This is a genomic window from Streptomyces sp. NPDC005374 (genome assembly GCF_042872225.1).
Classification (GTDB): Bacteria; Actinomycetota; Actinomycetes; order Streptomycetales; family Streptomycetaceae; genus Streptomyces.
Map to the genome: position 1 here is coordinate 459,283 of NZ_JBIAKA010000007.1, position 53,188 is coordinate 512,470.

43 protein-coding genes and 2 pseudogenes are annotated in these 53,188 nt (G+C 71.3%); 28 read left to right on the forward strand and 17 right to left on the reverse strand.

From position 1 onward, the window contains the following. Nucleotides 1-157 precede the first annotated feature (157 nt). Nucleotides 158-301, forward strand: a pseudogene (locus tag ACFYRX_RS20695) (glycoside hydrolase family 15 protein); the annotation flags it as partial. 76 nt (nucleotides 302-377) lie between these two features. Here the strand turns inward: ACFYRX_RS20695 and ACFYRX_RS20700 are convergent. After that, nucleotides 378-755 (reverse strand): DUF6479 family protein, encoded by a 378-nt coding sequence (locus ACFYRX_RS20700; RefSeq protein WP_389101563.1) that lies wholly within the window; start codon nucleotides 753-755, stop codon nucleotides 378-380. Nucleotides 756-862: 107 nt separating this feature from the next. Here ACFYRX_RS20700 and ACFYRX_RS20705 point away from each other — a divergent pair, with 107 nt between their 5' ends. Then, nucleotides 863-1,237, forward strand: coding sequence for a ferredoxin (locus ACFYRX_RS20705; RefSeq protein WP_389101565.1), 375 nt, complete (start codon nucleotides 863-865; stop codon nucleotides 1,235-1,237). Between the two features lie 70 nt (nucleotides 1,238-1,307). Beyond that, nucleotides 1,308-2,486, forward strand: a complete 1,179-nt coding sequence (locus tag ACFYRX_RS20710) for an acyl-CoA dehydrogenase family protein (protein ID WP_389101567.1) — start codon at nucleotides 1,308-1,310, stop codon at nucleotides 2,484-2,486. 618 nt (nucleotides 2,487-3,104) lie between these two features. Here ACFYRX_RS20710 and ACFYRX_RS20715 read toward each other — a convergent pair. Then, the gene (locus ACFYRX_RS20715) at nucleotides 3,105-5,504 is read right to left on the reverse strand and encodes an ATP-binding protein (RefSeq protein ID WP_389101569.1); all 2,400 of its coding nucleotides are present in this window, start codon (nucleotides 5,502-5,504) and stop codon (nucleotides 3,105-3,107) included. 64 nt (nucleotides 5,505-5,568) lie between these two features. On the opposite strand from ACFYRX_RS20715, the gene ACFYRX_RS20720 reads away from it, so the two are divergent. From ACFYRX_RS20720 to ACFYRX_RS20735, 4 genes are all read left to right on the forward strand, one after another. Next, a complete protein-coding gene (locus tag ACFYRX_RS20720; RefSeq protein ID WP_389101571.1) occupies nucleotides 5,569-5,940 on the forward strand; it encodes a hypothetical protein in 372 nt (123 codons plus the stop codon). A gap of 129 nt (nucleotides 5,941-6,069) precedes the next feature. Further along, complete coding sequence (locus ACFYRX_RS20725) at nucleotides 6,070-6,912, forward strand: oxygenase MpaB family protein (protein ID WP_389101573.1); 843 nt, start codon at nucleotides 6,070-6,072, stop codon at nucleotides 6,910-6,912. A gap of 62 nt (nucleotides 6,913-6,974) precedes the next feature. Continuing rightward, nucleotides 6,975-9,224 (forward strand): tetratricopeptide repeat protein, encoded by a 2,250-nt coding sequence (locus tag ACFYRX_RS20730; RefSeq protein WP_389101575.1) that lies wholly within the window; start codon nucleotides 6,975-6,977, stop codon nucleotides 9,222-9,224. A gap of 55 nt (nucleotides 9,225-9,279) precedes the next feature. Then, the gene (locus tag ACFYRX_RS20735; RefSeq protein ID WP_389101577.1) at nucleotides 9,280-10,851 is read left to right on the forward strand and encodes a phytoene desaturase family protein; all 1,572 of its coding nucleotides are present in this window, start codon (nucleotides 9,280-9,282) and stop codon (nucleotides 10,849-10,851) included. Here the strand turns inward: ACFYRX_RS20735 and ACFYRX_RS20740 are convergent. Further along, the gene (locus tag ACFYRX_RS20740) at nucleotides 10,848-11,627 is read right to left on the reverse strand and encodes an SDR family NAD(P)-dependent oxidoreductase (protein ID WP_389101578.1); all 780 of its coding nucleotides are present in this window, start codon (nucleotides 11,625-11,627) and stop codon (nucleotides 10,848-10,850) included. The two genes, ACFYRX_RS20735 and ACFYRX_RS20740, sit on opposite strands and share 4 nt — an antisense overlap. Nucleotides 11,628-11,714: 87 nt before the next feature. On the opposite strand from ACFYRX_RS20740, the gene ACFYRX_RS20745 reads away from it, so the two are divergent. From ACFYRX_RS20745 to ACFYRX_RS20755, 3 genes are all read left to right on the forward strand, one after another. Further along, a complete protein-coding gene (locus ACFYRX_RS20745) occupies nucleotides 11,715-12,566 on the forward strand; it encodes a helix-turn-helix transcriptional regulator (RefSeq protein ID WP_389101580.1) in 852 nt (283 codons plus the stop codon). A 115-nt stretch (nucleotides 12,567-12,681) separates the two neighbouring features. Continuing rightward, nucleotides 12,682-13,791: an NAD(P)H-dependent flavin oxidoreductase gene (locus ACFYRX_RS20750; RefSeq protein WP_389101582.1), complete on the forward strand. Its 1,110-nt coding sequence runs from the start codon at nucleotides 12,682-12,684 to the stop codon at nucleotides 13,789-13,791. Then, nucleotides 13,788-15,341 (forward strand): acyl-CoA synthetase, encoded by a 1,554-nt coding sequence (locus ACFYRX_RS20755; RefSeq protein WP_389101584.1) that lies wholly within the window; start codon nucleotides 13,788-13,790, stop codon nucleotides 15,339-15,341. Before ACFYRX_RS20750 ends, ACFYRX_RS20755 begins: the two co-directional genes overlap by 4 nt. A 64-nt stretch (nucleotides 15,342-15,405) precedes the next feature. Here ACFYRX_RS20755 and ACFYRX_RS20760 read toward each other — a convergent pair whose 3' ends face one another. Next, nucleotides 15,406-17,805, reverse strand: a complete 2,400-nt coding sequence (locus ACFYRX_RS20760) for a penicillin acylase family protein (RefSeq protein ID WP_389101585.1) — start codon at nucleotides 17,803-17,805, stop codon at nucleotides 15,406-15,408. A gap of 63 nt (nucleotides 17,806-17,868) precedes the next feature. On the opposite strand from ACFYRX_RS20760, the gene ACFYRX_RS20765 reads away from it, so the two are divergent. After that, nucleotides 17,869-19,365, forward strand: coding sequence for an acyl-CoA synthetase (locus ACFYRX_RS20765; RefSeq protein WP_389101587.1), 1,497 nt, complete (start codon nucleotides 17,869-17,871; stop codon nucleotides 19,363-19,365). Here the strand turns inward: ACFYRX_RS20765 and paaK are convergent. Then, on the reverse strand, nucleotides 19,362-20,657 hold the full coding sequence (gene paaK / locus ACFYRX_RS20770; protein ID WP_389101589.1) for a phenylacetate--CoA ligase PaaK: 1,296 nt from the start codon (nucleotides 20,655-20,657) through the stop codon (nucleotides 19,362-19,364). The genes ACFYRX_RS20765 and paaK overlap by 4 nt on opposite strands. Before the next feature lie 223 nt (nucleotides 20,658-20,880). Here paaK and ACFYRX_RS20775 point away from each other — a divergent pair, with 223 nt between their 5' ends. Beyond that, nucleotides 20,881-21,615, forward strand: a complete 735-nt coding sequence (locus tag ACFYRX_RS20775) for an alpha/beta fold hydrolase (protein ID WP_389101591.1) — start codon at nucleotides 20,881-20,883, stop codon at nucleotides 21,613-21,615. Here the strand turns inward: ACFYRX_RS20775 and ACFYRX_RS20780 are convergent. Next, nucleotides 21,593-23,461: a sulfatase gene (locus ACFYRX_RS20780; protein WP_389101593.1), complete on the reverse strand. Its 1,869-nt coding sequence runs from the start codon at nucleotides 23,459-23,461 to the stop codon at nucleotides 21,593-21,595. The two genes, ACFYRX_RS20775 and ACFYRX_RS20780, sit on opposite strands and share 23 nt — an antisense overlap. 144 nt (nucleotides 23,462-23,605) lie before the next feature. Beyond that, nucleotides 23,606-25,219, reverse strand: coding sequence for an acyl-CoA synthetase (locus tag ACFYRX_RS20785; RefSeq protein WP_389101595.1), 1,614 nt, complete (start codon nucleotides 25,217-25,219; stop codon nucleotides 23,606-23,608). A gap of 175 nt (nucleotides 25,220-25,394) precedes the next feature. Between ACFYRX_RS20785 and ACFYRX_RS20790 the strand changes: the two genes are divergently transcribed. The 8 genes from ACFYRX_RS20790 to ACFYRX_RS20825 all read left to right on the forward strand — a co-directional run bounded on the left by ACFYRX_RS20790 (nucleotide 25,395) and on the right by ACFYRX_RS20825 (nucleotide 34,280). Then, complete coding sequence (locus tag ACFYRX_RS20790) at nucleotides 25,395-26,195, forward strand: crotonase/enoyl-CoA hydratase family protein (protein WP_389101596.1); 801 nt, start codon at nucleotides 25,395-25,397, stop codon at nucleotides 26,193-26,195. Nucleotides 26,196-26,332: 137 nt separating this feature from the next. Further along, on the forward strand, nucleotides 26,333-27,274 hold the full coding sequence (locus ACFYRX_RS20795; protein WP_389101598.1) for an OB-fold domain-containing protein: 942 nt from the start codon (nucleotides 26,333-26,335) through the stop codon (nucleotides 27,272-27,274). After that, entirely contained in the window at nucleotides 27,271-28,335 is a 1,065-nt protein-coding gene (locus ACFYRX_RS20800; RefSeq protein ID WP_389101600.1) for a thiolase domain-containing protein, read from the forward strand. The genes ACFYRX_RS20795 and ACFYRX_RS20800 overlap by 4 nt, the downstream gene beginning before the upstream one ends. Further along, a complete protein-coding gene (locus tag ACFYRX_RS20805; RefSeq protein ID WP_389101602.1) occupies nucleotides 28,332-29,498 on the forward strand; it encodes a thiolase domain-containing protein in 1,167 nt (388 codons plus the stop codon). The genes ACFYRX_RS20800 and ACFYRX_RS20805 overlap by 4 nt, the downstream gene beginning before the upstream one ends. A gap of 95 nt (nucleotides 29,499-29,593) precedes the next feature. Next, nucleotides 29,594-29,836 carry a DUF397 domain-containing protein gene (locus ACFYRX_RS20810; RefSeq protein WP_328744573.1) on the forward strand — a complete coding sequence of 81 codons (243 nt, stop codon included), beginning with the start codon at nucleotides 29,594-29,596 and terminating at the stop codon, nucleotides 29,834-29,836. Nucleotides 29,837-30,080: 244 nt separating this feature from the next. Then, nucleotides 30,081-30,677, forward strand: a complete 597-nt coding sequence (locus tag ACFYRX_RS20815) for a hypothetical protein (protein ID WP_389101604.1) — start codon at nucleotides 30,081-30,083, stop codon at nucleotides 30,675-30,677. 123 nt (nucleotides 30,678-30,800) lie between these two features. Beyond that, on the forward strand, nucleotides 30,801-33,683 hold the full coding sequence (locus ACFYRX_RS20820) for an ATP-binding protein (RefSeq protein ID WP_389101606.1): 2,883 nt from the start codon (nucleotides 30,801-30,803) through the stop codon (nucleotides 33,681-33,683). Between the two features lie 102 nt (nucleotides 33,684-33,785). After that, the gene (locus ACFYRX_RS20825; protein ID WP_389101608.1) at nucleotides 33,786-34,280 is read left to right on the forward strand and encodes a hypothetical protein; all 495 of its coding nucleotides are present in this window, start codon (nucleotides 33,786-33,788) and stop codon (nucleotides 34,278-34,280) included. A 137-nt stretch (nucleotides 34,281-34,417) separates the two neighbouring features. Here ACFYRX_RS20825 and ACFYRX_RS20830 read toward each other — a convergent pair whose 3' ends face one another. Further along, nucleotides 34,418-36,394, reverse strand: a complete 1,977-nt coding sequence (locus ACFYRX_RS20830) for an N-acetylmuramoyl-L-alanine amidase (protein WP_389101609.1) — start codon at nucleotides 36,392-36,394, stop codon at nucleotides 34,418-34,420. Between the two features lie 278 nt (nucleotides 36,395-36,672). Then, nucleotides 36,673-37,812, reverse strand: coding sequence for an aminoglycoside phosphotransferase family protein (locus ACFYRX_RS20835; RefSeq protein ID WP_389101611.1), 1,140 nt, complete (start codon nucleotides 37,810-37,812; stop codon nucleotides 36,673-36,675). Nucleotides 37,813-38,066: 254 nt separating this feature from the next. Here ACFYRX_RS20835 and ACFYRX_RS20840 point away from each other — a divergent pair, with 254 nt between their 5' ends. Next, entirely contained in the window at nucleotides 38,067-39,560 is a 1,494-nt protein-coding gene (locus ACFYRX_RS20840) for a hypothetical protein (RefSeq protein WP_389101613.1), read from the forward strand. Between the two features lie 96 nt (nucleotides 39,561-39,656). Here the strand turns inward: ACFYRX_RS20840 and ACFYRX_RS20845 are convergent, their stop codons facing one another. Continuing rightward, nucleotides 39,657-41,087, reverse strand: coding sequence for a PP2C family protein-serine/threonine phosphatase (locus ACFYRX_RS20845; RefSeq protein ID WP_389101615.1), 1,431 nt, complete (start codon nucleotides 41,085-41,087; stop codon nucleotides 39,657-39,659). A gap of 525 nt (nucleotides 41,088-41,612) precedes the next feature. Between ACFYRX_RS20845 and ACFYRX_RS20850 the strand changes: the two genes are divergently transcribed. Further along, on the forward strand, nucleotides 41,613-42,026 hold the full coding sequence (locus ACFYRX_RS20850; RefSeq protein ID WP_389101617.1) for an SsgA family sporulation/cell division regulator: 414 nt from the start codon (nucleotides 41,613-41,615) through the stop codon (nucleotides 42,024-42,026). 33 nt (nucleotides 42,027-42,059) lie between these two features. Here the strand turns inward: ACFYRX_RS20850 and ACFYRX_RS20855 are convergent, their stop codons facing one another. Next, nucleotides 42,060-43,157, reverse strand: coding sequence for a chemotaxis protein (locus ACFYRX_RS20855; protein ID WP_389101618.1), 1,098 nt, complete (start codon nucleotides 43,155-43,157; stop codon nucleotides 42,060-42,062). 27 nt (nucleotides 43,158-43,184) lie between these two features. Further along, nucleotides 43,185-43,664, reverse strand: a complete 480-nt coding sequence (locus tag ACFYRX_RS20860; protein WP_389101620.1) for a PaaI family thioesterase — start codon at nucleotides 43,662-43,664, stop codon at nucleotides 43,185-43,187. A gap of 67 nt (nucleotides 43,665-43,731) precedes the next feature. On the opposite strand from ACFYRX_RS20860, the gene ACFYRX_RS20865 reads away from it, so the two are divergent. Beyond that, nucleotides 43,732-44,160, forward strand: coding sequence for a MarR family winged helix-turn-helix transcriptional regulator (locus tag ACFYRX_RS20865; RefSeq protein WP_389101622.1), 429 nt, complete (start codon nucleotides 43,732-43,734; stop codon nucleotides 44,158-44,160). Between the two features lie 217 nt (nucleotides 44,161-44,377). On the opposite strand, the gene ACFYRX_RS20870 is transcribed toward ACFYRX_RS20865, so the two are convergent. Further along, nucleotides 44,378-45,985, reverse strand: a complete 1,608-nt coding sequence (locus tag ACFYRX_RS20870; RefSeq protein WP_389101624.1) for an alpha/beta hydrolase — start codon at nucleotides 45,983-45,985, stop codon at nucleotides 44,378-44,380. 271 nt (nucleotides 45,986-46,256) lie between these two features. Between ACFYRX_RS20870 and ACFYRX_RS20875 the strand changes: the two genes are divergently transcribed. Then, nucleotides 46,257-46,973, forward strand: a complete 717-nt coding sequence (locus tag ACFYRX_RS20875; RefSeq protein ID WP_389101626.1) for a chaplin — start codon at nucleotides 46,257-46,259, stop codon at nucleotides 46,971-46,973. A gap of 93 nt (nucleotides 46,974-47,066) precedes the next feature. Here the strand turns inward: ACFYRX_RS20875 and ACFYRX_RS20880 are convergent, their stop codons facing one another. Further along, nucleotides 47,067-47,546, reverse strand: coding sequence for a nucleoside deaminase (locus ACFYRX_RS20880; RefSeq protein ID WP_389101628.1), 480 nt, complete (start codon nucleotides 47,544-47,546; stop codon nucleotides 47,067-47,069). Nucleotides 47,547-47,635: 89 nt separating this feature from the next. Then, a complete protein-coding gene (locus ACFYRX_RS20885; protein WP_389101630.1) occupies nucleotides 47,636-48,850 on the reverse strand; it encodes an MFS transporter in 1,215 nt (404 codons plus the stop codon). Between the two features lie 57 nt (nucleotides 48,851-48,907). On the opposite strand from ACFYRX_RS20885, the gene ACFYRX_RS20890 reads away from it, so the two are divergent. The 3 genes from ACFYRX_RS20890 (at nucleotide 48,908) to ACFYRX_RS20900 (ending at nucleotide 51,151) form a co-directional block, all read left to right on the forward strand. Beyond that, nucleotides 48,908-49,285, forward strand: coding sequence for a MerR family transcriptional regulator (locus tag ACFYRX_RS20890; RefSeq protein ID WP_389101632.1), 378 nt, complete (start codon nucleotides 48,908-48,910; stop codon nucleotides 49,283-49,285). Between the two features lie 41 nt (nucleotides 49,286-49,326). After that, nucleotides 49,327-50,103: a GNAT family N-acetyltransferase gene (locus ACFYRX_RS20895; RefSeq protein WP_389101634.1), complete on the forward strand. Its 777-nt coding sequence runs from the start codon at nucleotides 49,327-49,329 to the stop codon at nucleotides 50,101-50,103. Nucleotides 50,104-50,203: 100 nt separating this feature from the next. Further along, nucleotides 50,204-51,151 (forward strand): NAD-dependent epimerase/dehydratase family protein, encoded by a 948-nt coding sequence (locus ACFYRX_RS20900; RefSeq protein ID WP_389101636.1) that lies wholly within the window; start codon nucleotides 50,204-50,206, stop codon nucleotides 51,149-51,151. On the opposite strand, the gene ACFYRX_RS20905 is transcribed toward ACFYRX_RS20900, so the two are convergent. Next, nucleotides 51,152-52,033, reverse strand: a complete 882-nt coding sequence (locus ACFYRX_RS20905) for a GNAT family N-acetyltransferase (protein WP_389101670.1) — start codon at nucleotides 52,031-52,033, stop codon at nucleotides 51,152-51,154. It lies immediately after the preceding gene. A gap of 171 nt (nucleotides 52,034-52,204) precedes the next feature. Then, a complete protein-coding gene (locus ACFYRX_RS20910; RefSeq protein ID WP_389101637.1) occupies nucleotides 52,205-52,468 on the reverse strand; it encodes a GlsB/YeaQ/YmgE family stress response membrane protein in 264 nt (87 codons plus the stop codon). A gap of 232 nt (nucleotides 52,469-52,700) precedes the next feature. Here ACFYRX_RS20910 and ACFYRX_RS20915 point away from each other — a divergent pair. Continuing rightward, nucleotides 52,701-53,188: pseudogene (locus tag ACFYRX_RS20915) on the forward strand (hydrolase); the annotation flags it as partial.

A 53,188-nucleotide genomic window follows, 5' to 3' on the forward strand; every position in this document is an offset into this window, starting at 1 on the left:
TCCGCAGTCTGCCCACCTCGTGGCGCGACGCCCCCTTGATCTCCCCGCCCCCTGAGTACCCGCACGCCTTGAGCGCCCTTCCCGCCCCACGCGCTGCACGACTACGCACTGCCGGCCGACGGAGAGCCTCGACGGTCCAGCCCTGCTGGTGTTCCGGTTCGAACGCAACCGCGGTGCCTGCGGGGCGTCCGGCCTGTGCGCCGAGGAGTTCGACATCGCCCAGGGCCGGCTGCTCGGCAACCTCCCCCAGGCTTTCGTCCACGCGCTGCTGCTGGAGGCGGCCGCCCGGCTCGGTGAATGAACCGGGACGCCCGCCTCCAGCTGTTCCGAACGACGGCCGCGCAGAAGTGCCGGGGCACCCTTACCGGCCGGACACGTCAGCTGCGTCCCGGACCACCGCTGCCGAAGCCGCCGCTGCCGCCCTCGTCCCAGCGGGGCCGCTCCTGGGACGAGCCCGTCCGGGTCGGACTGTTGCCGTGGTTCGGCAGCTCGTGCGGGGTCAGCCGGGTCTCGCTCCTGGGCATCTCGTCGGCCTCCCGGTGCTCGCGGACCTCACGGACCGGACCGCCCTCCGGCATTTTCGGCTGTTCCTCGGGAGTGGGCGGGCGCGACTCGTTGCGCTTGACGCGGGCGCCCAGCCAGAAGGCGCCGATCAGGACCGCGACGACCACCACACCCGCCACGATCAGTCCGGCCGCGAGGCCGCCCCGGCCCGCGGCGATGTCCATCCATTCGGTGTTCACGGCTTGGTTCATGTCACGCGGGTACCCCTGGCACCCCGGGTGAACCGACCCGCACCGGGCCGGGGGCGAACGCCGGGAACACCGGGTTTGGCCGCCCGGCCCGCGGCTACCCGCCCGGTGTGACGACGACTACTTCACAGCAGGAGCTCTTCCGCTTCCTGGAGGACCGCTTCGCGTGTGCCCAGGCGTGCACCGAGTGTGCGCGAGCCTGTGCGCTGCGTGCGAGCCTGGTCGATCCGGACGGGACCGAGGAGCACGAACTACTGCGCCGCAAGGGCATCATGTGCGCGGAGGTGTGCGACGCGACCTGTCGTGTGCTCTCCGAGGAGAACCACCTCGACGAGGCCGGCATCCGCGTCCAGCTGGAATGGTGCCGGTCGGTCTGCCTGGAGTGCGCGCAGGTCATGGACCGGCATGCCGGTACCGAGGACGCGGCCAAGGCATGCCGCGAGTGCGCGCAGGCGTGCACGGACTTCATGGCGACCCTGGTCTGACCGTTCCCAATTTCTGGAACACGTTCTACGGTGTGCGCCGTCAGGACCGGCCTGGGAGCCTGGAGGCGCCGTGCATCTCGACCACACCCCCGAGCAACAACGGCTGCGCACCGAACTGAGCACGTACTTCGCCGAACTGGTCCCGGACAACGCGCACGCGCGCTTCACCGACCGGGACGCCCAGAAACGCTTCTACCGCGACACCATCCGGCGCCTCGGCTCGGACGGCTGGCTCGGCGTGGGCTGGCCGAAGGAGTACGGCGGCCGCGGTCTGACCGCGACGGACCAGTTCATCTTCTTCGACGAGGCCGCCCAGGCCGGGGTGCCGCTGCCGCTGATGGCCCTGAACACCGTCGGCCCGACGATCATGCAGTACGGCACCGACGAGCAGAAGTCCTGGTTCCTGCCCCGCATCCTCTCCGGTGAGATCGACTTCGCGATCGGCTACAGCGAGCCCGATGCGGGCACCGACCTGGCCTCCCTCAAGACCCGCGCGGTACGGGACGGCGACGAATACGTCGTCAACGGACACAAGATCTGGACCACCAACGGCGACACGGCCGACTGGGTCTGGCTCGCCGTCCGCACCGACCCGGACGCGCCGCCGCACAAGGGCATCACCATGCTCCTGATGCCGACCACCGACCCTGGCTACTCCTGCACGGTCATCAACACCCTCGCCTCGCACGACACCACGGCCAGCTACTACGAGAACGTCCGCGTCCCCGTCTCGCACCGGGTCGGCCAGGAGAACCAGGGCTGGCGGCTGATCACCAACCAGCTCAACCACGAGCGGGTCACGCTCGCCGCCCACGGCACGATGGCGATCCGTGCCCTGCACAACGTGCAGCGCTGGGCGTCGGACACCAAGCTCACCGACGGCCGCCGTGTGATCGACCTGCCCTGGGTACGCCGCCGCCTCGCCCAGACCCACACCCGCCTCGACGCCCTCAAACTCCTCAACTGGCGGATGGTGGGCGCGGTCCAGGACGGCACTCTCACCCCGCACGACGCCTCCGCGGTCAAGGTCTACGGCTCCGAGGCCCGCCGGGACGCCTATGCGTGGCTCATGGAGATCGTCGCGGCGGCCGGCGCGCTGAAGGAGGGCTCGGCGGGCGCCGTCCTGCACGGCGAACTGGAGCGCGGCTACCGCTCGGCGGTGATCTTCACCTTCGGCGGCGGCAACAACGAGATCCAGCGGGAGATCATCTCGTGGATCGGTCTGGGTATGCCGCGTGTGCGGCGTTAGCCTGCGGGCCGGTCGGGATCGAGCGGGTTCCGCCTGCTGGGTCGTGAGTTCTCTGTCGGCGCCGCGTCCGATGTTGTCCGTGGACGTACACCGTGACAGCGGGCGTTCCGACGGGGATCTTGGCGATGCCGTTCGCGGGTTCGCGGGCGGTGGATGACCGATCCGAGATCGTCGTGGCTCTCGTGCGGGCCGGCGGTGCGCCGAGGAAGTGGGTGACGGCCTCGCCGACGGCGAGTGTATTGAAGAGCGTCACACTGGGGGCCGGTACACCGGGGACGTACGCGCGTCGCGCGTCACCGGGGGCCACGGTGTTGTCGGGCGCGGGGACCGTCTTCCGCCAGGCGGCCTCGGTGGCAACGGCAGCCCACGCGGAACGCTCGGCCGGGAACGCCAGCCGAACGCCTTGCTAAAAGCTCCTCACCACAGCCGTATGACCAGTAGTGTCGCTACGCCCCCTGGAAATCGCCCTTGGTGACTCAGGCCCGCAGTGCCGCAGGTTCCTGCGCAGGCCGCCTGCAGCGATCGGGGTCGGCAACGACCTGTACCAGGGCGGCCATACGGCCAACGACCGCATCACCTCGTGGAGGGGGTGCTTGCAGCATCGATCAGGACTGCTCGCTACGTTCGGTTCGCGGAGGCGATGTCATTGTCCAGTTCTCTGGTGAGTACCTGATCGTGGGCTTCCTCGGCTATTTCCCTGGCCTGTGCAAAATGCCGCAGTGCCGCGGCCTTCGTGCCGCCGACGGCTCCGACCCGGCCGAGCCCTTGGAGCGCCCTGGCCTCACCCCGGCGGTCCCGTAGCTCCTGGGTCAGTTCCAGGCTCCTGTCAAATGACCTGGAGGACGCGCCCAGGTCGCCGTTGTCGAGCTCGGCCTGTGCAAGGCCGCGCCAGGCGTACGCCTCGGCCCGTCGATCGCCCAGTTGCTGGAACTCCGCCCGTGCCTGTTGGAACAATGCGATGGCCTCGTCGAGGCGTCCCTGGCCGCAGCGGACGACCGCAAGGCTGCGCTGGGCCTGCGCGGTGAGTCGGCGGTCCCCGGCACCTTGCAGCCCCTCTGCCGCAGCGGTGAGCCGCCGCGCGGCCACGTCCCACGAGCCCCGGTTACGGTGGATGATGCCTTGTCCCAGCATGACGGCGGCCATGCCGTGCTGGTCGCCGGACGCCTCGTACCCGGCCAGTGCCTCCTCGTAGGCGGCCAGTGCCTCATCGCGTCGACCGAGGTCGCGGTACAGCGCCGCGGTGTCGAACAACGTGATCGACTCGGCCCAGCGGTTCCCTGAGTGACGGGCGCCGGCCAGAGCCAGTTCCACAGTTGTCTCCCAGTCGTCCCAGGTAGCCAGCATCTCGAAGAACGGCGCGGCAATGTGAGTGAGTTCCCATGCCGCTTCCCAAATCTGTCGTTCGTGGGCGAACCGCACGAGCGCCACGAGGTTGTGCCGCTCGCCAATGAACCAGGCGACAGGATCGCGCAGCAACTCGGTGCGGTGCTCGGCTTCGACGTCATTGCGCGGGTGGGTGCTGATCTTGCGCAGCTCGCCCGGCTGAAACCGGTCCTCCGCCTCGGAGGCGAGAGTGAGGTACGCGCCCAGGAGTCGGCCGGCCGCAGCTTCGGCTTCGGCTTCGGGCTGTTCGCGTGCCAGCGCGCGAAGCAGGTCGTGGAAGCGGTAGCGGGCGGCACCGGTCTCGTCCGGGCGGATCGCATCGAGCAGTTGCGCAGACACCAGCGCGTCGAGGTGTCGCTCAGCGTCGCGCAGCGTGATGCCCATGAGCGCGGCGAGTGGCCAGGCCGCGAAGTCGGTTCCGGGAAAGAGCCCGAGCAGTCGGAACGCCTGCTGCTGCGCCGCCGGTAGGCCCTGATAGCTGATCATGAATGTTGAGCGGACATCGAGATCTCCGATCTCAAGGTGGTCCAGCCGGTGGCGCTCGTCGGCGAGGTGGCCGATGAGAGTGGTCAGGTTCAGGTGTGGTCTCTCGGCCAGGCGCGCCCCGGCGATGCGTATGGCCAGCGGCAGATGCCCGCACAGGGCCACTAGCTGCCGTGCGGCCTGCGGGTCGACTGCCACCCGCTCCCTGCCCGCGACTCGCCCCAGCAACTCGACCGCCTCGCTGGGTTCCAGGAGGTCGAGCACGATCGGGTGAGCTCCCTCGATGCTGCTCAGCTGGGCCCGACTGGTGACGACCACTGCGGCGGCCTGCCCGCCGGGCACAAGCGGACGCACCTGCCGGGGCCCATTGGCGTTGTCGAGGACGATGAGCAGTCGGCGTTCAGCACTCAGGGTACGGAACAACTGTTCACGGTCTTGCTGTGCGTCCGGGATCACGCGAGGGTCGGCGCCCAGCGACCGCAGAAAGTTGCCCAGCACTTCGGCAGGTTGGGCGGGCGTGGGGTCGTACCCGCGTAGGTTCGCGAACAACTGCCCGTCGGGGAAGTCGGCTGCGACGAGCTGCGCAGCCCGTACCGCGAGCGTCGTCTTGCCAAGGCCTCCTTTGCCGGAGACGGCGACGAGTGGGCAGGGCGATTCGCCTCGCCTGCGTAACAGCTCACCCAGCTCGGCAAGTTCGTGTGCACGGCCGGTGAAGTCGGATATGTCACGGGGCAGTTCCCGCGGCACCGGATGCCGCGGTACCGGTTCGTTCACGCCGCCGTCGGCCTGGAACCACGCGAGTGCTCCGCCGAGCAGCGCGGTCACCCCGGCCAACGCGAACTGCACCGGCCCGACATCGCCGAGCACCTGCCATCCCGCTGCGACTGCGGCGAACGCCCCAGCGGCGCCCGCTACTGCCCAAAGTCGCCGCGCCACCTGTGCGTTCACATCGCGCATGGTAACCGAGCCTGAACCTTGGAGTGCATGACAAATCGAAAGGGTCACAGGCCCGTTCGACGAGGTAGTCGGGGCGAAGCCGCCGTGGATCTGGCCGGTCCGATGGTCGACGGTGGACAGCGGCACCCCGGGCAGCCGGGCGTGGTGGTCCTCGAAGTGCCCCGTCAGGGCCTCGGCCAGGGCCGCCGTGATCATGACCGGGTGTGCAGGAGGAGCTGGTGGTACAGCTCGGGGCAGGGGATCCGAGGTGATCAGGGAGTTGGCGCAGCAGGACGGGAAGGAGCGTCGGGACGTTCCAGAAGGAGCCAATCGGTCGGTCGTCCTGGAGACGCTGAAGGTGCTCCGCGATCCGGCTGCCGTTCGGCCGGAGGAGCTGACAGCCGGACGCATGGAACCGTGGCCTCTGGTCACCAGAAAGGGTTGGTTGAACAAGTGGCCGGTGTACGCGGTCGGGGACCCCATGGTCGCGGAAGGCCTGGGTCGTGACCATGCGGTGTGGCGGCCGGGAGCGGAACTGGAGCAGTTCCGGCCGCTGACCGGGGCCATGAACTCGAACTGGACCGGGGCGTTCCTGTCACGGCTGTCGTCGCCGAAGATCTCTGGCCCAGCCGTGGTGACACCCGCCTCATGATCCGCGCTGTACCGAAGTGCCGAGTATGTCGCCGGCTCTGCGCGGCTGCGGCCGTTGAAGCTGCTTGGCATCAGGCCGGGCCGTGAAGGGGGCCTGGTACCAACCAGCGATCCCGGTCACACTGCGGGCATGGGTGATCCCGGACTGTTCACGCCGAGGTCGGTGACCTGGCAGCTGCACGGCGACCCGATGATGTGGGTCGCCGGCATCCGCGCGCTCTACCTCCAGGCACTGCACCCGCGCGCCGTGCGCGGCGTCATGCAGAACTCCGACTTCCGGCGCGACGCCTGGGGCCGGCTCATGAGTATCGCGAACTTCGTCGCCACCACGACCTACGGCACCGTCGAGGCCGCCGAGGAGGCCGGCGCCCGGGTCCGCAGGATCCACGCCATGCTCGGCGCGACCGACCCCGACACCGGTGAGCGCTACGGCGTCGACGAACCGGAACTGCTGCTGTGGGTGCACTGCGCTGAGATCGACTCCTATCTGCAGGTCGCCCGGCGCTCCGGCTTCCGCCTCACGGACGAGCAGGCGGACCGATACGTGTCCGAACACCGGGTCAGTGCCCGTCTGGTCGGCCTCGACCCCGATGCCGTACCGGCGAACCAGGGCGAGCTGGCCGCCTACTTCGAGAAGGTGCGCCCGGAACTCGCCGCTACGCCCGATGCCCGCGAAGTGGACGACTTCCTCCTCCGCCCCCCGACGCACCCCCTCCTCGTCCCGGCGCGCGAGCTGCTGTGGCGGCGCGTGGCGCACCTGGCGTACGCCGCCCTGCCGCCGTACGCCCACGAGCTGTACGGCAGGAAAGCCCCCGAACCCACCACCGTCACCCGCCAGTTGCGCGCCACCGGCACCCTGCTGCGCTGCGTACCCGCGCGGCTGCGCTGGCAACTCCCGCCCAAGCACATCCTGCGCGCCATGGACCGACTCGGCCCGGGCTCCCGGCCCTCCCCGTACAAACTCGGACGATAGGTCGCCATACTGGTACGGGCCAGGGGAGGGCGGGGCAGACATGACGGGGGCGGTCGCAGGAGATGGGGGACAGCAGGCTCATCCAGGGGCGGTACCGGCTGCTCGATCTGATCGGGCGCGGGGGCATGGGCGAGGTGTGGCGGGCGCGCGACGAGTCGCTGGGCCGGCATGTCGCCGTGAAGTGCCTCAAGCCGATGGGCGCACACCACGACCAGACCTTCACCCGGGTCCTGCGGGAGCGCTTCCGGCGTGAGGCACGGGTGGCCGCGGCCCTCAGCCACCGGGGCGTGACCGTCGTCCATGACTTCGGCGAGTCCGACGGCGTGCTCTACCTGGTGATGGAGCTCCTGGACGGCCGCAATCTGAGCCAGCTCCTGGAGGACAACAAGCAGCATCCGCTGCCGGTCGCCGACGTCGTCGAGATCGCCGACCAGGTGGCCGCCGCACTGGCCTACACCCACCAGCAGGGCATCGTGCACCGGGACCTGAAGCCCGCGAACATCGTCCGCCTCACCGACGGCACCGTGAAGATCTGCGACTTCGGCATCGCCCGCCTCGGCCATGACATCGGCTTCACCTCCCGGCTGACCGGCACCGGCATCGCGATGGGCACCCCGCACTACATGTCGCCGGAGCAGATAGGGGGTTCCGAGGTCGACCTGCGCAGCGACCTGTACTCCCTGGGGTGCGTGCTCTACGAGATCGCCACCGGCGCCCCGCCGTTCGACCTCGAGGACGCGTGGGCGATCCTCGTCGGCCACCGCGACACCCCGCCCCGCCCGCCGCGCAGCCACCGCGCCGAGCTCCCCGAGTACCTCGACAAGGTCATCCTGGACCTGCTGGCCAAGCTCCCCGAACAACGCCCGCACGACGCACGTGAGCTGGGCCGCCGGATCACCCTGGGCCGCACCACGCCGGCGTACGTGCCCACCGTGGTCACCCCGCAGCCCGACTTCCGGCCGATGGAGCCCCTCGCCCCCGCCCGCCCGCGCGAGACCCGGCTGCCGTCCTGGACCCGCGGCATGACCACCGGCCACAAGGCCACCGGCGCCGGCCTCGCCACCACACCCCCGGACGCCGGAGCCGGCCTGACCGGCGAGTGGATCGCCCGCCCGGTCAACGGCCGCACCCAGGACCCCGTGCCCGACGAGCCTCCCGCGCCCGACCCGCAGGCCGTCACCGCACTCTCCGGCCGGCACAACGCGGGGCTCAGCCTCGGCCGCCTGGGCCGCTGGGCCGAGGCCGGCGAGGTGCACCGCGCGGTCGCCGCCGAACGCGAACACCTGCTGGGCCCCGATCACCCCGACACCCTGGCCAGCCGCTACGAGGTCGCCTTCACCCTCAGCCGCACCGGCCGCGCCGCCGACGCCCTGCGCGAGTACAAGCACGTGGCCGCGACCAGGACCCGCGCGCTGGGCGCCGACCACCCCGACACCCTCGCCGCCCGCCAGGAAATGGCGTACGTACTGGGCCAGTTGGGCCGGCACTTCGACGCCCACCAGGTCTACAACTCGGTGCTCGCCGCCCGGGAGAGCCGGATGGGCCCCGACCACCCCGACACCCTGCGCTGCCGTCACAACCTCGCCTTCAACCTCAGCAGACTGGGCCGCCTGGAGGACTCGTACCGCATGGCCTGCGAGGTGGCCGCCGCCCGCGTCCGGGTGCTCGGCCCCCAGCACCCCGACACACTGGTCACCCGTTACGAAGTGGCCTACGCCCTCGGCCAGTTGGGCCGCTGGGAGGAAGCCCTGGGGACCTACCACGAGGTCGCCGAGGCCCGCGCCCAGGCCCTCGGACCCGACCACCCCGACACCCTCGCCGCCCGCTACGAGGTCGGCATCAGCCTCGGCCGCCTGGGCCGCAGCACAGAGGCCCTCCAGCTCTACCGCGACCTGATCGAGGACCGCACCCGCATCCACGGCCCCGCCCACCCCGAGACCCTGCGCGCCCGCCACGGCCTCGGCGTCAACCTCGGCCGCCTCGGCCGCTGGGAGGAGGCCCTCGCCGAGTCCCGCGACGTGTGCGCGATCCGCGAACGGGTCCTGGGCCCCGATCACCCGGACACCCTGGTCAGCCGCCGCGAGGTCGCCGTGGGCCTCGGCTGGCTCGGCCGCTGGACGGACGCCCTCACCGAGTACGGCAGGGTGGCGACCGCCCGCGAACGCGTCCTCGGCGCCGACCACCCCGACACCCTCGCCAGCCGCAACGACGAGGCCCACTGCCTGGAACAGCTCGGCCGGGGCGCGGAGGCGGTGGAGCTCTACCGCAGAGTCGCGGCGCTACGGCAGCAACGGGCGTCCGGCACCCAGTGAGCCGGGTGCCGCCTCCCCCCTGGCCGACCTAGATCACCACGTGTTACGAAGAACCATGCCTGCACACGAGGGACCCCAGCGGAGCTACGACGCCGTCATCGTCGGCGGCGGCCACAACGGCCTGGTCGCCGCCGCCTACCTGGCCCGGGCCGGACGCTCCGTACTGGTCCTCGAACGGCTCGCGAACACAGGAGGCGCCGCGGTCTCGACACGGCCCTTCAGCGGGGTGGACGCACGGCTGTCCCGCTACTCCTACCTGGTCAGCCTGCTGCCCAAGAAGATCGTCCGGGACCTCGGCCTGGACTTCCGCGTCCGCACACGCAACGTGTCGTCGTACACCCCGGTGGAACGCGACGGCACGCCGACCGGCCTCCTCGTCGGCGGCGGCGAGCGGCGCACCAGGGAGGCCTTCGCCCGGCTCACCGGCGGCGAGCGCGAGTACGAGCAGTGGCAGCGGTTCTACGGCATGACGGGCCGCGTCGCCCAGCGGGTGTTCCCCACCCTCACCGAACCGTTGCCCACGCGGGACGAACTGCGCCTGCGGGTGGACGACGAGGAGGCGTGGCGGGTCCTGTTCGAGGAGCCGATCGGGGTGGCCGTGGAGGACCGGTTCGCCGATGACCTGGTCCGGGGCGTGGTCCTGACCGACGCGCTCATCGGAACGTTCGCCGACGCCCACGAACCCTCGCTCCAGCAGAACCGCTGCTTCCTCTACCACGTGATCGGCGGCGGGACGGGCGCCTGGGACGTGCCCGTGGGCGGCATGGGCGCCCTCACCGACGCGCTGGCGACGGCGGCGCGGCAGGCGGGCGCGGTCATCGCCACCGAACACGAGGCCGTGCGGATCTCCACGGACGGACACACGGCGGAGATCACGTACCGCACCGCCGACGGCGAGGGCACGGTCGACGCCCGGCACGTCCTGGTCAACGCCTCCCCGCAGGCCCTGGCCACCCTCACCGGCGACGAGGCGCCCCCGCCCGCCGAGGGCGCCCAGCTCAAGGTGAACATGCTCCTCAAGCGCCTCCCACGACTGCGCGACGACTCCGTCGACCCGCGCGAGGCGTTCGCGGGCACCTTCCACATCGCCGAGGGCTACCAGCAGTTGGCCACCGCCCACGCCCAGGCCGCCGCAGGCCAACTGCCCGCCGCGCCGCCCTCCGAGATCTACTGCCACTCGCTCACCGACCCGTCGATCCTCGGCCCGGACCTGGTCGAGCAGGGCTGTCAGACGCTCACCCTGTTCGGCCTGCACACCCCGGCCCGGCTCTTCGACCGGGACAACGACGCCGTACGCGAGGAACTCCTGGCGGCGACCCTCGCCCAGCTCGACACCCACCTCGCCGAACCGCTGGCCGACTGCCTGGCCACCGACGCGGACGGCCGGCCCTGCATCGAGGCCAGGACTCCGCTCGACCTGGAGCGGGACCTGCGGCTGCCCGGCGGCAACATCTTCCACCGCGAACTGTCCTGGCCGTACGCCCAGGACGGCACCGGCCGCTGGGGCGTGGAGACCCGGCACGCCAACGTCCTGCTGTGCGGGGCGGGCGCGGTGCGCGGCGGCGGGGTGAGCGGCGTGCCGGGGCACAACGCGGCCATGGCCGTGCTGGAGGGCTCCTCCGACTAGGCCAGGCTGCCGCCGTCGACCCGGAGCACCGTGCCGGTGACGTACGAGGCCCGGTCGCTGAGCAGCCAGGCGGCGGCCTCGGCGATCTCGTCCGGAGCGGCGGCCCGGCCCAGTGGAGTCCGGGCGGCGAGCTCGTCGACGATGCCGGGGGAGGCGGTCTCCCACTCGTCGATCATCTCGGTCAGCGTGGTGCCGGGGGCGATGGCGTTGACGCGGATGCCCTCCGGGCCGTACGTGGCGGCCGCCGACGCGGTGAGGCTGTTGACCGCCCGCTTGGCGGCGCCGTACGCGGGCAGCCACGGGTTGGCCATCAGGCTGCCCACACTGGAGTTGTTGACGATCGCACCGGTCCCGGCGGTGGCCCGGATCGCGGCGATCTCCGCGTTCATCGCCAGCCAGGGGCCCTTGAGGTTGACGGCGAGGACATGGTCGAAGTCGGCTTCGGCCAGCTGGTCCATGGGCCCGGGCTGCTGGATGGTCGCCCCGTTGTTGAAGGCGACGTCGAGCCTGCCGTACAGCTCGACGGCCCGGTCCACGGCGGCGCGGACGCTCGCCGGGTCGGCCAGATCGCAGTGGACGTAATCGGCGGTGCCGCCCGCGGCACGGATCTCCTCGGTCACCGCCTTGAGCTGACTCTCCGTCCGGGCCGCGAGCAGGACCCGGGCTCCCTCCCGGGCGAAGAGCCGTGCGGCCGCGGCGCCGATACCGCGTCCGGCGCCGGTGACGAAGGCGACCTTGTCGGCGAGCAGGGCAGTGGTGGTGGTCTTGTCGGTCATGCAGACGAGCCTGCGTCCGGCCGCGATCCTCATCCAGGCACCGGCAGTACCTGGCTGGGGACCTCCGCTCACGCGCAGACTGGGGAGGTGGACCGACATGAACTGGCCGACTTCCTGCGCAGCCGACGTGAGCGCATCACCCCCGCGGACGTGGGGCTGCCCGTCGGCCCGCGCCGCCGCACCCCTGGCCTGCGCCGTGAGGAGGTGGCGCAGCTGGCGTACATCTCCACCGAGTACTACACCCGCCTCGAGCAGGCCCGGGCGCCCCGGCCGTCCCGCGAGGTCCTGGTCCAGGTGGCCCGCGCCCTGCGGCTGTCGGACGCCGAACGCGACCACCTCCACCACCTCGCGGGCACCCCGCCCGGCCCGCCGCCCGGCCCCTCGCGCGAGGTGCGCCAGAGCCTCGTCGACCTGCTGCACCGGCTGCCGCAGGCCGCCGCGATCGTCATCTCGGCGACCTACGAGGTGATCGCCTGGAACGACCTGGCCGCGGCCCTCATGGAGGACTTCTCTCAGCTCTCCCGCCGCGACCGCAACCTCGTACGCCGTTCCTTCCTCGGTCCGCACCCACAGGGCCGCCGGCTCTACGGCGTCTCGGACGGCGAGGAGTTCGCGCGCTCCTCGGTCCAGCAACTGCGCGCCGCCTCCGCCCGCTATCCCGACGATCCCGAGCTGACCGCTCTGGTGGCGGAACTCCTCGACGGGAGCGAGGTGTTCGCCCATCTGTGGGCCACGCACGAGGTCACGGCCCGCCCCACCCTCTGCAAGACCTTCGACCATCCCCTGGTCGGCCCGGTGGCGGTGAACTGCGACGTCCTGGACATCGCCGACCGCGACCAGCACGTCGTGATCTACACGGCCGCCCCCGGCTCGCCGTCAGAAGAGGCGCTGCGGCTGCTGGCGGTCGTCGGTACCCAGCGGCTGGACGTGCCCGGCTGATCCGTCGGTTGCCGGGCGCGCCGCACCCGTGCCTCCCGGTGATCCGGCGACCTGAATCTGACGGAGCATCAGAAAACCTCTTCCGTCGTCCGGAGGACTGCGGCATCCTGCGCCCATGCAGACGGAGCTGAGCAAGAAACTGGGACTGGAGCACGCCGTCTTCGGCTTCACGCCGTTCCCCGCCGTCGCCGCGGCCATCAGCCGGGCCGGCGGTTTCGGAGTGCTCGGCGCGGTCCGGTACACGGCACCCGACGAACTCAAACGCGACCTCGACTGGATCGAGGCCCACGTCGACGGGAAACCGTACGGCCTGGACGTCGTCATGCCCGCCAGGAAGGTCGAGGGCGTGACCGAGGCCGACGTCGAGGCGATGATCCCCGAGGGGCACCGGCAGTTCGTCAAGGACACCCTCGCGAAGTACGGCGTACCCGAACTCGCCGAGGGCGAGGCGTCCGGGTGGCGCATCACGGGCTGGATGGAACAGGTCGCCCGCAGCCAGCTGGACGTCGCCTTCGACTACCCGATCCGGCTGCTCGCCAACGCCCTGGGCTCGCCGCCCGCCGACGTGGTGGACCGCGCCCACGAACAGGACGTGCTGGTCGCCGCTCTCGCGGGCAGTGCCCGGCACGCCGCCAAGCACCAGGAAGCCGGCATCGACATCGTGGTCGCACAGGGCTACGAGGCCGGCGGCCACACCGGCGACATCGCCTCCATGGTCCTCACCCCGGAGGTGGTCGACGCCGTGGACCCGCTGCCCGTCCTGGCGGCCGGCGGCATCGGCAGCGGGCAGCAGGTGGCCGCTGCACTGGCACTCGGGGCCCAGGGTGTGTGGCTGGGCTCCATATGGCTGACCACCACAGAGGCCGAACTGACCTCACCCCGGCTCATCCAGAAACTCCTCGCCGCCGGTTCCGGCGACACCGTGCGCTCCCGTGCCCTGACCGGGAAGCCCGCCCGCCAGCTCCGTACGGAATGGACCGACGCCTGGGACTCCGCCGAAGGGCCCGGCACCCTCCCCATGCCGCTGCAGGGTCTGCTGGTCGCCGAGGCCGTCTCGCGCATCCAGAAGTACGAGGTCGAGCCGCTGCTGGGCACGCCCGTCGGCCAGATCGTGGGCCGGATGAACAGCGAACGCAGTGTCCAGGCCGTCTTCGACGACCTCACCCGCGGCTTCGAGCGGGCCGTCGACCGCATCAACCGCATCGCCGGAAGGAGCAGCCAGTGACGAGCACCCCTCCCGCGGGCTTCTGGGCGCAGGCCGCCCAGGACCCCTCCCGTACGGTTCTCATCGCCCCCGACGGCTCGCCCTGGACCGCGGGGCGCCTCCACGCCGCCGCCAACCAGCTGGTCCACGGTCTGCGCGCCGCCGGTCTCGAACGCGGCGACGCCTTCGCGGTCGTCCTGCCCAACAGCGCGGAGTTCTTCGTCGCGCACCTCGCCGCCAGCCAGGCCGGTCTCTACCTGGTGCCGGTCAACCACCACTTCGTCGCCCCCGAGATCGCCTGGATCGTCGCCGACTCCGGCGCGAAGGTGCTGATCGCCCACGAGCGGTTCGGTCAGACCGCGCGCCGGGCCGCCGACGAGGCCGGCCTTCCGGCGGACCGGCGGTACGCGGTCGGCGAGGTCGAGGGCTTCCGGCCGTACGCCGAACTCCTCGACGGACAACCGGAGTCGGCGCCCACGGACCGTGAGCTCGGCTGGGTCATGAACTACACCTCCGGCACCACCGGCCGCCCGCGCGGCATCCGGCGTCCGCTGCCCGGCAAGCTCCCGGAGGAGGCGTACCTCGGCGGATTCCTCGGCATCTTCGGCATCCGGCCCTTCGGCGACGACGTCCACCTCGTCTGCTCCCCGCTCTACCACACGGCCGTCCTGCAGTTCGCGGCCGCTTCCCTGCACATCGGCCACCCGCTGGTGCTGATGGACAAGTGGACGCCCGAGGAGATGCTGCGGCTGATCGACGCCCATCGGTGCACCGACACCCACATGGTCCCGACCCAGTTCCACCGCCTGCTGGCCCTGCCCGAGGACGTCCGGGCACGCTACGACGTCTCGTCCATGCGGCACGCCATCCACGGGGCCGCTCCCTGCCCCGACCACGTCAAGCGGGCCATGCTCGACTGGTGGGGGCCCTGTGTCGAGGAGTACTACGCGGCCAGCGAGGGCGGCGGGGCCTTCGCGACCGCCGAGGACTGGCTGAAGAAACCCGGCACGGTCGGCAAGGCCTGGCCCATCAGCGAACTCGCGATCTTCGACGACGACGGCAACCAGTTGCCACCCGGCGAACTCGGCACCGTCTACCTGAAGATGAACACCGGCGGCTTCGCCTACCACAAGGACGAGGCCAAGACGAAGAAGAACCGCATCGGCGACTTCTTCACCGTCGGCGACCTCGGCCTCCTCGACGAGGACGGCTACCTCTTCCTGCGCGACCGCAAGATCGACATGATCATCTCCGGCGGGGTCAACATCTACCCGGCCGAGATCGAGTCCGTGCTGCTCCAGCACCCCGCCGTCGCCGACGCCGCCGCCTTCGGCATCCCGCACGACGGCTGGGGCGAGGAGGTCAAGGCCGTGGTGGAACCGGCGCCCGGTCACGAACCCGGCCCCGACCTCGCCGCCGCGATCCTCGACCACTGCGCGGAGCAACTCGCCGGCTACAAACGGCCCAAGAGCGTCGACTTCATCACCGAGATGCCCCGCGACCCCAACGGCAAGCTGTATAAGCGGCGCCTGCGGGACCCGTACTGGGAGGGCCGCACCCGGCCGGTGTGACCGAGGCCCACGCCCTCGCGGTGTGGCGATGTGGTCCCGCCACATGTGTGACGGGACCACATGCTCAGTGTCCGCGCACCCGCACGATCTTCAGGGCGGGCGATGACAGGATGTCCTTCTCGCAGAACCGGGAGGTCACCCACTTCTCCGCCGAGAACAGCCGCGTCTGGTCGCTGAAGTGCGGCGAGTTCGGGTTCGCGGACTGGGAGTACGTCAGCAGGGTCCGGGCCACCGGGCAGCGGCCGCCGTCCCAGCCCACCGCCTGGATGTAGCTGGACCCGGTCGACACCTCCGTGTATCCGCCGCCCGCCGGGTCCCACACCGGCTCCACCTTGTTCCACACGCCCAGCGACTCCGTACCGCCGGGAACGGCGATGCGCTTCCCGTTCCGCACGACGAACTGGTGCTCCCCGAGCCGGGAGTCCAGCGGGATGCCGGCCGCCCTGAGCTCGGTGACCGTGTCCGCGAGAGCCGTCGCGAAGGCGGGCGAGGAGGTGTTGAGGGTGTTCGGGGTGTTCACCGGGTCAGCCGCCGAGAACGGCACCGTCCACAGCTGGGACACGGGCAGCTTCCGCCACAGCCGGTCGAAGAGCAGCGCGCCCCGGCTGTCGGTGTTCGCCGTGCGGTCCCACCCCGCGAGCACTCCGCAGGCCTCGGTGACGTCAACGGCCTTGCCGTCGCTGCCTGTTGCCGTGCCGCCGGGCAGAGCCGCACAGGCCTTCGCCGCGTCCGCCGCCACGAGGTCACCCGCGGGCACCCGGTTGGCGAACTGGTGCGCCTGCAGATTTCGTACGGTCAACCGGCCTCGCGCGGCCATCGCCGACACGTCTTGCACAGCACCGCGCGTGCGCAGCGAACGCTGGGTCCCCACGGTGCCGAAGACCCGCTCGTAACCGGTCAGCGGACGTTCGGCGTTGGCGAGCCAGGCGCTGTCGTTGGAGTTCTCCGCGTAGGGCGCGTCCTTGAGGACCGGCATCCTCGAGGGCCCGAAGATCCCCGGTTGCACGGCGTCCGGGTCGCTGCCCAGGGCGCAGTCGCCGCGCGATCCGTCGAGGATCGCGACCCCCGAGGCGGGGTAGGTGACCCTGCCCAGGGGAGTGGAGCAGCGCTGGGCCAGCTCGTCGGTGATCCGGGGGAGCACCTGGGACTGGGTGAACAGGGTGTGGCCCTGTGAGTCGGCGGCGATCGTGTTGACCCACGGCAGCCCCTGCGTGCGCTTCAGCGCGCCGAGCACGTCGTCCGTGCTGCGCGCCTTGCTGAAGCCGAGAGCCGTGTCGGAGGCGCGCATGTTGACCGCGTTCGGATCGCCGAGCGCGTACGCCGTCGTGGTCGTCCACGGCAGCGGCAGCGCGGCGCCGAGCGAGGTGACGACCGGGCCGTACCGCGTCCACCACTGGGTCCTCGTCACCGGTTCGCCGCCCTTGACGGCGACGGTCACCCGGCGCTGGGTCATCCGCTCCGGCCTGCCGTCGACGAGATACGTGGTCGGGTCGGCCGGGTCGAGGCTCAGCTGGTGCAGGTTGAGGGTGACGCCGGTGGCCACGGTGTGGCTCCACGCCACATGTGCGTTGTGACCGATGGAGACGGTCGCCGAACCGAGCAGCGAACCGCCCGCGATGTTCAGCTCTCCGGGGATGGTCTGCTGCGACTGCCAGAAGCGGCGGCCGCCCTGCCAGGGGTAGTGCGGGTTGCCGAGCAGCAGCCCACGGCCGTTCGCCGTCGTGGCCCCGCTGAAGGCCACGGCGTTGGAGCCCATGTCGGCGGAGTCGGCGGCGAAGAGGTCACGGGCGGCGCGGGCGGTGTCCTGCGCGTCGGGCGCGCCCGCCCCGGCCGTCGTGGAGGCGGGTGGCTGTGCGGCCGTGATGCCGTCCACGGCCCGGCCCTGCCCGCCGAGCACGGCCAGCGCGAAGTTGCGCGCCGCCACGTCCTGGACCGACACGGGACGCACCCAGTCGGCGCCCTTGCACGCGGGGTCGGTGATCGGGTTCTTCGCCAGCCAGGCGTTGTAGCCCGCCGCGAAGCCCCGCATCAGGTCCTTCACGTCCCGGCTCGGGCCGCTCGGCGCGGGCGTGGCCAACAGCTTCTCCACCGTGCCCGCCTCCCGCACCCCGCGGAAGTACAGGTCACTGGAGAGGTTCTTGGTGGCCGAGGAAAGCGCGGAGTCGGAGGCCGCGTCGGCCCCGAAGAAACGGGAACGCTCGCCGCGCACGGTCACGAAACCGTCGGCGAGCGTGCACACCTGGTCCGCCGCCTGCGCCCAGCCGGTGCCGAAGCCGAGGTCGGCGTAGTCCTTGGCGAGGATGTGCGGGATGCCGTACTCGGTGTAGCGGATGGTGGCGGACAGGTCGCCGTGGGACGGATGATCCTGTCTGTGCCGGTCCTGCGCGGCTGCCGCCGGCAGTGTGCCGACGGCGGCGAACAGGGCCACGGCCGCGACGACGGTGCGTCTGAAACGGGTGCGCATCGTGCCTCCCAACGTCATTGAGGGAAGGAGCGGTTGAGCGTACCAACCGGTAGGTTGTCCCGTATGACGTCAGGACACGGCAGTACGGTTGACGGGGTGCTGCGCCGCAGCGCTGGGCGCACCCCGGCACGCGTCGCGGTGGAGTACGCCGAGCGCTCGTGGACGTACGCGGAACTCGACGACGCCGTCTCCCGCGCGGCGCGGCTGCTCCTCGACCAGGGCCTCGGCCCCGGTGACCGGCTCGGCGCCTACGGCCACAACTCGGACGCGTATCTGATCGGCTTCCTCGCCTGCGCCCGCGCGGGCCTTGTGCACGTGCCGGTGAACCAGAACCTCACCGGGGACGACCTGGCGTACATCATCGGCCAGTCGGGCTGCACACTCGTCCTCGCCGATCCGGACCTCGCGGACCGACTCCCGGACGGCGTCTCCGTGTTGCCCCTGCGGGACGCCGACGACTCGATGCTGGCCCGACTGAGCTCGACACCGCCGTACGACGGACCCGAACCGCAGGGCGAGGACCTCGTCCAGCTCCTGTACACCTCGGGGACGACAGCCCTGCCCAAGGGCGCGATGATGACCCACCGCGCCCTGGTGCACGAGTACTTGAGCGCGATCACCGCCTGCGACCTGAGTGCCGGCGACCGGCCCGTGCACTCGCTGCCGCTGTACCACTCGGCCCAGATGCATGTCTTCCTGCTGCCCTACCTCGCGGTCGGCGCGACCAACGTCATCCTCGACGCGCCCGACGGCGACCGCCTCTTCGACCTCATCGAAGCGGGCCGCGCGGACAGCCTGTTCGCCCCGCCCACGGTGTGGATCGGCCTGTCCAACCGGCCCGACTTCGCCACGCGTGACCTCAGCGGTCTCCGCAAGGCCTACTACGGCGCCTCGATCATGCCGGTGCCGGTCCTGGAGCGACTGCGGGAGCGCCTGCCCAAGCTGGCCTTCTACAACTGCTTCGGCCAGAGCGAGATCGGCCCGCTCGCGACCGTCCTCGCGCCCGACGAGCACAAGGGGCGGATGGACTCCTGCGGCCGGACCGTCCTGTTCGTCGACGCCCGGGTCGTGGACGAGGACGGCAAGGACGTGCCCGACGGCACGCCCGGCGAGATCGTCTACAGGTCACCGCAGTTGTGCGAGGGGTACTGGGACAAGCCCGAGGAGACCGAAGCGGCTTTCAGGGACGGCTGGTTCCACTCCGGCGACCTCGCGGTGCGGGACGCGCACGGCTACTTCACGATCGTCGACCGGGTGAAGGACGTCATCAACTCCGGTGGTGTGCTGGTCGCTTCACGCCAGGTCGAGGACGCCCTCTACACACACGAGGCGGTCACCGAGGTCGCGGTGATCGGCCTGCCCGACGAGCGGTGGATCGAGGCCGTCACGGCGGTCGTCGTTCCGCGCGGCGAGGTCACGGAAGCCGAACTGATCGACCACGCGCGGGAGAAGCTCGCCCACTTCAAGGCGCCGAAGCGGGTGCTGTTCGTGGACGAGCTGCCGCGGAACGCCAGCGGGAAGATCCTGAAACGGGAGTTGAGGGACCGGTTCGCCGGTTAGCGGGGACGCAGGTCGACGATCCGGCGGATCTTTCCGACGGACCGCTCCAGGGACTCCGGTTCGACGATCTCGACGGCAACCGACACACCGATACCGTCCTTCACGGCCGCCGCGATGGCCCGCGCTGCCGCGTCGCGGGACCCGGGTGCGGCGCCCGGCCGGGCTTCGGCCCGCACGGTGAGGGCGTCGAGGCGGCCTTCACGGGTGAGGCGGAGCTGGAAGTGGGGCGCGACCCCCGGGGTGCGCAGGACGATCTCCTCGATCTGGGTGGGGAAGAGGTTCACCCCGCGCAGGATCACCATGTCGTCGCTGCGGCCGGTGACCTTCTCCATCCGCCGGAACACCCGTGCCGTGCCCGGCAGCAGCCGGGTCAGATCCCGGGTCCGGTACCGGACGACGGGCATCGCCTCCTTGGTGAGCGAGGTGAACACCAGCTCACCCTGCTCACCGTCCGGCAGCACCTCCCCGGTGATCGGATCGACGATCTCGGGGAAGAAGTGGTCCTCCCACACATGGAGCCCGTCCTTGGTCTCCACACACTCCTGCGCGACGCCCGGGCCGATCACCTCCGACAGCCCGTAGATGTCGACGGCGTCGATCGCGAACCGCTCCTCGATCTCCCGGCGCATCTCCTCCGTCCAGGGCTCGGCACCGAAGACACCCACCCGCAGGGAGGTGCCGCGCGGATCGACGCCCTGCCGTTCGAACTCGTCGAGGAGGGTCAGCATGTACGACGGGGTCACCATGATGATTCCGGGTTCCAGGTCCTGGATGAGCTGGACCTGCCGGGCCGTCATGCCACCGGACGCGGGGACGACCGTACAGCCGAGCCGTTCGGCGCCGTAGTGTGCGCCGAGCCCACCGGTGAACAGCCCATAGCCGTACGCCACATGCACGACGTCCCCGGGCCGCCCGCCCGCGGCCCGAAGGGAACGCGCCACCATGTCCGCCCACAGGGAAAGATCGTTGTCGGTGTAGCCGACCACTGTGGGGCGCCCGGTGGTCCCGCTGGAGGCATGGATGCGACGCACATGGTCCCGGGGCACGGCGAACATCCCGTACGGATAGTTCTCGCGCAGGTCCGCCTTGGTGGTGAAGGGGAAGTGAGCCAGGTCGGCCAGGGACCGGCAGTCCTCCGGCCGGACACCCGCCTTGTCGAAGGACTCGCGATAGAACGGCACGTTCTCGTACGCGTGCCGGAGCGAGTGCCGCAAGCGCTCCAACTGCAACGCCCGCAACGACTCGGCGTCCAGCCGTTCCCCCGAGTCCAGCAGCTCCGTCGCATCCGCCATCGGACCGTCCCTTTCACCCATCGCCGCATTCCGGGCGACCGATCATTCGGTCGTGGTGCTGTGGATCAGTAATCCAGGCGATTCGCGTGGAGGCAAGGGGTCGGCGCACATTGTGGTCGGGGCCGGCACGTGCCTCGTCGGCTTGCGCTCATGGAACCGTCGGCGCTCTGCCCTGGGCAGAGGAGGAGTACCCGTGGCCGCTACTGCGGATAGGTTCCCCGGCATGGACACCGTCAAGGCGAACGGCATCACCCTGGCGTACCGGGCGTGGGGCCCCGAGGACGCGCCGCCCGTTCTGCTGTTGCACTGCCGGGGCGCCGACGGCGCCGACTGGACCGGGATCGCCGAGAGACTCGCCGCGGAGCCGCACCCGCGCCGGGTGTACGCGCCCGACCTGCGCGGTCACGGTCGCAGTGACTGGCCGGGCGAGGCGCCGGGTGCCTACGCGTACGAAGCGATGCGCGACGACATGCGCGGCTTCCTGACCGCGCTCGGTGTCGGCAGTACCGACGTCGTGGGCCATTCGCTCGGCGGAATCGTCGCCTGCCTCCTCGCTCAGAGTGCACCCGGGGTCGTCCGGCGCCTGGTCCTGGAGGACGTGCCCGCGCCGCTACCCCTCGACCCGCCTCGACCGCCCGCACCCGCGTCGGCTCCGGACTCCGACCCGTCCTTCGACCGGGCCATGCTGCTGGCCACCGACGAGCAGCGCAACGCACCCGACCCCATGTGGTGGGACCACATGGGGCGGATCACCATGCCCACGTTGCTCATCGCAGGCGGACCCACCAGTCCGATCCCGCAGGAAGAGATCGCGATGATGGCGTCAGTGATCCCCGACGCCCGGCTGGTGACCGTCGGCGGAGGTCATCTGGTGCACGAGAGCAGGCCCGAGGAGTTCCTGGCCGCCCTGGTGCCCTTCCTGGAAGCGCGGGACGTCACTTCGCGAACGCCGTCATGAAGCGGTCACGGAACTTGTCCATGCCCCACACGGGCGCGTTGTCGGCGGGCTTGAGGCCCTCGGTCCAGTTCCAGTCGGCCACCCGGTCCAGCACCTTCGGGTCCTTGGCGACGATCGTGATCGGCACATCCCTGTTGGCGGAGCCCTTGGTGACCGTCGGGACGGGCTGGTGGTCGCCGAGGAAGACGAGGACCGTGTTGTCGTCGCCGTAGCGCTGCATCCACTGGGTCAGGCTGTCCACGGAGTACTGGATGGCCTTGCGGTACTCGGTGCGCACGCGGTCCTGGCTCTTCCAGACCTCCGTCGGGTTCGTGCCCTCCTTCTTGATCTGCTCGAAGACCGAACCGTCCCCGAGGTCGTTCCAGTCGATCGTGTGGGCGATCGGCGACCAGGGGTTGTGGCTGGACGCCAGGATGATCTCCGCCATGATCGGGTCACGGTTCTTCTTGCCGTGCTCCAGCTTCTGGAAGGCCTCCAGGCTGAACTGGTCCGGCACCGGCGTCCAGCTGAAGTAGGGGCCCTTGTAGCCGAGATGCGTGGAGTCGTAGATGTGGTCGAGGCCGAAGTACTTGCCCTCGGGCCAGGACTTGCGCACACCCGGCACGATGCCGACCGTGCGCCAGTCGCCGGTCTTCTGGAAGTAGCTGGTGAGGGTCGCGCGGTCACTGCCGGTGAGGTTCAGGTACCGCTGCTGGTTCTTGACCCACAGGCCGGACAGGAACGTCGAGTGGGCCATCCAGCTGCCGGCGCCGGTCACGGGGGACGTCAGCCAGCCGCTGCGGGACGCGAAACCGGCCGCCTTGAGCGTTGCGTCGCCCTTCTTGAGGGTCGCGTCCATCTCCGGTGCCATCGCCGGGTCGTCGATCGCCACCCGGCCGTAGCTCTCGATGAACGTGAACAGCACGTCCTTGCCGTGCAGTCCGGTCAGGAGCTGGTCGGGCGGGGTGGCGGCGAAGGCGTCGACGGCGGACTGCTTCTCGAAGACCTGGGCGTCGCCCAGCCCGTTGCGGACCTGCTGCACGCGGTTGGCGAGGAACTCGGTGTTGCCCTTGGTGGCGAACGTGACACCACCGAACTGCACGCCCACCGTGAAGCATGTGACCCACACGGTGCCGAGGACGAGGATCGTGCCGACGGACGTGGAACGGTTCCGGGACATCACGTTCGTCAGCCGCACCATCGCCCACGTGCACAGCGCGAGCAGGGCGAGGAACAGGACGATCACCCCGATCACCGCGAGCACCTCGCCGGTGCGGCCGAACGTCTCCTTGAGCCAGTCCGTCACGTTGCCCAGCATGATCCAGTCGAAGACAAGGTCGAACGGCCGGGCCAGCGTCTGGTAGAAGCCCATGTCCATGAACTTCATGACCGCGAACAGCCCGAGGAACAGCCCCGAGACGACGGCGGCGATCCGGCGTGCTTTCGGCGGCAGTACGAGGAGGACGGCCACGAGGACGATCGCCTCGACGGGGAGACGGAAGAACGACCGCAGGTTCATGTGGTCGAGCCGGTTGGGGAAGAGCAGCACCAGCAGCACCAGCAGACCGGCCAGCACGCTCGTCCCGACGGACACCCCGCGTGCGGTACGGGGGTAGCGGCGGCGCCAGCCGAACCAGCCGGGGCGCGGGGAGCCGGGCGGGTCGGGTGGGCCGGTCTCGTGACCGGCCTCGGAGAGCACCGCGTCCTCGGTGGACTCGGTTGACTCAGTGGACTTCGTGGACTCGGCAGCCCGGGGCTCCTCCACGGCCTCCCCCGTCACACCTTCCCCCGTCGCACCCCCACCTTCCGCTTCGGCCTCGTCCTGAGCGGTGTCCGGCAGTTGGCGAGAGCGAGTGAAGAGTGACACCCGGTGGTCCTTCCGTGCGGTCTTGCGGTGGCGTGCGGTCCTGCCGCGATGGCATGACGAACGGGGCCCGCTGACCGAGCCTGCCACCACCAGTACGTTCGCACGTCACGTTCGGTTCAATCGCACGGGGTCGGAAGTGTGCCCTCACCCGTCCGCCGCCACCGCCACCTTCTGGGCCCACCGGTAGTCCGCCTTGCCGCTCGGGGAGCGGTGGATGGATTCCGCTATCACCAGCTGACGCGGGACCTTGTACCCCGCGAGCCGCGGGCGGCAGTGCGTCTGGAGTTCGTCCAGGGACATCCGGGACGCCCCCGTGCGCAGCTGCACCACCGCCGCCACATGGTGCCCCCACTTCACGTCCGGCACTCCGGCCACGAGCGCGTCGTACACGTCCGGATGCGCTTTGAGGGCCTGTTCGACCTCCTCCGGGTACACCTTCTCGCCGCCCGTGTTGATGCACTGCGAGCCCCGTCCGAGAACGGTGACCACGCCCTCCTCGTCGACGGTGGCCATGTCGCCCAGCAGCACCCATCGCTGCCCGTCCTTCTCGAAGAAGGTCTCGGCGGTTTTCCGCGGGTCGTTGTAGTAGCCGAGCGGGACGTGTCCGCACTGCGCGACCCGCCCCACCTCGCCCACGGCGACGGGTTCGTATGTGGCCGGATCGACCACCTGCGTACGGGAGTTGACCCGGACGCGGAAGCCCCGCTCGGGCCCGGAGTCGTCGGTCGCCGTGCCGTTGAAGCCGGACTCGGAGGAGCCGAAGTTGTCGAGCAGCATGGCGTTCGGGACGAGTGCCCGGAACTGCCTGCTCACCGTGTCCGACATGATCGCGCCCGACGAGGACACGCTGTACACCGACGACATGTCGGTGCCCTTCATCGGACCCTCCAGCGCGTCGATGAGGGGCCGCAGCATCGCGTCGCCCACCAGCGAGATCGCGTTGACCCGCTCCGCCTCGATGGTCCGCAGCACCTCTTCGGGCTCGAACTTGCGGTGCAGTACGACCCGTTGGCCGAAGTTGAAGCCGATGAGCGCCGTCAGCGTGGAGGTGCCGTGCATCAGCGGGGGAGTGGGGAAGAAGGTGATGCCCGAACCGCCCGCGGCGACCCGCTCGGCGAGCTCCTCGGGCCTCTTGACCGGTTCGCCGGTCGGTGCCCCGCCGCCCAACCCCGAGAAGAACAGGTCCTCCTGACGCCACATCACGCCCTTGGGCATGCCCGTGGTGCCGCCGGTGTAGATGATGAACTGGTCGTCGCCCGAGCGCGCCGGGAACCCGCGCTCAGCCGACCCGGCGGCCTCCGCGTCGGCGAAGTCCACCACCGGCAGTCCGGTCGGTTCCGCGGCCCCGACCCGCACCAGATGCCGTAGCCGTTCCGCGCGCGGCAGCGCTGCCGCCACCCGGCCTGAGAACTCCGTGTCGAAGACGAGGCCGGTCAGATCGGCGTCCCGGTAGAGATAGACCAACTCGTCTTCCACGTAACGGTAGTTGACGTTCACCGGCACGATCCGCGCTTTCATGCAGCCCAGCAGCGTCTGCACGTACTCCACGCCGTTGTAGAGGTGCAGCCCGACGTGCTCGCCGGGCCGTATCCCGCTGTCCAGCAGATGGTGGCCGATCCGATTGGCCGCGGCGTCCAGTTCCGCGTACGTCAGCCGGTGCTCCGCACCCGTACCGGGAATGTCGAGGTACGCGAGCGCCGCACGCTCCGGCACCACGTCGACGACCGACTCGAACAGGTCGGCAAGGTTGTACTCCACCGTTCCTCCTGTGCTGGTGCGGTCCGGCTCTGTGGCGGTTCGCCGTCATCAGAGCAAAGGGCGGCGTGACTGTGAAGGGTTCGCGCGAAGAAATCTGACTGACTGTCAGAAAACCCTTGAAGTGCTTCGGCGCCTCCTGCAACCTGTTCTCGTTCTGGCAGAGGGGAGACGGGCGATGGGTGGGACCGAACACCTCGACATCCAGCGCGAGGGCGCCACACTGGTGCTCACGCTCAACAGGCCGGAGGCGAAGAACGCGCTCTCGTTGCCGATGCTGGTCGGCCTCTACGACGGCTGGGTGGAGGCGGACGCGGACGACTCGATCCGCTCGATCGTCTTCACCGGCTCCGGCGACTCGTTCTGCGCCGGCATGGACCTCAAGGCCCTCGCGGGCAAGGGCACCGGAGGCGAGCAGTACCGCGACCGGCTGACCGCCGACCCGGACCTGCACTGGAAGGCGATGCTGCGCCACCACCGACCCCGCAAACCGGTGATCGCGGCGGTCGAGGGCTACTGCGTGGCAGGCGGCACGGAGATGCTCCAGGGCACCGACATCCGGGTCGCCGGCGAGTCCGCGACCTTCGGCCTCTTCGAGGTCAAGCGCGGCCTGTTCCCGATCGGCGGCTCCACGGTCCGCCTGCAGCGGCAGATCCCGCGTACCCATGCGCTGGAGATGCTGCTCACGGGGCGGCCGTACACCGCACGGGAGGCCGCCGGCATCGGCCTGATCGGGCATGTCGTCCCGGACGGCACGGCTCTCGACAAGGCCCTGGAGATCGCCGAACTGATCAACGGGTGCGGTCCGTTGGCGGTTGAGGCGGTGAAGGCCTCGGTGTACGAGACGGCGGAGATGACGGAGACGGATGGGCTGGCCGCCGAGTTGAAGCGGGGGTGGCCGGTCTTTGACACCGCCGATGCGAAGGAAGGCGCCCGTGCCTTCGCGGAGAAGCGGCCAGCCGTTTACAAGCGGGCGTAGCGCTGTGTCGGGTTCGGCCGCTTTCGAGCTGCGCCTTCGTTGTGGCTGGTCGCGCCCACGCGGCGGAGCCGCACATGTCACCGCCCCGCGCCCCTGAAGGGGCGACTTCCCACCGCCCCCTAAGGAGGCACGCGTCTATGGCCGACGTACTCAAGGCCCCGCTCGTCGTCGAATTTCCCTTCACTCGCTCTCTCAGCCCCGTCCAGAGCGCCTTCCTGACCGGTCTTCGTGAACGCGTGGTCCTCGGGGTCAAGACCCGCGACGGCCGCACCCTGGTCCCGCCCGTCGAGTACGACCCCGTGACCGCCGAGGAGATCAGCGAACTCGTGCACGTCGGAACCACCGGCACCGTCACCACCTGGGCCTGGAACCACGAACCCCGTCGCAGCCAGCCGCTGGACACGCCCTTCGCCTGGGTCCTGGTCAAGCTCGACGGCGCCGACACCGCCCTGCTGCACGCCCTCGACGCCCCCGGCCCCGACGCCGTCCGCACCGGCATGCGCGTCCGCATCCGCTGGGCGGAGGAGCCCACCGGTGCCATCACCGACATCGCCTGCTTCGAGCCGTACGACGGCGACGACTCGACGGTCACCGTCCACGCGGGCGAGTTCGAGGACCCGGTGCACGGCATCGTCGCCCAGGCCCGCCTCGACTACACCTACTCACCGGGCCGCGCCCAGACCGCCTACATCAACGCCCTCGCCGAACGCCGGGCCGTCGGCGAGCGCTGCCCGTCCTGCCGCAAGGTGTACGTCCCGCCGAGGGGTGCGTGCCCCACATGTGGCGTGGCCACATCGGAACAGGTGGAAGTAGGGCCGGGCGGCACGGTCACCACGTTCTGCATCGTCAACATCAAGGCGAAGAACCTCGACATCGAGGTGCCGTACGTCTACGCCCACATCGCCCTCGACGGCGCCGACCTCGCCCTGCACGGCCGGATCGGCGGCATCCCGTACGACCAGGTGCGCATGGGTCTCAGGGTGGTGCCGGTGTGGAGCGAGGGCGGCAGTTACCCGGACCACTACCGGCCGAGCGGCGAACCCGACGCGGACTACGAGACGTACAAGGAGCTCCTGTGACCAGCGAAGCAGCCCCGGAGCCCCGCGACATCGCCGTCGTGGCCTTCGCCCAGTCCGACACCCTGCGCTCCACCTCGGACGTCTCCGAGGTGGAGATGCTCATGCCGGTCCTGCACGACGTCCGCGCGCAGACCGGCCTCAAGACCGCCGACATCGGCTTCACCTGCTCCGGTTCCTGTGACTACCTCGCCGGGCGTGCCTTCTCCTTCACCCTGGCCCTCGACGGCGTCGGCGCCTGGCCGCCGATCTCCGAGTCGCACGTCGAGATGGACGGGGCGTGGGCGCTGTACGAGGCGTGGACCAAGCTGCTGTCCGGGGACGCCGACACCGCGCTCGTGTACTCCTACGGCAAGTCGTCGCCCGGCTCCCTGCGCGACGTGCTCACCCGCCAGCTCGACCCGTACTACGTCGCCCCCCTGTGGCCCGACTCCGTCGCCCTCGCCGCCCTCCAGGCCCAGGCCCTCATCGACGCGGGCGACACGGACGAGGCCGAACTCGCCGCGATCGGCGCCCGCAGCCGCGCGACCGACAACCCCCGCGCCCAGCTCAAAGGCCCGGTTCCGCACGGGGACTACCTCGTACGGCCGCTCCGCACCGGCGACTGCCCGCCCATCGGCGACGGGGCCGCCGCGGTGATCCTCGCCGCCGGGGAGCGGGCCAGGGAACTGTGCTCACGCCCCGCCTGGATCCGCGGGATCGACCACCGCATCGAGGCGCACTCCCTCGGCGTCCGCGACCTCACCGAATCGCCCTCCACCCGCCTCGCCGCCGAGAAGGCGGGCGCCTTCGAACGGCCCGTGGACACAGCCGAGTTGCACGCGCCGTTCACCTCCCAGGAAGTCGTCCTGCGCAAGGCCCTCGGGCTCGGCGACGAGGTCGTCGTCAACCCGTCCGGCGGGGCCCTCGCAGCCAACCCGATGATGGCCGCCGGGCTCGCCCGCATCGGCGAGGCCGCCGCCCGCATCCACCGGGGCGAGTCCGACCGGGCCCTCGCCCACGCCACCTCCGGGCCCTGCCTCCAGCAGAACCTGGTCGCCGTACTCGAAGGGGATCCCCGATGAGCAAGGAGCCCGTGGCCGTCGTAGGCATCGGCCAGACCAAGCACGTCGCGGCCCGCCGGGACGTGTCGATCGCCGGGCTCGTCCGGGAGGCGGCCCGAAGGGCGCTCGACGACGCCGAGCTGACCTGGGCCGACGTCGACGCCGTGGTGATCGGCAAGGCGCCCGACTTCTTCGAGGGCGTCATGATGCCGGAGCTGTACCTGGCCGACGCGCTCGGCGCGGTGGGCAAGCCGATGCTGCGCGTGCACACAGCCGGCAGCGTCGGCGGGTCCACGGCACTGGTAGCCGCCAACCTGGTGGCTTCCCGGGCACACTCCACGGTCCTCACCCTCGCCTTCGAGAAGCAGTCCGAGTCCAACGCCATGTGGGGCCTGTCCCTCCCGATCCCCTTCCAGCAACCCCTGCTGGCCGGTGCCGGCGGCTTCTTCGCACCGCACGTGCGCGCGTACATGCGGCGCACCGGCGCGCCCGACACGGTCGGCTCGCTGGTGGCGTACAAGGACCGCCGCAACGCCCTCAAGAACCCGTACGCGCATCTGCACGAGCACGACATCACCCTGGAGAAGGTCCAGGCCTCGCCCATGCTCTGGGACCCGATCCGCTACTCGGAGACCTGCCCGTCCTCCGACGGCGCCTGCGCGATGGTGCTCACCGACCGGCCCGGTGCCGCCCGCGCTCCCAGGCCTCCCGCCTGGATGCTGGGCGGCGCCATGCGCAGCGAGCCCACCCTCTTCGCCGGCAAGGACGCGGTGTCGCCGCAGGCCGGCAAGGACTGCGCGGCCGACGTGTACCGGCAGGCCGGGATCGCCGACCCGCGCCGCGACATCGACGCCGTCGAGATGTACGTGCCGTTCTCCTGGTACGAGCCCATGTGGCTGGAGAACCTCGGCTTCGCCGCCGAGGGCGAGGGCTGGAAGCTGACCGAGGCCGGGGTCACCGAGCTGGACGGCGACCTTCCCGTCAACATGTCGGGCGGTGTCCTGTCCACCAACCCGATCGGCGCCTCCGGCATGATTCGCTTCGCGGAGGCCGCGCTCCAGGCCCGCGGACAGGCCGGGGAACACCAGGTGGACGGCGCCCGCAGGGTCCTCGGACACGCCTACGGCGGCGGATCCCAGTTCTTCTCCATGTGGCTCGTGGGGTCCGAACCCCCGGATGCGTGAAATGCCTGCGGAAAGGTCCCCCTCACGTGGCCTGTCGGCGGCCGAAGTGGATCGCTAGGCTGGCCGCGGACGACGCAATCGGGAGGAGCACGGACGTGGCCGAGACCACCATCCAGCAGCAGCCGCTCATGGGCTGGGACAAGCCGGAGCTGGACCTGAGCAACGCCGATTGGCACTCGAGCAGCCGCGGTCGGGGGGATGTCCAGATCGCCTTCGTCGAGGGGTTCATCGCGATGCGCAACAGTGGCCGCCCGGAGAGCCCTTCCCTGATCTTCACCCCCGCGGAGTGGGGCGCGTTCGTGTCAGGGGCGCGGGAAGGAGAGTTCGACCTCACCTGAGGGTGAGCACACGGGGGTGCGCCGCCCGGGACGGAACGCCCGACGCGGCCCACCTCCTGCCGGGGCCGGACACTGGGCCGGCGGCGCCGAACGCGTCGTACTCCGGCGGCCGTTGCCATGCCCCCCGCGCCGTGTGCGTCACGTCCTGGAGGATCATTCGTCGCAGGAGTCGTGCGAACCGCCCCTTCACCGGGGCCGGGGTGGCCCGGCATGGCGAGCGGCACAGGGCGCAGGGGGAGGGGCCGTGACGTCGAAGGCGGCCAGGCAGCGGTTCAAGAAGGCCGAACGGCTGCGGGCGTTCCGTGAGGCACAGCGGAACCGGCGGCCGGAGCGGCTGCGCGAGAGGGTGCGCAGGGCCTTTGCGGCCCTGGTGGGCATCGCGTTCGGCGTGGTGCTGACCGGCTATGCGGGCCTGATGCTCGCCGGCGCCGTCGGACTGACCGGGACCTCGGAGTACCTGCGTGTGGACGCGTGCGCGGTGGTGCGGAACGGCAACAAGCCGATGACGGAATGCCACGGTCAACTGCTGTCCGCCGACGGCCGGTCGATCGACACCGACGCGGTCATCGCGGCCGACGCCCGCATCGGATCCACGATCGCCGTACGCGACCAGCCGCTCGTCGGCCTGGAGACACTGGGCTTCAGAGCCGTGTCCGGCTGGGCGGCCCTGACGGTGACGGGGCTGTTGGTCCTCGGCTTCGGGATGATCACGGGGCTCACCCTGTGCGGCTGGGTCGCCGCGTCGGCGACGGGTCCGCTGACGGTACTCGTGCTCGCAGCGGCGAGTGCCGTCGGCGGCCTGACCTACGGGCTCGCCGTCCTGTACGAACACGTCTTCTAGGCAGGTCCCCAGTGGACCGACAAGGGCCCGCCCGGCACCCCGGAGGCGTACGCTGAGGTGCCTGTAGGTCACGGTGCGCGCTCGCTCCCCGCGCGGGTCCGCCATCGTGACGGGGGGTGCGCCATGGTGCAGCGCAGCGCGCGCAGCAGAAAAGCTCTCCTGGAGCGGGAGAGTGAACTCGCCGCCGTCGACGAGGCGTTGGGAGAGCTCACCGGGCTGCGCACGGACGGCGCCGAACCCCACACAGGCCCGCGTGGCGCCCTGCTCGCCGTCGCAGGGCGGGCCGGGATCGGCAAGACGACCCTGCTCACCGAGGTCCGCCGCCGCGCCGCCGCCCGGGGCTGCACCGTGCTGGCCGCCCGTGGCGGCGACCAGGAGCAGCGCGTCGCCTTCCATGTCGCCCGGCAACTCCTGCAACCCCAGTTCGCCGGCGCGGCCGAAGCCGATCTCCGGGCACAGCTGGGCAGTTGGTACGACATCGTCGGTCCCGCACTCGGCCTGTGCGCCCCCACCGACGGTGCGCCGCCCGACCCGCAGGGCCTGCGCGACGGACTCGACTGGGTGCTCACCCATCTCGCCGTCCTGCGCGCCCCCATGGTGCTGGTGCTGGACGACGCCCACTGGGCCGACCCCGAATCGCTGCGCTGGCTGGCCGCCTTCGCACCCCGTGTCGAGGAACTCCCCATCCTGGTCGTCGTCGCCTACCGGCCCGACGAACTCCCCGACCACGCCGAGCCGTTCAGGGCACTGCCCGGCCGGGCCGGCGGACGCCCGCTCGACCTGGAACCGTTCAGCGCCGTCGCCGTCGCCCGTCTCGTACGGGAGGCGCTCGGCGTGCACGCCGACGACGCGTTCTGCCGGGAGTGCTGGGCCGTCACCGCGGGCAACCCCTTCGAGACGGTCGAACTGGCCGCCAAGGTGCGTGACCGCGGCTTCGCCCCGACCGAGGGCGCGGCGCACCTGCTGCGTGATCTCGCGGCCGCGGTGAAGGGCAGCGGCCTGGTCGCCCGCCTGGAACGCCTCGGCACCTCGACCGTCCGCTTCGCCTGGGCCTGCGCGGTCCTCGGCACCGAGATCCATCCGCTGCTCGCCGCCGCCGTCGCCGGCCTCGGCCACGAGGAGGCCGCCGACGCGGCCGACGCGCTGCGCGGCGCGCGCATCCTCACCGGTGTCGAGTCCCTGGAGTTCGTCCACCCGCTCATCGCGACCGCCGTGTACCGGGCCATCCCGGCCGGGTTCCGGGTCGCGCTGCACGGCCAGGCCGCCTGGTGCGTGGTCAACGACGGACGCGGTTCGGCCGCCGCCGCCCGCCATCTCCTGGAGACCCACCCCGACGGCGACCCCTGGGTCGTGCAGCAACTGCGCGCCGCCGCGGCCGAGACCCTCCGCTCGGGCGCGCCCGACGCCGCCCGCAGTTACCTCGCCCGCGCCCTGCGCGAACCCCCGGCCTTCGAGGACCGGGCCACCGTCCTGTACGAGCTGGGCAGCGCCTCCCTGCTCACCGAACCGGCCACCACGGTCAACCACCTGCGCGCCGCCCTGGAAGAGCCCATCGCCGCCCCCGACCTGCGCCACCGCATCGTCTACCGGCTCTCCCAGGTCCTCGCCCACAGCGACCGCCTCGCCGAGGCGTCCGACACCCTCGCCCGCGAGATCAAGGTCACCGGCGACGCCCGCGTCAAGCTGCGCATGGTCGCCGAACAGTTCATGTGGGACGCCTTCCGCGCCGACGAACCCGACCACCCCTCACGCTCCCGGCGCCTCACCAAACTCGCCGACCGGCTCACCGGCCGCGACCTCACCGAGCGGTACATCATCGGTCTGCGCACCTGGGACGCCGTCCTGCGCGGCGAACCCGCGCACGTCGCCCTGCACCACGCCGAGCGCGCCCTCGCCGGGGGCCTGGGCTGGGCCGACCCCGACCGCGGCTTCGAGGTTCCCGTCCTGGTCGCCCTCGCCTTCATGTACGCCGACCGCCCCGGCCGTACCGAGGAACTCTTCGCCGCCGGGATCGCCGACTTCGAACGGCAGGGCTGGCGCGGCGCCCACCTCTCCTTCGCCTACACCCTCCTCGCCTACGTCCGCTTCCGCCGCGGCCGTCTCGCCGAGGCTGAGGACTTCGTCCGCGCGGGACTGCGTCTCGCCGAGCGAGTCGGCCCGGGCACCCCGGCCCACTGGTACGCCGTGGGCATCCTCATCGAGGTACTTCTCGCCCGCGGCCGGGTCACCGAGGCCGCCCGGGTCGCCGAGGACTACTCCTTCAACGCCCCGTTCCCGGCCGTCGTGGTCTTCCCCGACGCCCAGACCGTGTACGGCGAGCTCCTGCTGGCCCGCGGCCTCCCCAAGGAAGCGGCCGCCGAGCTGGCCGCCGCGGGTCGCCGCCTGGAACCGCGCGGCATGCGCAACCCCGCATGGTGCCCCTGGCAGCTCCACCTGGCCCGCGCCGAGAGCCACGACGCCCCGGAGCGCGCCGTCGTCACCGCCCTCGAAGCGGTCGCCCGCGCCCGCCAGTTCGGCGCCCCGTCCGCCGTGGGCCAGGCGTTGCGGCTGGCCGCGGAGGTCTCTTCGGGCTCGGCCCGCGTGAAACTCCTGGAGGAGTCGGTCACCCACCTGGAGCGCTCCCCGGCCGCCTACGAGCTCGCCTGCGCGCTGGTGGCCCTCGGCACGGAACTCCGTCGCACCGGCCGGGCCCGCGAGGCCGCGGAACACCTCTACCGGGGCCTGGACACGGCCGTGCAGTGCGGCGCCGACGGCCTGGTCGAGACCGCTCGCGACGAACTGGCCGCCGCCGGCCTGCGCCCCCGCCGGCTGCACAGCACGGAGACCGACACCCTCACGGCGCGCGAGCGCACGGCGGCCGGCCTGGCCGCACAGGGGCGCACGGAGGCCGAGACGGCGAAGGAGATGCACGTGGACGAGCCGACGGCGGTGCGCCTGCTGTCCGCGGTCTACCGCAAGCTGGGAACGGACAGCACCGGTTTGCGGGACGTGGTCGATCCCGCCTGAGGAGTGCGGGCCCACCGAGTCGCGGCCGCGCCGTGCAGAAGTGGTCAACGCCCGCTCACCCGCGGTCGCCCGACCACCTGCGCGTCCCAGTACCATGGGCGCATGTCGTTCCTCCGCCGTCGCGCCACTCCCGCCGGTCCAGACTTCGACGTGCTGGCCATGGACCCGGGCGACTGGCCCGGCAACCTCGGCGCCGGGCTCCTGCCCGCCCCCGACGGCACCTGCCAGGGCGTCTTCCTGCGCTACGACCTCTTCGGCGGCCGCGGCCCCGCCATGGTCATCGGCAACCTCCCCGAGGGCGCCCCGGCCCGGGAGGTGCCCGAGGGCCAGGTTCCCTTCGAGGTGGCGCAGCTGCTGATCGCGCTGGAGAACGACGAGGAGGTGACCGTCGTCAGCAGCGAGGACATGCCGGTGATGCAGGGCGACAACCTGCTGATCGTGCGCCGCCTCAAGCTCTCCGAGAGCCGGATCTCCTGCGTCCAGTTCGACCGCAGCGACAACGTCCTGGTGACCATCGCCGCCTGGGACCGCCCCATCACGGACGACCTCTACGCCCTCCTGAAGCCGCTGCCCGCGGAGCTTTTCCAGCAGGGATGACCGTCGGGGGCGCGGCTCACCGAGGGAGGCCAGCCTCCTTCCGGGACCGCCGGGTGCCGACGGTCAGGTGGCGGCCTCACCCGCGATGAGTGCAACCGCCACCTGCCGGACGTCGCCCACCAGGGAACCTGTCCCGATCAGTGCCGGGCCGAGCGCTTCACGTCGACGTCCGCCGCCCGCACGAACGCCACCCGGTGGCCGTACTGGATCTCGTAGTACAGATCCTTGCCGACCACGACCCGGTGCGATCCGGTCGCGAACGTGACCGCGTAGTAGTACTCACCCGGCACCCGGTCGCCGACCACGTACCTCTGGTCCTTGAGCACCTTGTACGGCAGTGGTGACACCGCCTGCGCGGGCACCCCCGTCGGATAGGCGGAGGCCTCGGGGTAGGCGCGGCCGTACACCGGGACGCTGTCGAGTCCTTCCTTCGGTGTCACGACGAGGCCGGAGGCGTTGACCGCCGTGGGGTGCTTCCTCGGGTTTCTGAACCAGGCCTTCTGCCCCAGGTACCAGATCGCCGTCCACTCGCCGGCACGGTCGGCGACCGCGTACTGCTGGCCGGTGGAGACCCGCGACGACAGGTCGTTGACGTCGGTCGTGGGGACCTTGCCGACACCGATGTCCGTGATGAGGGGGGCGCTCTCGTCGGGTGCGGAGTAGAGCCGCACCTCGCTCGAACCGTGGGACGCGCAGGGTTGCCCCTTGGCGACGCAGCCCGTGTACTGCGGCTGGTTGGCCGCGTAGTCCGGCCGGATCGTCACCATGCCGCCCTGCCGGCCTGCGGTGGACCTGAAGGGGTGGCCCAGCAGCTCGAAGTAGTGCCGCCAGTCCCAGTACGGGCCGGGGTCCGTGTGCATGCCGGCGACGGTCGAGGTCGTCGGACCCGGCACGTTGTCGTGGCCGATGATGTGCTGCCGGTCCAGCGGGATGCGGTACTTCGCGGAGAGGTACCGCACCAGCCGCGCCGAGGACCGGTACATCGCCTCCGTGTACCAGGCGTCCGGATTGGCCAGGAAGCCCTCGTGCTCCAGACCGATCGACTTGGCGTTGATGTACCAGTTGCCCGCGTGCCAGGCCACGTCCTTCGCCTTCACGTGCTGGGCGATGTGACCGTCGGTCGAGCGCAGGGTGTAGTTCCACGACACATAGGTCGGGTCCTGTACCAAGTTGAGGACACCCTCCCAGGCGCCCTCCGTGTCATGGATGACGATGTACTTGATGCTCTGCGAGGCAGGGCGGTCGCCCAGGTCGTGGTTGCCGTAGTCGTTGTCCCCGAACTCCTTGTACGGCGCCGGGATCCACTCGCAGGACACGGTCCGCGGGCACTCGGTGCTGCCCGTGTCGAGCTTCCGCAGGCCCGCCCGCGTGAGCTGGGCGGTGTCGGGGGCGAGACCGGGCTGGGCGGCCAGGGCGATCCGCTGACCGGCGTCGGTGGTGCGCTCCTCGCCGGTGCGCAGCACGTCGTAGACGTCGTCGGCGTACGCGGCCGCCGTCGCGCTGTCGTCCGCGCCGGAGAAGCGGGCCACGGCGCCGTACCAGTCCGCCGGGTCCTGGCTCAGTGGCTCGCCCAGTTCCTTCTGGGCGGCGGCCAGCAGGGCGGCCCCTCCGGCGACGTTCGCCGCGGGGTCGGCGCGCAGTTCCCCGGCGCTCAGACCGGTCAGCCCGGCCGCCTTCGGTAGGGTCTCCAGCCGGGCCGGGACGTCGCTGGTCACCGGAATCCTCGCCTCGGGGAGCAGGGCCGCGCGGGCGCTGTCACCGCGGGCGTCCTCCGTGCCCTCGCTGTGGTGCGGTGCCGACGCGAGTGCCGTACGGGCGTCGGTGAGGTGCATCGGACCGTAGCCGCCGGTGACGCTCGGCGCTCCGGCGTGGCCGTCCCAGCGCGACTGGAGATAGGAGACGCCGAGCAGGACGCTCTGCGGCACGTGGTACTCGGCGGCGGCCGAGGCGAAGGCCCGCTGGAGGCCCGCCGAGGACACCCCGGACGCGGACCGGTCCGCCTCGGACGGGGCGGCGCCGAGCAGTGGCAGCAGCAGGGCCGCGCCCGCCAGGGTGCCGACCACTCTCCGGGCGGATCCGGCGGCTCTGTTGGGGTCGGTCGAGGATCCTCGCAATGCAGCCTCCTGGGACGGTCGGGCGCGATGAGCCGTACGGGGCCGGGGCGTGCGTCAGTGGTACCGGCTTGCCGACGATCCGTCAATCATGCCCAGAGGCAGGCGATTCCCCTTGTCAATGAGGGGTGGCGGGAGTTTCGTGGCGGGCGCTTCCAGGCCTGCGGGGCATCAGAGGTGTACACCAATGTCCCGCTGCTCAGAAGCGGTGAGAAAGGGTCGCGCATACGAAGGTCCGCGGCGCCCCACTCCACCGGGCGTACCGCGGACCTCCGTCCCCGTCAGCGAGTGCCGACCGCCGCGCGCACGGCCCGACGGGCCAGCTGGCAGTCGTCGTGCAGCCGCCTCAGCAGCAGCCGCTGTTCCTCGCCGGACGGCGCGGCACTCGGGTGGGCCGCGCCCGGTGCCGCCGGGGTCGAGTCGTGCATGGAACGCTGCACGGCCATCTCGTAGGTACGGATCTCACGGGTCAGTACGAGCATCAGGTTCACCAGGAAGGCGTCCCGCGAGGCCGGGCCCGCCGTCTGGGCGATCTGGCTGATCTGACGCCGGGCCACCGGGGCGTCGCCGAGCACCGACCACAGCGTCGCCAGGTCGTACCCCGGCAGATACCAGCCCGCGTGCTCCCAGTCCACCAGCACTGGACCGGCCGGTGAGAGCAGGATGTTCGAGAGCAGAGCGTCGCCGTGACAGAACTGGCCCATGCCCTGCCGGCCCGCCGAGTGCGCGATGCCGTGCAGGAGTTTCTGGAGATCGCCCATGTCCCGGTCGGTCAGCAGACCCAGCTCGTGGTAGCGGGAGATCCGGGCCGCGTAGTCGAGCGGGGCGTTGAAGGTGCCCGCGGGCGGCCGCCACGCGTTGAGCCGGCAGACCGCGCCGAGCGCTGCCCGGATGTCCGCACGCGGCGGGGCCTCCGCCGGGTGCCGGTGCAGCGCCGCCACCCGGCCGGGCATCCGCTCGATGACCAGGGTGCAGTTGTCCGGGTCCGCCGCGATCAACCGGGGCACCCGCACCGGAGGCCGGTGCCGGACGAACGAGCGGTAGGCGGCTATCTCGTGCCGGATCCGCTCGGCCCATACCGGGGAGTGGTCGAGTAAACACTTGGCGACGGCCGTGCTGCGTCCCGTCGTACCGACCAGGAGCACGGAGCGCCCGCTGCGGCGCAGTACCTGCACCGGGGCGAACTCCGGGCAGATCCGGTGCACCGACGCGATCGCCGTGCGCAGCTGGGCGCCCTGGGGGCCGGACAAGTCGAGTCTCCCGCTGAGCGGTTGGGTGCCGAGCCCCGGAAGCCGCCGTGCCCTGCCCGTACCCGGTACGGGGGCCGTCGGCCGCGCGGGGTCGAGGTAGGGGCCGCCGCCCGCCGGACGGAGATGCGGCGACCGGGGCGGGGCGGACACGGAGGACGATGCTGCGTACATGGGCGAGACAGATCCCTTCGTGTGCCTGCTGTGCCTGGAGAAGCAGTGCGCCGCCCGGCCCGGTCGCCCGGGTGCATCCTGGGGAATGCGTCCGCCTTGTCAGGACGGCGACCGGGTCGGGGTGGCGCGTTCCTACCTGACACCAGATGTGCAGTGGCACACCATCTGGCGCACCCTGGCGAACCCTGGCGAATAGTCCCCGAGCAACTGACACGGGGCTACTGTCAACTCAGCCGAGAACCTGGGGGCTTGACGTGAGCGGACAACCCAACACCCGACTCTCGGACCTGTTCGGCCTGGCCGGCTGGTCCAAGGGCGAACTCGCGAGGCTGGTCAACCGGCAGGCGGCGGCCATGGGCCACCCCCAGCTCTCGACCGACACCTCCCGGGTGCGGCGTTGGATCGACACGGGAGAGATCCCGCGCGATCCGGTGCCGCGGGTGCTGGCGGCTCTGTTCACCGAGCGTCTCGGCCGTGTCGTGACCATTGAGGACCTCGGTCTGGTCCGGCACGGGCGTACGGGGAAACGGCAGGGCGACGGGAGTGCTGATCATCCCGACGGCGTGCCGTGGGCGCCCGGGCGGACCGCCGCGGTCCTCACCGAATTCACGGGAATGGACCTCATGCTCAACCGACGCGGCTTGGTGGGTGCGGGTGCCGCACTCACCGCGGGCTCCGCACTCAGCAGCGCCATGCACGACTGGCTGCACACCGATCCGACACTCACCGCCGACGCCCCCCGGTTCGACGACCCCCTGCATGCCGACCCCGCTGGGTTCGACCGTTACGAGGCCGCCCCCATCGGGTCGCAGGAGATCGAGGAACTGGAGCGCTCGGTCGAGGTGTTCCGGGCCTGGGACGCGGCCCGCGGCGGCGGCCTTCAGCGCAAGGCGGTCGTGGGCCAGCTCAACGAGGTGGGCGGCATGCTCGCCTACCGTCACCCCGACCATCTCCAGCGGCGCCTGTGGGGCGTCGCCGCCAACCTGGCCGTCCTCGCGGGGTGGATGTCGCACGACGTCGGCCTCGAACCCACGGCCCAGAAGTACTTCGTCATCGCCGCCCATGCCGCGCGCGAGGGTGGTGACCGGCCCCGCGCCGGCGAGGCGCTCTCCCGGGCGGCCCGTCAGATGGTGCACCTGGGCCGGCCCGACGACGCACTCGACCTGATGAAGCTCGCCCGGTCCGGTTCCGGCGAACAGGTGCTGCCCCGCACCAGGGCGATGCTCTACACCATCGAGGCCTGGGCGCAGGCCTCGATGGGCAAGGGGCAGGCCATGCGCCGCACCCTCGGACAGGCGGAGGATCTCTTCGTCTCCGACCGGAGCGACGTCCCGCCGCCGAGCTGGATGCAGACCTTCAAGGAGGAGGACCTGTACGGCATGCAGGCCCTGGCCTACCGCACCCTGGCGGAGCACGAGCCGGGTGCGGCAGCGCACGCCCAGCACTACGCGGAGAAGGCCCTGGCCCTGCGGGTCGACGGCCGTCAGCGGTCGAAGATCTTCGACTTCCTCTCGATGGCCTCGGCCTGCTTCATCGCCGACGACCCCGAACAGGCGGACCGGTACGCGCGGTTGGCGCTGATCTCGATGGGCTCCAACAGCTCCCACCGCACCTGGGACCGGCTGCGCCAGATGTACCGGCTCACCGCCCAGTTCTCCGGCTATCCGAAGATCAACGAGCTGCGCGAGGAGATCAGGCTGGCCCTGCCGAAGCCGAAGGGAAGGGGCGGCAACAGCGGACGGGCGTGAGTACGGGCACCGTGAGTTCGGGCATAGGGGCCCGCGCCCGGATACGTCTCCTGCCGGTGCGGGGCTCCGCAGAGCCGGTGCCCCTGTCGTAGCCCCCTATGCGGGCACCTTGGCGATGAGCACGCACGCGTCGTCCGCGCGTTCCGTCTCACCGAACTCCTCCACGACCACCCGCACACAGTCCTGCGCGGTGCGCGCCCCGCCGAAACGGGGGGCCAGGTCCAGGAGCCGGTTCACGGCGGCGGCGTCGCTGTGCCCGGGCACCAGTCCGTCCGTGTGCAGCAGGAGCAGATCGCCCGGTTCGAGGGTCTCCTCGGCCTGGGCGTACACGGCTCCGGAGGTGGCGCCGAGAAGCACGCCGTCGGGGGAGTTCAGCCTGCGCCCCGTCCCGCCCCGGAACAGCAGTGGGGCGGGGTGCCCGGCCTGCGCCCAGACCAGGGTGCGGGTCTCGGGCCGGTAGCGGCAGCAAACGGCGCTGCCGAGGGCCGGCTGCACGGTGGCGTCGAGCAACTGGTTGAGCAGGGCCATCAGTTGGCCGGGCTGGGTGCCGGCCATCGCCATACCGCGTACGGCGCCCAGCAGGGTCGCCATGCCGGAGGCCACGGCCACTCCGTGTCCGGTGAGGTCGCCGACGCTCAGGAGGGTCTCGCCGTCGGCCAGTTCGAGGGCGTCGTACCAGTCGCCGCCGATCAGGGCGCTCGTCGACGACGGCAGATAGTGGGCGGCCAGGTCCAGTATCTCGGGGCCCTGGTGCGGCAGCCGCAGGGAGCCGCGCCACGGCGGCAGCACGGCCTCCTGCAACTCGACCGCGAGCCGGTGTTCGCTCTGGGCGCGCTGCCTGTGGCGTTGTAACGAGTCATGGGTCTCGCCCACCACCCGCTCGCTGCGGCGCAGTTCGCTGACGTCCCGCAGCACGGCCCACATCGAGGCGGTGCTGCCGTCGGCGGCGAGCACGGGCTCGCCCATCATGTGGACGGTGCGCACCTCGCCGCCCGGTCGCACGACACGGAACTCGCCGTCTATGCGCTGCGCGTCGACCAGACAGTCGGTGACCATGGCCGTCAGCTTCGGCCGGTCCTCGTCGAGCACCACGGAAGGGAGCTCGTCGAGAGTGAGCGGAGGGGCGGTGCGGTCACGGCCCAGGATCTGGTACAGCTCCCCGGACCAACTCGCCTCGTCGGTCAGCAGGTTCCACTCCGCGCTGCCGACCCGGCTGAGCAACGAGCCGCGCCGGGGAGCGGGCGGCGCGGCTCGCGCGACGGGTTCCGCCCCGGGCGCCGACGGCACGGGCGCCGGGCCGTCCCGCAGCTGCGCCAAGTGCGCGTCCAGATCGCTGAGTTGATGGAGCGCGAGGTCGTACAGCGCGCGCTGCCAGCGGTCCTGGGGGCCTGAGACATCACTGGGTGCGTCCCGTCGTACGGCATCCACGTCGCCCTTGAGCCGTCGCGCCTGCGAGATGAGCGCGTCGACCGAGCCGCGTCCTGGCGGCTGGGCGGCGGGGCGGTCCGCGGAGAGGTGGGACGACATGACGCACTCCGATGCGGGACGGTTCGACCAAGGCGGGTCGGAGGGACCGTTACGACTGTTGCACAGGCTGCGACGCGCTGTAAGGGATTTGGCGGCACCCGGTACGGTGGTGCGTCTGGCATATGCCACAGTCTTCACGGAGCGGTCGTACCGGGCGTTTCGTCTACGCTGCTCGGTTCCTCAAGTCGTAGGCGCCGTACGCGACTTGACGGGTTGTCGGGGTGGTCGGCCCGGTGTTCATTTATGTGTTCGACGGTCCTGTGTTCTAAGGAGTTTGGCATAGGCGGATCGGGCCGTGCCAGGGGGCGTGGACCGTGGCCGGGGGTGGTGAGGGGTGGGGTCATGGCGACCGGCGGGGTGGCGGGTGCGTGCGGGTTCGTGACCCTGTGGAGGGAGTGCGGCGCCACTGTGATGCAGGTCACATGAATTCACCCCTGCTCCGGCGTAATGCAAACGGCACCTGCGAGGTCGTAAGAACACGTCGGCACAACCGGCCGACTACGCGCCCGCAGGGGGAGACCGAGCATGGACACGACCTTCGAGCAGCCGGCCCACGCCCGTCTGATCACCGCGGAGGACCAGGAACTGCAGGTGCCCGCCACCCTGCGCTACAGCTCCACCGACCCGCTGGCCGTGTGTGTCGACTTCCCGCCCGAGGTCTCCCTGGACGGACGGGGTGTGACCTGGACCTTCGCCCGCGCCCTGCTGGAGGAGGGGCTGAGGGGACCGGCGGGCGGCGGTGACGTGCATCTGTGGCCGTGCGGCCGGGACATCACCGTCGTGGAGTTCCACTCGCCCTTCGGCATGGCCCTCCTCCAGTTCGACACACCTACCCTGCGCCGCTTCCTGCTGCGGACCTACACCGTGGTCGGCGCCGGGGAGGAGGACCTCGACGAGGCGGTCGAGCAGGGGCTCAGCGCGCTCTTCGGGAGCGTCTGAAGGGCGTACCTGGACCGGTGGCCGCCTTCCGTCTCAGTACCGCAGGATCCCCGCGATGCCGTCGGCGCCGCCCAGGGCGCCGTCCGGTACGAAGCGGACGTCGGCGCCGGTCTCCAGGCACTGTTCGACGATCTCGTCCACGATGTCCTCGCGGGCGTCCAGGTCACCGCTCTCGGCCGGCACCAGATGGTCGCCGCCGGCGTCGCGCACGGTCACCCGGTAGTTCTCCTCGACGGCCAGCAGCCGAAGTCGGCCCTCCCGGGCGCTCTGCCAGATCTCGTCCACGCCGGCCGCGAACGCCCGCCGCCCGCGCGCCGATTCGAGCTCCCGGGCCACGGCGTCGGCGCTCTTGCGGACCTCTGCCTCCACCAGCGGCCGCACCGCGTGCCACACCGCGTCCGGGGTGCCGTGCGCGAGCCCGCCGTGCGGAACGTGCACCGCGTTCTTGGTGGCGCTGCCGACATCGTCCAGCGCGGACAGCGCGGCGGTCTCACCGGTGACGTAGAGCGGGCGCGGATCCTCGTGCAGCAGCCTGCCGAGCGCGGTGTCGGCGTCGCGCAGGAAGTGCCGCGTGCCCTCGTCCCGGAACGTGCTGGGCAGATCGCCGATCCGCTCCTGGCGCTCGGCATCGAAGTTCTCGCGGCTCCTGGACAGCGGGAAACCGCCGGCGCGGTGCTCGGTGACCCGGTCGACACCGCCGTTCCACAACGTGACGTGGTCGGCGGAGACCGACAGCACCCAGAACGGCCGCTCGGAGGCCTGCGCGGAGACGAGGTTGCGGGTCAGGAAGGTGTCCGAGAGCACCACCCGCTCCGGCACTTCGCGGGCCAGCGACCACACCTGGTGCTCGCCGGGCGCGGCGAAGATCACCAGTCCGTCCTCGACGTGCGCCAGGTCGATCTCCGCGAGGGCCTGGTCGAGCTGCCGGGAGACATCGACCCGCCGCTCCCGGGGGACGGCCGGGTCGGCTTCGAGCTGCTTCTTGGCCTCGGCCACCACATTGCGCAGCCGGACCGGATCCTGGGCGTTGTCGGGTTCGCGGCGGTGCGTCGGCGTCAGCACGGACACCGCCGGATAGGCGCGCGGGCGGCGCAGTTCGGAGAGGGTCGCAGGGCTGAGTGCGTGCTCCATAACAGCACCATAGGACCGATTCACCGATCAGGCATTTGGGGCGACTTGATCGGTTGTCCGGTGTGTTTCGTCGCCGGAGGGCCGTGGCCGGGGATCGAGTACGGCGATCGAGCCCTGGGCCACCGCGCACAGGGTCTCGGACCCGTCCGCGGCCACGGTGCTCAGATCGCAGCGGCACACCACGCGGGTGCGGCCGGCCCGTACGACCCGGGCGCGGGCCCGCAGCAGTTCGCCGCGGGCCGGGCGCAGGAAGTCGATGGAGAAACCGGCGGTGGTCACCGTGGAGCCGGCCACGGAACCCGCGGCGAAGGACAGCGCGTTGTCGGCCGCGTAGCCGAGCACCCCGCCGTGCACGCTGCCGTGCTGCTGGAGCAGGTCGCCGCGGATGTCGAACTCGACCGTGGCCCCGCCCTCCTCGAAGGCTGTCAGCCGGGCGCCGACCAGCGTGCTGAAGGGCTGTGCCGCGAGGACCTTCCGGGCGAGCTCCAGATCCAGGGTCCGAGTCATTCCTCCACCTCACTTCACTAGTGAAGTGAGACTGGCGTGAACCCGTCCCGTCTGTCAACATCGGCCCATGCCCGCCCCCGACGACCAGCGCCTCTACTTCCTGCTCCAGCGGGCCGCGCACCGTCTGCGCACCACGGCGGACCGGCGCTGCCAGGCCGCCGCCGGAGTCACCACGGCCCAGCTCGGCGCCCTGTTCGCCGTGCGGGACGAGCCGGGCATCACCCAGCAGCAGCTTGCCCGCACGCTCGGACTGCGCGAGTCCGCCGTGACGGGACTGGTCGGACGGCTGACCACGGCGGGTCTCCTCGCCAAGGACCCACATCCGCGCGAACACCGGGCCGTGGTGCTGGAGTTGACCGGCGCGGGCCGTGACGCCCTGCGGGCCGCCCAGCCGGAGATCGACCGCTTCAACGCCGAACTCCGGGCGGTGCTGGGCGACGACGGTTTCACCGGGGCGGCGGCGGCCATGCACCGGCTCGCGTACTGGGAGGGTTAGGGCCTGTCCGGCGGATCATGCCAGCGGCGCGGGGCCCGGCACGCAGTCCCCCGGAGGGGGTGCCCCCAGCGGCGTTGTCGTCACTCTCCCCCACGCTCGGCTTCGCTTGCGCGGGGGGACCCCCATGGCCCCGCGCACCTGCGCTGACAGGGCGCCCTTCCTCGGAGCCGGCCTGATCCGCCGGACAGGCCCCGGCCTCCCGGCGCACCGGCCGTTGTCAGTCGTCGCGTTCGGGCCCGCACGAGCTGCCGTTCGGCGGCAGGCTGCCGTAGAGCAGGAAGTCGTCGACCTTGCGGTGCACGCACTTCGAGGAGCCGTAACCGGTGTGCCCCTCGCTCCTGTTGTCGAGGACCACGGCCGCGTCACCGAGACGCTTCGCGGTCTCCACGGTCCATCGGTACGGCGTCGCCGGGTCCCCGCGGGTGCCGACGAGGAGCATCTTCGGAGTGCGGACGTCACGCACCTTCTCGCGGATGAAGTCGGTGCCCTTCGGGCGGCCGTAGCACATCAGGTACTCGGTGAGCCGGTAGCGGCCGAAGACCGGGGACGCCTGCTCGTAGGCGGCCCGCAGCCGGGCCAGATCCCTGCCGATCCGGTCGGCGTCGGGGCGGTCGGGGTCGTCCGCGCAGTTGACCGCCATCAGCGCCGCCGGAAGGTTGTCGAGCGGCACGTCCTCCGCGTCGGCGAGGGGCCTGCCCGTCGGATTGCCGGAGGGCGAGCCGGTTGCGCGGGTGGAGAAACGCGCACCGGCGAGGACACCGGACCCGCCGCCCGCGAAACCGAGGACGCCCGTCGTGTCGCCCTGCTCGACCAGTTCGGCGAGCGCCCGCTCCAGCGACGGCCACAGAGCCTCGCTGTACAGGGCCTGGCTGATGGCACTCACGAGGTCCTGGCCGGTGAAGTCCGGGCCGAAGCCCGTGGGCACCGGATCCTCGTCCAGCGACGCGACGAGCCGTACGACCTCATCCCGGGCGCCACGCGCGTCGGTGCCGAACGGACAGGCGATGTCCTTCACGCACCAGTCGAGGAAGTCCTCCAGCGCCGTCTGCTGCCCGGCGGCACCCGCCACACCCTGTTCGGACAGCGGCTCGGTGAGTGTGTCGACGCCGTCGAGCACCAGTCGGCCCACCTTGTCGGGGAACTGCGCCGCGTACACCGCGCCAAGCCGGGTGCCGTAGGAGAAGCCGAGGTAGTTGAGCTTCTTGTCGCCGAGGGCCTGGCGCGTGATGTCCAGGTCGCGCGCGACGTTCACTGTGCCGATGTGGGGGAGTACGGGCCCGGAGTGCTTGGCGCACTGGTCGGCCGCCCTCCGCAACCGTGCCAGCACGGCCCGCGGATCCCTGGCGAGAGCGGTGTCGTCGGCCGTGGCGTCGAGAGCCTCGTCGGTGCCGTCGCCGCAGCTGACCGGGGAGGACCGGCCCACACCGCGCGGATCGAAGGACACCACGTCGTACTCGTCCGTGAGGTCCATGAACTCCTTGCCGCTCGCCGCGAGTCCGGGCACGCCCGCGCCGCCCGGGCCGCCGAAGTTCAGCAGCACCGAGCCCCGCTTGTGCCTGGCCGTCGCCCGGTAGCGGGCGAGAGCCAGGTCGAGGGTGCCGGCGCGGGGCTTCGCGTAGTCGAGGGGAACGGTGACCTTCGCGCACTGGAGGTCGTCGGGGGCCTCCATGCCCACGCACTTCGACCAGCTGATCCTCTGACGGTAGAAGCGCGACAGATCGGGGCCCGAGCCCTCCGCGGCCATCGCCGGGAGTCCGGCGCCGAGCAGGGCGAGCCCAACGGCTCCGGAGAGAGCGCATCGCCCCCTCGACAGCTTGGCCGGCATGAATGCCTCCAGGGACGCCCTCGCGGACCGGTTCACCGGCGCCCTCGATCACGATAAGCGGCCCCTGGACGGCACGCCCGCGCACGGGCGGGATCACGGAACCTGCCCTACTCTTCGTCCGCCCGGCTCCCTCAAGTCTGTTTTGCCGCAGGTTCGACAAACATGTCGCTCGATGGGGTGAAAGGCCGATTAGCCATAACTCTGATGGTTCGCCTGCGTTTTACGCGGTGCGGGCGAGTGCCCGCGTCCATGTCAGGAAGGCAGGGAACCTATGAGAAGGGTTACCCGAAACGGTGTCCTCGCCGTCGCCGCCGCGTCCGGGGCGATGGCCGTGACGCTGCCGGTGTCCGCCGCGTTCGCGGCCGGTGGCGGCAGCACGGCGGACGGTACCGCGGCAGGTTCGCCCGGGCTGATCTCCGGCAACACCGTTCAGGTCCCGGTGCACGTTCCGTTGAACGTGTGCGGGAACACCGTCGACGTGGTGGGGCTCCTCAACCCCGCCGCGGGCAACACCTGCGTCAACGAGGACTCCGGCGGGCACGGCGGGGCGACGTCCGGCGGCGCGACCGCGGGCGGTGGCACGTCGACGGGCGGCGGGTCCATTGCCGAGGGCGACGCGACCGACTCAGCGGGTCTGCTCTCCGGCAACGGGGCACGGCTGCCGGTCCGGTTGCCGGTCAACGTCAGCGGAAACTCCGTGAACGCGGTCGGTGTCGGCAACCCGTCGGTCGGCAACCGGTCCGTGAACACCTCTGGGGACCTCCCGGACGTTCCCGGTACCCCCGACCGGCCGACGAGTCCCACGTCCACCGTTCCTCCGGAGAACAATCCCGGCCCGGAACCGGCCGCGCCCCTCCCGCCGGACACCGAGCCCGCCCTCGCCCACACGGGCGCGGATCACGTCCTGCCCGCCGCGATGGGCAGTGCCGCGCTGGTCCTCGGCGGGGCAGCGGTCTACCGCCGCTTCCGCTCCGGGGGAGTGCGCTGACGGACGACGGAAGGCTCCACCGGACGACTACCGGTGGAGCCTCCGCCGTAGGCCACCAGGCTCGCGGCACTCGCCACCCACTTCTGGCACCCGTCAGTGCTGGTGGAAGCGCTGGTGCAACCGCCGTACAGGCTCCGTCAATTCGGGCACCGGGCCTTCCACGATCACCCCGGGGGCGATCTCGTTGACCGGCAGTGTGCGTACCGGCGGTGCCGGGACACCCAACTGGTTCAGCCACTCGGCCAGTTGCTCGGACGAGGCGATGTACACGATGCGTCCGAGGCCCACCCAGGCATGCGCGGCCGCGCACATCGGACAGTGCTCGCCGGAGGTGTACACCGTCGCCGCCGCCCGCTCCGAGGGTGTCATGTGCGCCGCCGACCAGCGGGCCAGCTCGAACTCGGGATGACGGGTGCGGTCGCCGGAGGCCACGCGGTTGTGGTCCTCGGCGAGGATCTCGCCGTCCGCGTCCACCAGCACGGAACCGAACGGCTCGTCCCCGGCCTCCAGCGCCTCGGTCGCCAGTTCCACGCAGCGCCGCAGATACGGCAGTTCGGTGTCCTTCACAACCATGGGGAACGGCCCTCCTCGTGTTGAGCCCGGGCGCTCCACCGGGAGTGCCGCGATGTGCCGCAGGGTGTCCGGCGCGGGCCTGCGTTCCTTCAGCGCGTCGCCGAGCCCCCGCGTTTCACCGGGAACGCGGTGCGGCAGGCGACCGTGACCACCGTAAGGGCGAGCGCGAGCAGTGGCAGCGCGGTCCAGGGCAGCGCTCCGGCGCCCGAGGCCTCCAACACCGCACCGCCGGTCAGGGAACCCGCGGCGATCCCCGCGTTGTACACCGTGGTCTGCAACGACGTGGCCGCGTCCGCCCGCTCCGGACCCGAGGCGTCGACCAGCGCCGTCTGGATCAGCGTCGGCGCACCTCCGAAGGCGAGTCCCCAGAGACCGACCGCGACCAGCAGCACTCCGGGCACCCCGGCGGCCAGTCCCAGCGCGAGCATGACGGCCGCGCAGAGCCCCAGCGCGCCCAGCAGCGTCGACCTCAGATGCCTGTCCACCAGTACCCCGGTGATCCAGATCCCCACCACCGTCGCCGCCCCGAACACCAGCAGCACCAGTCCCGTACGGCCGAACCCGGCGTGCGCCGCGAACGGGGCCACGTACGTGTACATCACCTGGTGCCCCACCAGCAGGAACAGGGTGACGGACAGGACGGCCGGGATCCCCGGCAGCGCGGCGACCCGGGCGAGCGGCACGCGCGCCTGCGGTGCCTCGCCCGGAAAGGCGGGCACCCGCCACCGCACCCAGCCCACCAGCAGCACCGCGAGCCCGGCCAGGACCCCGAAGGCCGCGCGCCAGCCCACCACCCCGGCGAGCGCCGTGCCGGCCGGGACGCCCAGGGACAGCGCGAGGGTGATCCCTGCGAGCACGATCGCGATCGCCCGGCCGCGCCGCTCGACCGGCACCATCCGTGCCGCGTACCCGGCGAGCATCGCCCACAGGGTCCCGCCCATGCCCCCGGCCACCAGCCGTGCCCCGAACGTCAGGGCGTACGAGGAGGACAGGGCCACCACCGCGTTGCTCACCGCGAAGCCGAGCAGCGCGCCGACGAGGACCGTCCGGCGCGGCAGCCCGCGCAGCAACGCCGTGAGCGGTATCGCGGCGGCGAAGGACGCCAGCGCGTACCCGGTGACCAGGAACCCCACCCGGGCCTCGGAGACGCCCAGCGCGGGAGCCATCCGGGGCAGCAGCCCCGCGGGCAGCAGTTCGGTCAGCACGGCGGTGAAGGCGGCCGTCGACAGGGCCAGGAGACCGGACCACGGCAGGTGCGCGGGTGCGGGCAGGGCTGTGCCCTCGGCCAGGGAAGTGGTGGACATGGGACCATGGTCGGACCTTCACACCAGTGTGAAAGCAAGGGCGACCGGGAGCGTGCCATGAGGATCGGTGAACTGTCCGGCCGTACCGGAGTCCCCACCCGGCTGCTGCGCTACTACGAGGAGCAGGACCTTCTCCACCCCGGGCGGACCCACAACGGCTATCGCGACTACGGCGAGGCCGCGGTCCGCGATGTGCAGCAGATCCGCGGGCTGCTGGACTCGGGGCTGACCACCGAGATGATCCGCGCGATTCTGCCGTACCTGTCAGGGCCGGAGGAGATCCTGCTGCCGCCCGAGCACCTGACACCGCAGACGGCCGCCCTGCTGGAGGCCCACGTCGACCGTATCCAGGCCAGGATCGACTGCCTGGCCCGCAACCGCGACCGGCTCAGCGCCTACCTGGCGGCGGTGCGGGCGGATGCCGGGCGGCCGTAAACGCCATTGCCGCGAAGGCGTCCGGGTGATGGAGTGAGGCCATGGATCATGTTGCGGTACTCGCCCTCTTCGACCGGGACATGCGCGAAGGCGCACAGCCGGACGGTCCCGGTGCCCGTGTCGAGCGGGTGGGCGGAGTGGTCCGCCAGACGGCCGCCGAGCACGGCTGGAACGGCGTCGTCTGGTCCGATCTCGACGAGACGAGCGCCGACAAGGCCGTCGCCGAGCAGATCGCGTACTACACGGGCCTCGGCCGTGAGTTCGAGTGGAAGCTGTACGGGCATGACCTGCCCTTCGATCTGGGACAGCGGCTCAGGGCGGCCGGGTTCACGCCCGAGCCCGAGGAGACGCTGATGATCGCCGAGGTCGCCGGACTCACCCTGGACGCCGAGGCACCCGAGGGGATCCGTTTCCTTCCGGTCACCGACCGGGCGGCCGTCGACCTCGTGGCGGACGTGCACCAGAAGGCCTTCGGCACCGACAGCACCCGGCTGCGGCAGCAGTTGCTCGCCCGGCTGCAGGACGACCCCGACACCGTCGTCGCGGTGGTCGCGCTCGCCGGTGACGTGCCCGTCAGCGCGGCCCGCATGGAGCTCGTGCCCGGCACCCGCTTCGCCGGCCTGTGGGGCGGGGGCACCGTCGAGGGCTGGCGCGGCCGCGGTATCTACCGCGCCCTGGTCGCCCACCGCGCCCGCGCCGCCGTGGAGCGCGGTTACCGCTACCTCCAGGTCGACGCGCTGCCCACGAGCCGCCCCATCCTGGAACGCCTCGGCTTCGAACCGCTGACGACGACCCAGCCGCACGTGTATCAGCCATAGAGAGTTCGGCGGCGGGAAAGTCGGCCGCCAGGATGTCGGCCGCCCAGGATGTCGGCGGCTGGGATGTCACATCCGGGCCCGCCCGATCCGTCGCACCGGTATGACGACGAACCAGAACCAGAGCCAGGGACGGAACCAGAGCCAGAACGTCCTCCTCGCGGGCGCGAGCGGTGTCCTCGGACGTCACATCGCCACGGCGCTCACCGATGCGGGGCACAAGGTCACCGGGCTCGGCCGGAGTGAGGGAAACGGTGTCCGGGCCGACCTGATGGATCGCGGAGCCCTGCTGCGCGCGGTGGACGGACAGCACTTCGACACGGTCGTGCACGCGGCGACCGCCCTGCGCAAGCCGCCCATGCGCCACCGCGACATGCACGCCACCGACGCCCTGCGCACCGAGGGCACCGCCCACCTGATCGAGGCCGCCCGGCTCACGGGCGCCCGCCGCTTCGTCACCGAGTCGATGGTCTTCGGATACGGCTACGGCGACTTCGGTGACCACCTCATCACGGAGGACGACGACTTCGGCCCCCTGGGCGCCACCCCGGAGCTGGAAGGGCATCTCGCGGGAATGCGCGCCAAGGAGCAACTCACCTTCGACGCAACCGGCTTGGAGGGCATGGCCCTCCGCTTCGGACTCTTCTACGGCCCCGGCGGCACCGACGCCATCCTGCAGCTGCTGCGCAAGCGGCAGCTCCCCGCCCCCGCCGACCGTGGCCGGGTCCTGCCGTGGGTCGAACTCACCGACGCCGCCCGCGCGGTGGCCGCCGCGGTCGAACACGGGCGTCCGGGCCAGGCGTACAACGTCGTGGACCGCACGCCGACCGGCTTCCATGGCCATCTGCTGTGCGTGGCAGAGGAGTTCGGGCTGCCGAAGCCGATGGCCGTACCGCGGTGGCTGACCAGGCCGATGTCGTACGCGCACACCATGTTCCAGGCGAACATGAGGGTGTCCGCGGCGAAGGCCGAGCGGGAACTGGGCTGGACGCCCGCCTACCCGTCAGGACGCGAGGGCCTGGCCGCCCTGCGGACCGCGACGGCTCGGTGATCAGAGATCGAGTTGGTACTCCACGGCCTTGTGGGTCGGTACGTATCCGAGGGCGTCGTTGATGGCGCGCATCGACGCGTTGCCGTCCGCGGTGTCGGTGCACAACCCGGCGAGTCCCGGGTGCCGTTCACGCGCATGTCGGACGGCCGCGGCCTTCATCCAGCGGGCCAGGCCGCGGCCCCGGTGCTCGGGCAGTACGGCGGTTCCGTAGTGCTGCCCGTCGCCCAACCCGTCGCCGGGGACGACCAGTTCGGTGAATCCGACCACGCTGCCGTCCGCCGCGTCCACGACGGCCACGGTGTGCAGCAGCTCTCCGCGCCGGGCGATCGCCTCGGCTGCCGCCACCACGCGTTCCACGTCCCAGACGACGGTGCCGAAGTCCGTGCCGTCCATCGGCATGTCGTCCATCGCGCGCCGTGAATCGGCGAACGACCGCGCCAGCGCAGGTGGCACGGTGCCCTCCCACTCGGTCAACAGGTAGCCGGGGTGCGGCAGTTCGACGAGGGCGTCGAGCGCGATGCGATCCAGGTCGGCCAGCGGGAGTCGGGCGTGTGTGAGGGCCAGGACCTGACGGAATCCGCGGGCGGCCAGGAACAGGTCGGCGGGGGAGCCCTGTGCGGCCTGTGCGATCACTGACCGTCGCCGTTGCTCCTTCGCCGCGTCCACGGCGGCCTCCAGCAGCCGGGTCCCGATGCCCTGCCGCCGCTCGGCGCCGTGCACCGCGAGCTCCAGTTCGGCGAGGTGCTCCTGCCCCTCTTTCGTGAACAGCCGCAGGAAGGCGGACCCCAGCGGCACCCCGTCGTCCCCGGAGGCCAGCCAGGCCAGTCGGCGGCTGGAGGCGGTGGCTTCGGGATCGGTGAGCGCGGTGATGTGGAAGGACAAGCGGGTCTCCGTCACGGGAACGCGGGTCGGCGGGCGGTCTGCAGCCTGCCGTCGCGCTCCGGCGGTCGCAACGGGATTTGCGGTCGCCGCCCCCACGCGCAGCGGTGCGCCGGAGACTCCGGCGCACCGTCCACTCGCCCCTGCCGGGGCCGTACGTCTCCCGTACGACCGTCAGCGACGGGCCTTCGCCCGGTCCAGCGCCGCCACACCGAGCGCGGCGAGACCGATCTGGATGAGCCACTCGATCCAGTCGATGCCCTTGGTGTCGGCCACGTCGAAGGCGCTGGCGATCGCCGCGCCGACGAGCGCGGCCACGATGCCGACCGCGATGGTCCACAGGATCCCGATCCGCTGACGGCCAGGGACCACCAGCCGACCCAGGACACCTATGACGATGCCTATGACGATGGCACTGATGATGCCCGAGATCTCCATCTCCGCCCCTTTGTCGATGACCTCCGATGTAGTGCTGTTGCCCCCTTGAGGCGGGGACAGTCCGGCTCTGTTCCAACCGTTGGTCAACACCCGGTCAATCCTCGGCGGGTGGACCGGATCGGTCCTGTTCAGCCTTCTGGCTGCCATGTACCGTTCAAATTGATCGTGTATCTATGCGCGTAGTTCCCGCCTCGCATCACCCCCTCCCCAACTCCTCACGGAGGTATGCCGGATGCCCGGACTCACCGGACCCCGCTTCAGACTCGGCGCGGTCCTCGCCGGATTCACCCTGGTCGCCACAGGCGTTGCCGTGCAGGCCGCCGCGACCCCCGCCGCGGCGGCCACCACCCACCGCGTCCTGTTCGACAACGCCCACGCCGAGACGGCCGGCAACGCCGACTGGATCATCTCCACCAGCCAGCCCGACCCCACCGGGCAGAAGGCATCGCCCTCCGCCGAGACCGACTGGACCGGCGCCCTCTCCTCCTGGGGTGTCGCCCTTCAGAAGACCGGCTCCTACAGCCTCAAGACCTCGACCAGCGCCCTCACGTACGGCGGCACCTCGGCAACCGACCTGTCGAACTTCGACACCCTGGTCCTGCCCGAGCCCAACACGCTCTTCACGGCCGCCGAGAAGACGGCGATCATGACCTTCGTGAAGAACGGCGGCGGCCTCTTCATGATCTCCGACCACACCGGCGCCGACCGCAACAGCGACGG

Coding starts and splice junctions, on each gene's coding strand:
- ACFYRX_RS20825 (WP_389101608.1), top strand. CDS start 33,786: ATGTCGTTCCTCCGCCGTCGCGCCACTCCCGCCGGTCCAGACTTCGAC.
- ACFYRX_RS20835 (WP_389101611.1), bottom strand. CDS start 37,812: ATGTACGCAGCATCGTCCTCCGTGTCCGCCCCGCCCCGGTCGCCGCAT.
- ACFYRX_RS20715 (WP_389101569.1), bottom strand. CDS start 5,504: ATGATCACGGCGGCCCTGGCCGAGGCCCTGACGGGGCACTTCGAGGAC.
- paaK (WP_389101589.1), bottom strand. CDS start 20,657: ATGGCGGATGCGACGGAGCTGCTGGACTCGGGGGAACGGCTGGACGCC.
- ACFYRX_RS20875 (WP_389101626.1), top strand. CDS start 46,257: ATGAGAAGGGTTACCCGAAACGGTGTCCTCGCCGTCGCCGCCGCGTCC.
- ACFYRX_RS20820 (WP_389101606.1), top strand. CDS start 30,801: ATGGTGCAGCGCAGCGCGCGCAGCAGAAAAGCTCTCCTGGAGCGGGAG.
- ACFYRX_RS20890 (WP_389101632.1), top strand. CDS start 48,908: ATGAGGATCGGTGAACTGTCCGGCCGTACCGGAGTCCCCACCCGGCTG.
- ACFYRX_RS20900 (WP_389101636.1), top strand. CDS start 50,204: ATGACGACGAACCAGAACCAGAGCCAGGGACGGAACCAGAGCCAGAAC.
- ACFYRX_RS20865 (WP_389101622.1), top strand. CDS start 43,732: ATGCCCGCCCCCGACGACCAGCGCCTCTACTTCCTGCTCCAGCGGGCC.
- ACFYRX_RS20765 (WP_389101587.1), top strand. CDS start 17,869: ATGACGTCAGGACACGGCAGTACGGTTGACGGGGTGCTGCGCCGCAGC.
- ACFYRX_RS20845 (WP_389101615.1), bottom strand. CDS start 41,087: ATGTCGTCCCACCTCTCCGCGGACCGCCCCGCCGCCCAGCCGCCAGGA.
- ACFYRX_RS20805 (WP_389101602.1), top strand. CDS start 28,332: ATGAGCAAGGAGCCCGTGGCCGTCGTAGGCATCGGCCAGACCAAGCAC.
- ACFYRX_RS20740 (WP_389101578.1), bottom strand. CDS start 11,627: ATGACCGACAAGACCACCACCACTGCCCTGCTCGCCGACAAGGTCGCC.
- ACFYRX_RS20855 (WP_389101618.1), bottom strand. CDS start 43,157: ATGGAGCACGCACTCAGCCCTGCGACCCTCTCCGAACTGCGCCGCCCG.
- ACFYRX_RS20850 (WP_389101617.1), top strand. CDS start 41,613: ATGGACACGACCTTCGAGCAGCCGGCCCACGCCCGTCTGATCACCGCG.
- ACFYRX_RS20860 (WP_389101620.1), bottom strand. CDS start 43,664: ATGACTCGGACCCTGGATCTGGAGCTCGCCCGGAAGGTCCTCGCGGCA.
- ACFYRX_RS20795 (WP_389101598.1), top strand. CDS start 26,333: ATGGCCGACGTACTCAAGGCCCCGCTCGTCGTCGAATTTCCCTTCACT.
- ACFYRX_RS20895 (WP_389101634.1), top strand. CDS start 49,327: ATGGATCATGTTGCGGTACTCGCCCTCTTCGACCGGGACATGCGCGAA.
- ACFYRX_RS20750 (WP_389101582.1), top strand. CDS start 12,682: ATGCAGACGGAGCTGAGCAAGAAACTGGGACTGGAGCACGCCGTCTTC.
- ACFYRX_RS20910 (WP_389101637.1), bottom strand. CDS start 52,468: ATGGAGATCTCGGGCATCATCAGTGCCATCGTCATAGGCATCGTCATA.
- ACFYRX_RS20700 (WP_389101563.1), bottom strand. CDS start 755: ATGAACCAAGCCGTGAACACCGAATGGATGGACATCGCCGCGGGCCGG.
- ACFYRX_RS20775 (WP_389101591.1), top strand. CDS start 20,881: ATGGACACCGTCAAGGCGAACGGCATCACCCTGGCGTACCGGGCGTGG.
- ACFYRX_RS20730 (WP_389101575.1), top strand. CDS start 6,975: ATGGGGGACAGCAGGCTCATCCAGGGGCGGTACCGGCTGCTCGATCTG.
- ACFYRX_RS20725 (WP_389101573.1), top strand. CDS start 6,070: ATGGGTGATCCCGGACTGTTCACGCCGAGGTCGGTGACCTGGCAGCTG.
- ACFYRX_RS20760 (WP_389101585.1), bottom strand. CDS start 17,805: ATGCGCACCCGTTTCAGACGCACCGTCGTCGCGGCCGTGGCCCTGTTC.
- ACFYRX_RS20735 (WP_389101577.1), top strand. CDS start 9,280: ATGCCTGCACACGAGGGACCCCAGCGGAGCTACGACGCCGTCATCGTC.
- ACFYRX_RS20790 (WP_389101596.1), top strand. CDS start 25,395: ATGGGTGGGACCGAACACCTCGACATCCAGCGCGAGGGCGCCACACTG.
- ACFYRX_RS20870 (WP_389101624.1), bottom strand. CDS start 45,985: ATGCCGGCCAAGCTGTCGAGGGGGCGATGCGCTCTCTCCGGAGCCGTT.
- ACFYRX_RS20880 (WP_389101628.1), bottom strand. CDS start 47,546: ATGGTTGTGAAGGACACCGAACTGCCGTATCTGCGGCGCTGCGTGGAA.
- ACFYRX_RS20885 (WP_389101630.1), bottom strand. CDS start 48,850: ATGTCCACCACTTCCCTGGCCGAGGGCACAGCCCTGCCCGCACCCGCG.